The 55,791-nt window shown below is 66.6% G+C and carries 56 protein-coding genes and 2 pseudogenes (1 of these 58 only partly in view); 27 read left to right on the top strand and 31 right to left on the bottom strand.

The annotated features are described in order from the left end of the window. Positions 1-90, bottom strand: partial view of a hypothetical protein gene (locus tag AB0B25_RS24845; RefSeq protein ID WP_357183874.1) — the 5' portion only. 1,494 nt of this gene lie to the left of the window's left edge; 90 of the gene's 1,584 nt are visible here — the first part of the coding sequence; the start codon lies at positions 88-90; its stop codon lies beyond the left edge, outside the window. A 460-nt stretch (positions 91-550) separates the two neighbouring features. On the opposite strand from AB0B25_RS24845, the gene AB0B25_RS24840 reads away from it, so the two are divergent. Further along, on the top strand, positions 551-1,759 hold the full coding sequence (locus AB0B25_RS24840; RefSeq protein ID WP_357183871.1) for an acyl-CoA dehydrogenase family protein: 1,209 nt from the start codon (positions 551-553) through the stop codon (positions 1,757-1,759). A gap of 165 nt (positions 1,760-1,924) precedes the next feature. Here the strand turns inward: AB0B25_RS24840 and AB0B25_RS24835 are convergent, their stop codons facing one another. Continuing rightward, positions 1,925-2,929: a crotonase/enoyl-CoA hydratase family protein gene (locus AB0B25_RS24835; RefSeq protein WP_357183894.1), complete on the bottom strand. Its 1,005-nt coding sequence runs from the start codon at positions 2,927-2,929 to the stop codon at positions 1,925-1,927. A 415-nt stretch (positions 2,930-3,344) separates the two neighbouring features. Here AB0B25_RS24835 and AB0B25_RS24830 point away from each other — a divergent pair, with 415 nt between their 5' ends. Beyond that, the gene (locus AB0B25_RS24830) at positions 3,345-4,256 is read left to right on the top strand and encodes a cutinase family protein (RefSeq protein ID WP_357183868.1); all 912 of its coding nucleotides are present in this window, start codon (positions 3,345-3,347) and stop codon (positions 4,254-4,256) included. 10 nt (positions 4,257-4,266) lie between these two features. Here the strand turns inward: AB0B25_RS24830 and AB0B25_RS24825 are convergent, their stop codons facing one another. Then, on the bottom strand, positions 4,267-4,692 hold the full coding sequence (locus AB0B25_RS24825; protein WP_357183865.1) for a MarR family transcriptional regulator: 426 nt from the start codon (positions 4,690-4,692) through the stop codon (positions 4,267-4,269). Here AB0B25_RS24825 and AB0B25_RS24820 point away from each other — a divergent pair. Next, on the top strand, positions 4,603-5,133 hold the full coding sequence (locus tag AB0B25_RS24820; protein ID WP_357183862.1) for a class III extradiol ring-cleavage dioxygenase: 531 nt from the start codon (positions 4,603-4,605) through the stop codon (positions 5,131-5,133). The genes AB0B25_RS24825 and AB0B25_RS24820 overlap by 90 nt on opposite strands. Before the next feature lie 122 nt (positions 5,134-5,255). On the opposite strand, the gene AB0B25_RS24815 is transcribed toward AB0B25_RS24820, so the two are convergent. Then, positions 5,256-5,798: an Rv3235 family protein gene (locus AB0B25_RS24815; protein ID WP_357183859.1), complete on the bottom strand. Its 543-nt coding sequence runs from the start codon at positions 5,796-5,798 to the stop codon at positions 5,256-5,258. A gap of 331 nt (positions 5,799-6,129) precedes the next feature. Between AB0B25_RS24815 and AB0B25_RS24810 the strand changes: the two genes are divergently transcribed. The 4 genes from AB0B25_RS24810 to AB0B25_RS24795 all read left to right on the top strand — a co-directional run bounded on the left by AB0B25_RS24810 (position 6,130) and on the right by AB0B25_RS24795 (position 9,810). Continuing rightward, positions 6,130-7,395, top strand: a complete 1,266-nt coding sequence (locus AB0B25_RS24810) for an alpha/beta hydrolase (RefSeq protein ID WP_357183858.1) — start codon at positions 6,130-6,132, stop codon at positions 7,393-7,395. A 104-nt stretch (positions 7,396-7,499) separates the two neighbouring features. Continuing rightward, positions 7,500-8,594, top strand: coding sequence for an LLM class flavin-dependent oxidoreductase (locus AB0B25_RS24805; protein ID WP_357183855.1), 1,095 nt, complete (start codon positions 7,500-7,502; stop codon positions 8,592-8,594). Beyond that, positions 8,591-9,190, top strand: coding sequence for an FMN reductase (locus AB0B25_RS24800; RefSeq protein ID WP_357183852.1), 600 nt, complete (start codon positions 8,591-8,593; stop codon positions 9,188-9,190). The genes AB0B25_RS24805 and AB0B25_RS24800 overlap by 4 nt, the downstream gene beginning before the upstream one ends. A 71-nt stretch (positions 9,191-9,261) precedes the next feature. Continuing rightward, positions 9,262-9,810 (top strand): YceI family protein, encoded by a 549-nt coding sequence (locus AB0B25_RS24795; RefSeq protein ID WP_357183849.1) that lies wholly within the window; start codon positions 9,262-9,264, stop codon positions 9,808-9,810. Between the two features lie 52 nt (positions 9,811-9,862). Here the strand turns inward: AB0B25_RS24795 and AB0B25_RS24790 are convergent, their stop codons facing one another. Next, entirely contained in the window at positions 9,863-10,702 is an 840-nt protein-coding gene (locus AB0B25_RS24790; RefSeq protein ID WP_357183846.1) for a DUF72 domain-containing protein, read from the bottom strand. Between the two features lie 303 nt (positions 10,703-11,005). On the opposite strand from AB0B25_RS24790, the gene AB0B25_RS24785 reads away from it, so the two are divergent. Beyond that, positions 11,006-11,680 carry a methyltransferase domain-containing protein gene (locus AB0B25_RS24785; protein ID WP_357183844.1) on the top strand — a complete coding sequence of 225 codons (675 nt, stop codon included), beginning with the start codon at positions 11,006-11,008 and terminating at the stop codon, positions 11,678-11,680. 197 nt (positions 11,681-11,877) lie between these two features. Then, positions 11,878-13,098: an Ig-like domain-containing protein gene (locus AB0B25_RS24780; protein ID WP_357183841.1), complete on the top strand. Its 1,221-nt coding sequence runs from the start codon at positions 11,878-11,880 to the stop codon at positions 13,096-13,098. Positions 13,099-13,450: 352 nt separating this feature from the next. Here AB0B25_RS24780 and AB0B25_RS24775 read toward each other — a convergent pair whose 3' ends face one another. Next, positions 13,451-14,104: an SDR family NAD(P)-dependent oxidoreductase gene (locus AB0B25_RS24775; RefSeq protein ID WP_357183838.1), complete on the bottom strand. Its 654-nt coding sequence runs from the start codon at positions 14,102-14,104 to the stop codon at positions 13,451-13,453. A gap of 208 nt (positions 14,105-14,312) precedes the next feature. Here AB0B25_RS24775 and AB0B25_RS24770 point away from each other — a divergent pair, with 208 nt between their 5' ends. Next, positions 14,313-15,944 (top strand): LCP family protein, encoded by a 1,632-nt coding sequence (locus AB0B25_RS24770; protein WP_357183835.1) that lies wholly within the window; start codon positions 14,313-14,315, stop codon positions 15,942-15,944. 30 nt (positions 15,945-15,974) lie between these two features. Here AB0B25_RS24770 and AB0B25_RS24765 read toward each other — a convergent pair whose 3' ends face one another. Next, positions 15,975-16,427 carry an SRPBCC family protein gene (locus AB0B25_RS24765; RefSeq protein ID WP_357183832.1) on the bottom strand — a complete coding sequence of 151 codons (453 nt, stop codon included), beginning with the start codon at positions 16,425-16,427 and terminating at the stop codon, positions 15,975-15,977. A gap of 201 nt (positions 16,428-16,628) precedes the next feature. Between AB0B25_RS24765 and AB0B25_RS24760 the strand changes: the two genes are divergently transcribed. Next, positions 16,629-18,050, top strand: coding sequence for an amidase (locus tag AB0B25_RS24760; RefSeq protein WP_357183829.1), 1,422 nt, complete (start codon positions 16,629-16,631; stop codon positions 18,048-18,050). A 68-nt stretch (positions 18,051-18,118) separates the two neighbouring features. Here the strand turns inward: AB0B25_RS24760 and AB0B25_RS24755 are convergent, their stop codons facing one another. From AB0B25_RS24755 to AB0B25_RS24740, 4 genes are all read right to left on the bottom strand, one after another. After that, positions 18,119-19,126 carry a cation diffusion facilitator family transporter gene (locus AB0B25_RS24755; protein ID WP_357183826.1) on the bottom strand — a complete coding sequence of 336 codons (1,008 nt, stop codon included), beginning with the start codon at positions 19,124-19,126 and terminating at the stop codon, positions 18,119-18,121. A 269-nt stretch (positions 19,127-19,395) separates the two neighbouring features. Beyond that, positions 19,396-19,845, bottom strand: a complete 450-nt coding sequence (locus tag AB0B25_RS24750; RefSeq protein ID WP_357183823.1) for a universal stress protein — start codon at positions 19,843-19,845, stop codon at positions 19,396-19,398. Positions 19,846-19,904: 59 nt separating this feature from the next. Then, positions 19,905-20,519: a TetR/AcrR family transcriptional regulator gene (locus tag AB0B25_RS24745; protein ID WP_357183821.1), complete on the bottom strand. Its 615-nt coding sequence runs from the start codon at positions 20,517-20,519 to the stop codon at positions 19,905-19,907. A gap of 1 nt (position 20,520) precedes the next feature. Further along, complete coding sequence (locus AB0B25_RS24740; protein ID WP_357183818.1) at positions 20,521-21,207, bottom strand: crotonase/enoyl-CoA hydratase family protein; 687 nt, start codon at positions 21,205-21,207, stop codon at positions 20,521-20,523. A 219-nt stretch (positions 21,208-21,426) separates the two neighbouring features. Here AB0B25_RS24740 and AB0B25_RS24735 point away from each other — a divergent pair, with 219 nt between their 5' ends. Next, positions 21,427-22,668, top strand: a complete 1,242-nt coding sequence (locus AB0B25_RS24735; RefSeq protein WP_357183815.1) for a hypothetical protein — start codon at positions 21,427-21,429, stop codon at positions 22,666-22,668. A gap of 93 nt (positions 22,669-22,761) precedes the next feature. Here the strand turns inward: AB0B25_RS24735 and AB0B25_RS24730 are convergent, their stop codons facing one another. The 4 genes from AB0B25_RS24730 to AB0B25_RS24715 form a co-directional block, all read right to left on the bottom strand. Continuing rightward, on the bottom strand, positions 22,762-23,973 hold the full coding sequence (locus AB0B25_RS24730; RefSeq protein WP_357183813.1) for an ROK family protein: 1,212 nt from the start codon (positions 23,971-23,973) through the stop codon (positions 22,762-22,764). Between the two features lie 30 nt (positions 23,974-24,003). Further along, positions 24,004-25,239: an ABC transporter permease gene (locus AB0B25_RS24725; RefSeq protein ID WP_357183811.1), complete on the bottom strand. Its 1,236-nt coding sequence runs from the start codon at positions 25,237-25,239 to the stop codon at positions 24,004-24,006. Beyond that, positions 25,239-26,009, bottom strand: a complete 771-nt coding sequence (locus AB0B25_RS24720; RefSeq protein ID WP_357183808.1) for an ATP-binding cassette domain-containing protein — start codon at positions 26,007-26,009, stop codon at positions 25,239-25,241. The genes AB0B25_RS24725 and AB0B25_RS24720 overlap by 1 nt, the downstream gene beginning before the upstream one ends. Before the next feature lie 70 nt (positions 26,010-26,079). After that, entirely contained in the window at positions 26,080-27,165 is a 1,086-nt protein-coding gene (locus AB0B25_RS24715; RefSeq protein ID WP_357183805.1) for a substrate-binding domain-containing protein, read from the bottom strand. A gap of 443 nt (positions 27,166-27,608) precedes the next feature. Here AB0B25_RS24715 and AB0B25_RS24710 point away from each other — a divergent pair, with 443 nt between their 5' ends. From AB0B25_RS24710 to AB0B25_RS24700, 3 genes are read left to right on the top strand one after another with little or no spacing between them, the layout of a single operon-like run. Then, entirely contained in the window at positions 27,609-27,932 is a 324-nt protein-coding gene (locus AB0B25_RS24710; protein ID WP_357183803.1) for a hypothetical protein, read from the top strand. Next, positions 27,929-29,212, top strand: a complete 1,284-nt coding sequence (locus tag AB0B25_RS24705; RefSeq protein ID WP_357183800.1) for a hypothetical protein — start codon at positions 27,929-27,931, stop codon at positions 29,210-29,212. The genes AB0B25_RS24710 and AB0B25_RS24705 overlap by 4 nt, the downstream gene beginning before the upstream one ends. After that, a complete protein-coding gene (locus AB0B25_RS24700; protein ID WP_357183798.1) occupies positions 29,199-30,191 on the top strand; it encodes a hypothetical protein in 993 nt (330 codons plus the stop codon). The genes AB0B25_RS24705 and AB0B25_RS24700 overlap by 14 nt, the downstream gene beginning before the upstream one ends. Before the next feature lie 289 nt (positions 30,192-30,480). Here the strand turns inward: AB0B25_RS24700 and AB0B25_RS24695 are convergent, their stop codons facing one another. From AB0B25_RS24695 to AB0B25_RS24685, 3 genes are all read right to left on the bottom strand, one after another. Further along, the gene (locus AB0B25_RS24695) at positions 30,481-30,921 is read right to left on the bottom strand and encodes a hypothetical protein (RefSeq protein WP_357183795.1); all 441 of its coding nucleotides are present in this window, start codon (positions 30,919-30,921) and stop codon (positions 30,481-30,483) included. Between the two features lie 32 nt (positions 30,922-30,953). Continuing rightward, positions 30,954-31,811 (bottom strand): hypothetical protein, encoded by an 858-nt coding sequence (locus AB0B25_RS24690; RefSeq protein ID WP_357183792.1) that lies wholly within the window; start codon positions 31,809-31,811, stop codon positions 30,954-30,956. Between the two features lie 1,894 nt (positions 31,812-33,705). Continuing rightward, positions 33,706-34,116, bottom strand: a complete 411-nt coding sequence (locus AB0B25_RS24685) for a nitroreductase family deazaflavin-dependent oxidoreductase (protein WP_357183790.1) — start codon at positions 34,114-34,116, stop codon at positions 33,706-33,708. A 67-nt stretch (positions 34,117-34,183) separates the two neighbouring features. On the opposite strand from AB0B25_RS24685, the gene AB0B25_RS24680 reads away from it, so the two are divergent. The 3 genes and pseudogenes from AB0B25_RS24680 to AB0B25_RS24670 form a co-directional block, all read left to right on the top strand. After that, entirely contained in the window at positions 34,184-34,840 is a 657-nt protein-coding gene (locus AB0B25_RS24680) for a response regulator transcription factor (RefSeq protein ID WP_357183787.1), read from the top strand. After that, positions 34,837-36,096 (top strand): ATP-binding protein, encoded by a 1,260-nt coding sequence (locus tag AB0B25_RS24675; RefSeq protein ID WP_357183784.1) that lies wholly within the window; start codon positions 34,837-34,839, stop codon positions 36,094-36,096. Before AB0B25_RS24680 ends, AB0B25_RS24675 begins: the two co-directional genes overlap by 4 nt. Positions 36,097-36,170: 74 nt before the next feature. Further along, a pseudogene (locus AB0B25_RS24670) lies at positions 36,171-36,550 on the top strand (transposase); the annotation flags it as partial. Here AB0B25_RS24670 and AB0B25_RS24665 read toward each other — a convergent pair. Both AB0B25_RS24665 and AB0B25_RS24660 read right to left on the bottom strand, forming a co-directional pair. Then, a pseudogene (locus AB0B25_RS24665) lies at positions 36,551-36,960 on the bottom strand (IS701 family transposase); the annotation flags it as partial. It abuts the pseudogene before it with no gap. A 903-nt stretch (positions 36,961-37,863) separates the two neighbouring features. Next, a complete protein-coding gene (locus tag AB0B25_RS24660) occupies positions 37,864-38,874 on the bottom strand; it encodes a serine hydrolase (protein ID WP_357183781.1) in 1,011 nt (336 codons plus the stop codon). A gap of 560 nt (positions 38,875-39,434) precedes the next feature. On the opposite strand from AB0B25_RS24660, the gene AB0B25_RS24655 reads away from it, so the two are divergent. Beyond that, the gene (locus AB0B25_RS24655; protein ID WP_357183778.1) at positions 39,435-40,610 is read left to right on the top strand and encodes a hypothetical protein; all 1,176 of its coding nucleotides are present in this window, start codon (positions 39,435-39,437) and stop codon (positions 40,608-40,610) included. On the opposite strand, the gene AB0B25_RS24650 is transcribed toward AB0B25_RS24655, so the two are convergent. Then, positions 40,553-41,263 carry a DUF3159 domain-containing protein gene (locus AB0B25_RS24650; protein ID WP_357183775.1) on the bottom strand — a complete coding sequence of 237 codons (711 nt, stop codon included), beginning with the start codon at positions 41,261-41,263 and terminating at the stop codon, positions 40,553-40,555. The genes AB0B25_RS24655 and AB0B25_RS24650 overlap by 58 nt on opposite strands. A gap of 343 nt (positions 41,264-41,606) precedes the next feature. Between AB0B25_RS24650 and AB0B25_RS24645 the strand changes: the two genes are divergently transcribed. Beyond that, the gene (locus tag AB0B25_RS24645) at positions 41,607-42,053 is read left to right on the top strand and encodes a MarR family transcriptional regulator (RefSeq protein ID WP_357183773.1); all 447 of its coding nucleotides are present in this window, start codon (positions 41,607-41,609) and stop codon (positions 42,051-42,053) included. A 96-nt stretch (positions 42,054-42,149) separates the two neighbouring features. Here the strand turns inward: AB0B25_RS24645 and AB0B25_RS24640 are convergent, their stop codons facing one another. The 3 genes from AB0B25_RS24640 to AB0B25_RS24630 form a co-directional block, all read right to left on the bottom strand. Further along, positions 42,150-42,737 (bottom strand): hypothetical protein, encoded by a 588-nt coding sequence (locus AB0B25_RS24640; protein ID WP_357183771.1) that lies wholly within the window; start codon positions 42,735-42,737, stop codon positions 42,150-42,152. A 510-nt stretch (positions 42,738-43,247) separates the two neighbouring features. Continuing rightward, positions 43,248-43,622, bottom strand: coding sequence for a hemophore-related protein (locus AB0B25_RS24635; protein ID WP_357183768.1), 375 nt, complete (start codon positions 43,620-43,622; stop codon positions 43,248-43,250). Positions 43,623-43,706: 84 nt separating this feature from the next. Then, positions 43,707-45,212 carry an NAD(P)/FAD-dependent oxidoreductase gene (locus AB0B25_RS24630; RefSeq protein WP_357183765.1) on the bottom strand — a complete coding sequence of 502 codons (1,506 nt, stop codon included), beginning with the start codon at positions 45,210-45,212 and terminating at the stop codon, positions 43,707-43,709. Positions 45,213-45,405: 193 nt separating this feature from the next. Between AB0B25_RS24630 and AB0B25_RS24625 the strand changes: the two genes are divergently transcribed. Together AB0B25_RS24625 and AB0B25_RS24620 are read left to right on the top strand one after the other, a co-directional pair. Next, positions 45,406-45,780, top strand: coding sequence for a hypothetical protein (locus AB0B25_RS24625; RefSeq protein ID WP_357183762.1), 375 nt, complete (start codon positions 45,406-45,408; stop codon positions 45,778-45,780). Positions 45,781-45,957: 177 nt separating this feature from the next. Then, positions 45,958-46,686 (top strand): VIT family protein, encoded by a 729-nt coding sequence (locus AB0B25_RS24620; protein WP_357183759.1) that lies wholly within the window; start codon positions 45,958-45,960, stop codon positions 46,684-46,686. 95 nt (positions 46,687-46,781) lie between these two features. On the opposite strand, the gene AB0B25_RS24615 is transcribed toward AB0B25_RS24620, so the two are convergent. Beyond that, on the bottom strand, positions 46,782-46,937 hold the full coding sequence (locus AB0B25_RS24615; protein ID WP_357183756.1) for a DUF6131 family protein: 156 nt from the start codon (positions 46,935-46,937) through the stop codon (positions 46,782-46,784). Between the two features lie 24 nt (positions 46,938-46,961). Further along, complete coding sequence (locus AB0B25_RS24610) at positions 46,962-47,405, bottom strand: hypothetical protein (RefSeq protein ID WP_357183754.1); 444 nt, start codon at positions 47,403-47,405, stop codon at positions 46,962-46,964. A gap of 116 nt (positions 47,406-47,521) precedes the next feature. Between AB0B25_RS24610 and AB0B25_RS24605 the strand changes: the two genes are divergently transcribed. Continuing rightward, positions 47,522-47,713 carry a hypothetical protein gene (locus tag AB0B25_RS24605; RefSeq protein ID WP_357183751.1) on the top strand — a complete coding sequence of 64 codons (192 nt, stop codon included), beginning with the start codon at positions 47,522-47,524 and terminating at the stop codon, positions 47,711-47,713. 125 nt (positions 47,714-47,838) lie between these two features. Further along, on the top strand, positions 47,839-49,014 hold the full coding sequence (locus AB0B25_RS24600; protein ID WP_357183748.1) for a cytochrome P450: 1,176 nt from the start codon (positions 47,839-47,841) through the stop codon (positions 49,012-49,014). 84 nt (positions 49,015-49,098) lie between these two features. On the opposite strand, the gene AB0B25_RS24595 is transcribed toward AB0B25_RS24600, so the two are convergent. Then, a complete protein-coding gene (locus AB0B25_RS24595) occupies positions 49,099-50,097 on the bottom strand; it encodes a DUF418 domain-containing protein (RefSeq protein ID WP_357183746.1) in 999 nt (332 codons plus the stop codon). Positions 50,098-50,216: 119 nt separating this feature from the next. On the opposite strand from AB0B25_RS24595, the gene AB0B25_RS24590 reads away from it, so the two are divergent. Next, entirely contained in the window at positions 50,217-50,717 is a 501-nt protein-coding gene (locus tag AB0B25_RS24590; protein WP_357183743.1) for a MarR family transcriptional regulator, read from the top strand. Beyond that, positions 50,714-51,094 (top strand): DUF5313 family protein, encoded by a 381-nt coding sequence (locus AB0B25_RS24585; RefSeq protein ID WP_357183740.1) that lies wholly within the window; start codon positions 50,714-50,716, stop codon positions 51,092-51,094. Before AB0B25_RS24590 ends, AB0B25_RS24585 begins: the two co-directional genes overlap by 4 nt. A 29-nt stretch (positions 51,095-51,123) precedes the next feature. Here the strand turns inward: AB0B25_RS24585 and AB0B25_RS24580 are convergent, their stop codons facing one another. The 3 genes from AB0B25_RS24580 to AB0B25_RS24570 form a co-directional block, all read right to left on the bottom strand. Then, positions 51,124-51,615, bottom strand: coding sequence for a hypothetical protein (locus AB0B25_RS24580; protein ID WP_357183738.1), 492 nt, complete (start codon positions 51,613-51,615; stop codon positions 51,124-51,126). Between the two features lie 192 nt (positions 51,616-51,807). Further along, positions 51,808-52,902: an ionic transporter y4hA gene (locus AB0B25_RS24575; RefSeq protein ID WP_357183735.1), complete on the bottom strand. Its 1,095-nt coding sequence runs from the start codon at positions 52,900-52,902 to the stop codon at positions 51,808-51,810. Positions 52,903-52,973: 71 nt separating this feature from the next. Further along, positions 52,974-53,369 carry a nitroreductase/quinone reductase family protein gene (locus AB0B25_RS24570; RefSeq protein ID WP_357183731.1) on the bottom strand — a complete coding sequence of 132 codons (396 nt, stop codon included), beginning with the start codon at positions 53,367-53,369 and terminating at the stop codon, positions 52,974-52,976. A gap of 296 nt (positions 53,370-53,665) precedes the next feature. Here AB0B25_RS24570 and AB0B25_RS24565 point away from each other — a divergent pair, with 296 nt between their 5' ends. Further along, a complete protein-coding gene (locus AB0B25_RS24565; RefSeq protein WP_357183728.1) occupies positions 53,666-54,325 on the top strand; it encodes a PhoU domain-containing protein in 660 nt (219 codons plus the stop codon). Between the two features lie 320 nt (positions 54,326-54,645). Here AB0B25_RS24565 and AB0B25_RS24560 read toward each other — a convergent pair whose 3' ends face one another. After that, the gene (locus tag AB0B25_RS24560; protein WP_357183725.1) at positions 54,646-55,554 is read right to left on the bottom strand and encodes a LysR family transcriptional regulator; all 909 of its coding nucleotides are present in this window, start codon (positions 55,552-55,554) and stop codon (positions 54,646-54,648) included. Positions 55,555-55,791: the final 237 nt, after the last annotated feature.

The following is a 55,791-nucleotide window of genomic DNA, read 5'->3' as shown; positions in this document are numbered from 1 at the left end:
ATCGAACTGGTAGGCGAGCCGTCCGCGGGCCTTCTCGACCCGCCTCGCCAGCTGTGTGACCTCGTCCTCGATGGGATGTTCGATGACCATCAGCGCTCCCCGCATAGGAGATTCGATGGCGGACAAGTGATCACGAATGGCAACGGCACATCCCATTCATAGTCGATGCACCGCTGCCAGCGAAACTATTCATTTACCGAGCGCGGAAACAATTCGGCGTGCCGTGGACGACACACCTGGCGCGAGGCGATTGCACAGACGTGCGATCGACGCCTGATCAGGCAGACGAGACGGTCTGATCGCAACGCGCGCCGGAGCATATATCGCTCTATGCTCGAGTGGCGCCTCGCCGGCACGGCGACGCGTGCGCTCTCGTAGCGCGTTCGGATACGCCGGTGTCGCCGAGATCCGCCCCTCGGCGGCACCGGGAGATTCCGGCCTTCGCTATCGAGTCAGTGCTCACCTTCGCTATCGAGTCAGTGCTCAACAGTATGCTGCCCATGAATCCGACCGGACGCCGAGCAATGCTCAGCGGGCCCCGAGGAGGGGTATGGACTTCACGCATTCCGACCGAGCCGTCCGCCTCACCGACCAGGTGCGGCAATTCGTGCGCGAGGAGATCGAGCCGCGCGAGCACGAGCACGCCGCCTTCCTGCGGGACTCGCCATGGGAGGTCCCCCAGGTGGTCGACGCACTCAAGGACAAGGCGCGGGCCGCCGGCCTGTGGAACCTCTTCCTCCCCGATCCGGACCTGGGAGCAGGGCTGAGCAACGTCGACTACGCACCGATGGCCGAAGCGATGGGCAGTTCCGGCTGGGCGCCTGAGGTGTTCAACTGCAACGCGCCCGACGCCGGCAATGCCGAAGTCCTGCTGCACTACGGCAGCCCGCAGCAGCGACAGGAATGGTTACAACCGCTGCTGGACGGCGCGATCCGCTCCGCCTTCTGCATGACCGAACCCGAGATCGCCTCCTCCGACGCGACCAATATGGCGGCGACCGCCGTCGTCGACGGCACAGAGATCGTGCTCAACGGCCGGAAGTGGTGGAGCACCGGCATCGGCCATCCGCACTGCGCGTTCGTCATCTTCATGGGACTGACCGACCCGGACGCCCATCCGTACCAGCGACACTCCATGGTGCTGGTCCCGCTGGACACGCCCGGCGTGCGGATCGAACGCATGCTCAGCACTTTCGGGTATCTGGACGAACCTTACGGCCACGGCGAGGTCACCTTCACCGATGTTCGGCTTCCGATGGACGCCGTGATCGCCGGGCCTGGACGGGGATTCGAAATCGCGCAGGGCCGCCTCGGTCCCGGCCGCATCCACCACTGCATGCGGGCCATCGGGTTGGCCGAGCGCGCGCTCGAACTGGCCTGCCGCCGCGGCCTGTCCCGCACCGCCTTCGGCAAACGGCTGGTCGATCTCGGCGGGAACCGGGAGCGCATCGCCCACGCGCGCGTCGCGATCGATCAGGCGAGGCTGCTCGTGCTGCACACCGCCTGGCTGCTGGACACGAAAGGACTCCACGGGGCGCGCAACGAGGTCTCCCAGATCAAGGCGGTCGTGCCGAGGATGACCCAGGAGGTGATCGATATGGCGATCCAGTTGCACGGCGGCGCGGGTCTTTCCGACGATTTCCCGCTGGCGCGGGCGTTCGCGGGCATCCGGTCGCTTCGCTTCGCCGACGGCCCCGACGAAGTGCATCTCGGGATGATCGCCCGGCAAGAATTACGCAAATACGGAACCGACCGGTGAACACCGAGTCGACCGGGACGGTCCGCGCCGAGGACGCCGTGGCTGCAGGCCGACCGCCCGACCGGGACAACGCGAGCCGTGGCGAACCCTGAGGAACTCCCCAGCCACCGGGCACGCGCGGCGGCCCCCGCCGTCGTATCCAGTTCACCCGGCAGTGCGCGGGCGCTACTGCCCGGATCGATCGCGTTTGTGATCGCCGAACGGCTCGTCGCGCTCCCGCACCGTCGCACGGAAACCTGCCGCGGCGGCCCGCGATTGGAAGGCGTAGCCCTCCCTGGTATGCCGGGCGATGCCGTCGAACACCGTACTGATCATGCCGGAGTTGGCGACACCCTGCTGGTACAGCGCCGAGTTCAGCGCCAGCTTGGCCATCATGAGTTGGTTGACCGGCATTCGGGCGATCCGCGCGACGAATTCCTCGGTGCGCGCGTCGAGTTCGTCGGCGGGGCACGACTCGACCGCGAGTCCCCACTCGACGGCTTGCTTTCCGGTAATGCAGTCACCGGTGAACAGCAGGCGCTTGGCACGCTGGTCACCGAGGCGGTGCGCCCACATACCTGCCGCGGGGATACCCCAGACCCGGGTGGGCGGGTAGCCGATCTTGGTGTCGTCGGCGCAGATGATCTGATCGGCGAACAGGGCGATGTCGCTGCCGCCCGCCACCGCGAAACCGTGCAGCTTGGCCACGGTCGGCTTGTTCGCCTGCAGCAGGCTCGCGAAACCACGGTTGAATCGGCTCATCATCGCGTAGTCGATCATCGGGTCCCACGTGGCGGCGGGATCGTGGTTGCGGCCCTGCACCACCGGATCGACGACCGTCCCCGCCACATCGTCCGGACCGCCGCGCACGACGAAACTCTGCTCGGCGAACATGCTCAGGTCGTAACCGCCACAGAATCCCTTGCCGCGTCCGGACAGCAGGATGACGTGCACCCGGGGATCGAGATCGGCGCGCTCGACGGCATGCGCCAAGTCGTGCGGCGTGTCCGGGGTGATCGCATTGCCCCGCTCCGGGCGGTTGAAGGTGATCCGCGCGATCCGGCCGTCACGCTGGTAGGTCAGCGTCCGGTATTCGCGGTCGCCCTCCGGCTCCGGACGGTCCGCCCATGGCGAGTCCGGGACGTCGGTCCAGTTCCGGTACCACGCGCCCGAACCCTCGTCGTCGGGCATGTCGCTGTCGGTCACTGATTGTCCTTTCCGATGGCGGCCGAGTACCCGCAGTCTGTCCGACAACCATGTGACAGTCGATCGCAGCATCGCGCGCCCGCGCGGTACGGCGATGTCCGACCGCTACAGCCGGGCGAGCATGCCGTCTCGGCCATTGTCGACCAATGGGCCGAGGTGGTGGGCGTCTTGCGCGCGGTTCGCATCGGCGGCCACGCGCCGAGTAACTTACTCGAACTGTGATGTGCGTCACTCCGTAACCCGATTGTGCCCTCTCACACAGCCCCGTTATCCTAACTGGGCATTTGAGACCGAAAGGTCTCAATATCGCCTTCGACGGGGCCGGCCTCCGCACGGCACCGGCGTAGGCCGACACCTGCCGGGGAGCGCCTGCGGCGCGTGGAGTATCAGGAGCAACGCCATGCGATCGAAGTTGATCTCGGCGGCCATCGGCATCGCGGCGCTGATGCTGTCGTCTATCGGGCCCGGCAGCGGGCTCGCCTCCGCCGTCACCGACTCGTGCCCGAGCCTGTATGTGGTTGCGATCCCGGGCACGTGGGAGACCACCGATAACCCGGAGGGAGAGCGCCCAGGGCCCGGGATGCTCGCAGCGGTCACGGACGGACTACCCGACTCGGCGCGCGTGGACTACGTCAGCTACGCCGCGACGGCGTTCCCGTGGGAGAGCGAAGTCTACGGAGCCTCGAAGCGCGAGGCCGTGGACAGCGCACGCGGCATGGTCGCCGCGATGGCCGGGCAGTGCGACGCGACCAGGATCGCGCTGGTCGGATACAGCCAGGGCGCGGACGCCGCCGGCGACCTCGCCGCCGAAATCGGCACCGGCCTCGGGGTCGTGCCGCCGCACCGGATCGCCGCGGTCGGCCTCATCTCCGACCCGCGCCGCTCGCCCACCGACGCGCTGGTCGGGCCGCCGGTGCCCGGCGCGGGCGCGGGCGGGCCCCGGATCGGCGGGTTCGGTTTCGTCAGTCCGCAGACCCGCACCATTTGCGCGATCGGCGATCTCTACTGCTCCACCGCCTCGGACGATTTCGTGACCCGCTTCGCGGGCTTCCTGGCCCAGACGTCCCATCCGGACCCGGCCAACCTGTGGCGTTACCAACTCGAAATGGGCGCCATCGTCAGTGATCTCATGTCTCGCGGCGGGATCACGCTGCTGCAGAGCCAACTGTCCGACCCGGCCAATCAGGAACGCGCCCGCCTGCTCGACGAGTTCTACCGCTCCGAGGCGCACACCCGCTACGGCAGCTACCCCGTAGGCGGCGGGAAGACAGCACTGGCCTGGATGCGCGACTGGCTGCGCTCGCTGGCCTGAACGCCGATCCTCAGGACGCGGCGAGCCGCCGGCCGACCTCGCCGAGCCCTGCCGCGACGGCGGCTTGCTGCGCGGGCGTGAGCACGTCGATCAGTGTCCGGCGAACCGTCGCGACGTGGCCGGGCGCGACCAGCGCCAGGCGCTCCCGGCCGGCTTCGGTGAGCACGGCGACCACTTCGCGCTCGTCCGTCGGGCAGGCTTCGCGGAGCAGCAGACCAGCCTTCTCCAGTTGGGTCACCTGATAGCTCAGCCCACTCTTCGACGTATAGAGCGCGTCGGCGAGTTCGGCCATCCGCAGGCGGCCCTGTGGCGCGTCGGCCAGCCGGACCAGGACCTCGTACTGCGTGTGGGAGAGACCTTCCTGCTTGAGGTGCGGAATCTGCTGCGTGGCCCCGGGGCCACGGTGGCCGACGTCGCCGACCGAGGGCTCGACCACGGCGCCTACGTGCCGCTGAAGGCGATGTATCCGGACGCCGACGTCCCGGTGCTGCAACTGTCGATGCCGACGCTGCAGCCGCGAGCGCTGATGGACATCGGCCGTAAGCTGGCGCCGCTGCGCGAGGAAGGCGTGCTGATCATCGGCAGCGGATTCTTCACGCACAACCTGCGCGCCATGACGACCGACGACGAGCAGGTCTACCCGTTCACCGCCGAATTCGACGATTGGGGACGCGAGACGCTGGCCGCCCGCGATCTGGACGCCTTGCTCGACTTCGAACACAAGGCGCCGGCGGCGAAGTTCGCCCATCCGCGTGCCGACCACTTCGCGCCGTTGTTCGTCTCGCTCGGCGCGGGCGAGAACGACCTCGACGCCCTGCGCACCGTCATCGACGGCTACTGGTTCGGCATGGCACGCCGATCCATCCAACTCGGCTGAGCCGCCGTAACGAAAGACACATGACCGGGCATCCGACGCACCGAGCGGCCTTGTCGCGCCGCGCCCGGCCGCCGACCCGGAACGGACCGTGATGCGCCATGACCTGAGAACTCGCTCGCGTGTCATCGGATGCGCAATGCCGTCAGCCGCCACCCCGCGGACCGCGTGCGTGCGATCCGCGCCGCCAGCGCGAAATGCCGCGCGCCGCGGGAGTACCCGGCGTAGACCTCGGCGGTCTTGACGTCCACCAGCGTTACGCTCACCCGGATCGGCACCGCGCCACCGAGCGAGCGGCCCGGCACGAGATCGGCGCCGATCAAGGTTCGCACCGCGGCGATCACCGTCGGGTCGGCGACCCCTGCCAATTGCGACACCGGCCGCCTGCGGTCGAGCACCTCCAGCACCACACGCACCACTGTCTCGGCGAAACGTCGTGCCGCCGAATGGGTTTGGTCGTCATGCGCGGTGGCCCCGGCATGCGCCCTGTGCATCGCGTTACGCACACCCGCGCTCGCCTGCCCGGACGAGTGCACCCGGGTCCGGCACGGCAATGCGCGCGGCGTGGCCGGATCGAGCGCCCCCCGCTCGGCCTCGGCGCGGCGACGGCTGTCCAACGGCGGCTCCGGATTCGGCGCCGCCGACAACCAATCATGCATCCCAGCCATATGACACCCCTTCGACCCCGATGGCTACGACCTGTAGCGGTCAATTCTGCGGACCCGACAGCGGGTGTCGCGCGTAGTGGGCTACCTGATTGTGCGATAGGTCGCACTCGCCGACGCCCGATCGCGCCGCGATACACCCGGACCGAGGAGCTGGTACGGCGGGGCGATCCGATCCGACGGATTCGATCCGATACCGCTGTGGTGGCTCCGGATTCGACTGGGCAGGTGCGACGTACCGAGCGAACGAGGAACGCAGTCACCAGCACCGGCTAGAGGAGGGCGGCGCACCTATGTTGGAGTGATCACTCACCAGACGAGGCGGAGATCCTGGATGACCGACGAGCAAGGACCGGACGTGGCGGTATCCGGGAAGCCAGCGGCGGTACCGGCGGTCGGTGGCCGGCGGCGCCTGACCCGGGTCGGCCTGCTGACGATCGCGGCCGTGCTCTCCGCATACCTTGTGCTCGGCCACGTCGTGGCGGTCCTTCCGGTCCACTGGGTTATGCCGCTGCTGCGCAACGCGATCACACAATCGGCCGTGCTGCTGCTGGGCGCGGTCCGCGACGCAGCCGGCTCGTGGAACATGGTGCTCGCGGTGGTCGCGATCGGGCTCGCGCTGGCGGCACTGCGGCGCAGCGATCGCGGGCGGCGCCTCGCGGGCACGGTGGCCGCGGCGGCGGCGACCGGCTTGGTCCTGTCGGTGACAACCACCGTGGTGTTGATGTGCGCGGCGAACAACGCGGTGGGCGCATGGGTCCTGTTCGCCCCGGCCGTGCCGTTCGGCGTCGTGGGCGACGCGCCCGACGAGACGGTCACCTACGCGACCATCGAGGGCAGCACGGTCCAGGCGGATCTCTACCTTCCCGCACCCGGTGGCGCACCGGCCCCGCTGGTGGTCAGCATCCACGGCGGCGCGTTCATCGGCGGCAGCAGAGGCACCAACGCCTACACCACCTGGCTGGCCGAGAACGGCTACGCCGTGCTCGACGTCGACTACCGCCTGTCCGACGAGGCCAACCACCGCTGGGACACCCAGGACGCCGACATCGGTTGCGCGCTGACCTTCGCCACGGCGCACGCTCAGCAGTACAACCTGGACTCGAGCCGGGTCGCGACCTTCGGCAGCTCGGCCGGCGGCAATCTCGCGATCAACGTGGCCAACAAGATCAACGCGGGCACCCTCCGGCCCAGCTGCGGCACCGCCGACCAGTTACCCCGCGTGCGGGCCGCGATGGCGCTCTACCCAGTCGTCGATCTCGCCGCTTCCGGCACCGAAACCGCGCTCGGCGTCGACACGGCTGCGCGGCATCTCGGGGGACCCCCCGCGCAGTACCCCGACCGCTACACCGCGGCGGACTCCGCGCCGCACATCACCGACAAGTCGCCGCCGACGCTGCTTGTCCAGGGCGCCAGCGACCACCTCGTGCTCGCCGACCACACCGCGGCCTTCGCCGCCGCCCTCACCGCGACGGGCATTCCGAACCGGTACGTCGAACTGCCCTTCCTCGACCACGCCTTCGGCTCCACCGAACTCGACGTGGGCGCCCGGGTCACCCGCGGCCTCGCCCTGACCTGGCTGCAGGAATATCTGCCGTAATCGAGACCACACCACCACGCCGGGAATAGCGCGATACCCCCTCCCGTTGCATTGGTTGCCATATCCACCAAATTGCTGTCAGACTGGGTACCAGAGGAGGCATCGTGCAGTTCGGGATTTTCACCGTCGGTGACGTGACGACCGATCCGACCACCGGCCGGACGCCGAGTGAGCACGAGCGCATCACGGCCATGGTGACGATCGCGCAGAAGGCCGAAGAGGTCGGGCTGGACGTGTTCGCCACCGGCGAGCATCACAACCCGCCGTTCGTGCCGTCGTCGCCGACGACCATGCTCGGCTACATCGCGGCCCGGACCGAGCGGCTCCAGCTGTCCACCGCGACGACGCTGATCACCACGAACGATCCGGTCAAGATCGCCGAGGATTTCGCGATGCTGCAACACCTGGCCGGCGGCCGGGTCGACCTGATGCTCGGCCGCGGCAACACCGGACCGGTGTATCCCTGGTTCGGCAAAGACATTCGCGACGGCATCTCGCTCGCGATCGAGAACTACCACCTACTGCATCGACTCTGGCGCGAGGACGTGGTCGACTGGGAGGGGAAGTTCCGCACCCCGCTGCAGTCGTTCACCTCGACCCCGCGTCCACTGGATGGTGTTGCGCCGTTCGTCTGGCACGGCTCGATTCGAAGCCCGGAGATCGCGGAGCAAGCCGCCTACTACGGCGACGGGTTCTTCGCCAACAACATCTTCTGGCCGAAAGAGCACTTCCAGCGGTTGATCGCACTGTATCGACAGCGCTACGAGCACTACGGTCACGGCGCGGCCGACCAGGCGATCGTCGGCTTGGGCGGGCAAGTGTTCATGCGCAAGAATTCGCAGGACGCGGTTCGCGAGTTCCGGCCCTATTTCGACAACGCACCCGTATATGGACACGGGCCGTCGTTGGAGGATTTCACCGAGCAGACGCCGCTGACCGTGGGCAGTCCGCAAGAGGTCATCGACAAGACGCTGACCTTCCGCGAGTCGTTCGGCGACTACCAGCGGCAGCTGTTCCTGATGGACCATGCGGGGCTTCCGCTGAAAACCGTGCTGGAGCAACTGGATCTCCTGGGCGCGGAGGTAGTCCCGGTGCTGCGCAAGGAATTCGAGGCCCTGCGACCGGCGCACGTCCCGGACGCACCGACCCACGCGTCGTTGGTCCTGGCCCGCGACGCCGCACTGGGGGCGACTCGATGACCCGGATCGCCGTGGTCTCCGCCGGCGTGTCCCAACCCTCGTCGACCCGACTGCTGGCCGATCGACTGGCCGCGGCCGCGGACCGAGCGCTGTCGTCGCGCGGCGGGGACGTGTCCTTCGATGTCATCGAAATGCGTAGTCATGCCCACGATCTGGCCAACTCACTGTTGACCGGATTCGCGGCGGGTGGGCTACGCGAGACGGTCGACGCGGTCACCACCGCCGATGGGCTGATCGCCGTCACGCCGATCTTCAACGCGTCCTACAGCGGCCTGTTCAAACTGTTCTTCGATGTGCTGGAATCGGATTCGCTCGCCGGGATGCCGGTGCTGATCGGTGCGACCGGCGGCTCCGCGCGGCATTCCCTTGCCCTCGAACACGCGGTGCGGCCGATGTTCAGCTATCTGCGCGCAGTGGTCGTGCCGACGTCTGTGTACGCGGCATCCGAGGATTGGGCCTCGGCGGAGGCGGACGGACTGAACGTCCGCATCGACCGTGCCGCAACGGAATTCGCGGCCACGGTGGCGACCACGCAGCCGCGTCGCGGCATCGATCCGTACGACGATCCGGTACCGTTCGCCCAGCTGCTCGCCTGACCCGTACGACCATTCACCGACCAACCACCTGTCCACGTAATTGAAATCTCAACTATATGAAGGAGAACATTATGACCACCGGAACCACCAACGCGCTGACCGCGGGTACCTGGGCCATCGATCCGACGCACTCCACCCTCGGCTTCTCGGTGCGCCACCTGATGGTCAGCAAGGTGCGCGGCCGCTTCACGGACTTCTCCGGCACGTTGGTCATCGGCGCGGACGGCGCCGCATCGGCCGACGTCGAGATCCGGGTCGACTCGATCACCACCGACAACGAACAGCGCGATGGGCACCTGCGCACCGCGGACTTCTTCCACGCCGAGGAATTCCCGGTAGCCACATTCAAGTCCACCGGGTTCCGGGTCAACGGCGGCGATTTCGTGGTGGACGGCGAGTTCACCATCCGCGGCGTCACCAAGCCGGTCACGCTCGATGTCGAATTCCTCGGCGTGAACCCCGGCATGGGCCAGGGCCCGGTCGCCGGCTTCGAAGCCAAGACCGTGATCAATCGCCGCGACTTCGGCATCACCATCGACATGCCGCTGCCCGACGGCGGCGCGGTGATCGGCGACAAGATCACCCTGAGCCTGGAGGTCGAGGTCGCGCTGCAGTCCTGATCGAGCGAGCGTTCCCGCAGGAGATCGGGTCTTCTGCGGGAACGTTTTCCGGTCAGAACAGGGTCATCGGCTCGGTCGGCGTCGGCTCGGGCAGCGGCTCGAGTTCCGGCAGCCGCGCACGGACCTCATCGTGGAAACGGCGGGCCAATCCCAATGCGGCGGCATTGTCCGGAGTGTGGATGAACACGGTCGGCGACCTGCCTTCGCGCAGCCAGGCACAGACCGTCGCGATCCACGGTTGCCAGCCGTCGACGGTCTGCTCGAGGTCGTCGCGGCCGTGATACCGCACGATCGGAAACTCCGTCACGGCGCGCATCCGGCGTGGCACCCGCGGCTTCTTCCCCCACGCCTCCCGCTCGCCCGCACTGACCGGCGCAGCGCCGAAAAGCACTGTCGTGTCGAACGGTATCCACTCGGCGCCGACTCGGGACAACACGTACTCCAGCTGCCGCGCCGCCTGCTCGTCGGCGAAAAACGCGGGATGCCTGACCTCGACGGCGGCCCGATAGCCGCCCGGCATTCGGCGCAGGAAAGAAGCCAGCGCGCCGAGATCGGTCGGCCCGAACGAACCGGGCAGTTGCACCCACAGCGCGTGGATGCGCTCACCCAGCGGCTGCATCGAGGTGAGGAACGATCGCAGGTCCTCGTCGGCGCCGATCAGCCTGCGCTCGTGGGTGATCGGCTTGGGCAGCTTGATCACGAAGCGGAACTCGGGATGGGATTGCTTCGCCCACGATTCCACCGTGCTGCGCGACGGCGTCGCGTAGAACGTCGTATTCCCCTCGACCGCGTTGCACCACGTGGCGTAGAACCGCAGCCGCTCGCCCGGCGCGAGCTGCCGGTCCTGCCACGCCGCGTGCGTCCACATCGCACAACCCACGTGAAGCCGCATGTCTGTGACGCTAACGCAGACGCCTGACCGGGGACCACGGGCGGTGGGGCGAGGATCGATATCGGTGGTGCGCCGAGGTGGGACGCGACATGTTCACGTCCCCTGTCACCGGTTCGATACCACCGATGACCCCTGGGTAATCGTGGCGATATCGAGAGCCCCACGACCAACCATGCGACAGGGCGTCGAACACGGTGAAATCCTGCGGCACAAAGAATAAAGCGATGTGGAGCGTCCGTGTCGGTCCCACGACCCGGCTCCACCGCTTGACCTCAACCACGCTCGAGGGCGGACTATGGAGTCATGACTCGACCCACTGGTACCTGGAATTCCGCCTACGACGACGACACCGCGCCCTGGGTGATCGGCGCGCCACAGCCCGCCATCGTCGAACTCGAGCGAGCGGGGCGGATTACGGGGCGCGTGTTGGACCCCGGGTGCGGCGCGGGCGAGCACACGATTCTGCTGACCCGCCTCGGGTACGACGTGCGTGGGATCGACATGTCGACCAGCGCCGTGGCCCATGCGCGCGCCAATGCGGCGGCGCAGGGAGTCTCCCACGCCACGTTCGAGGTGGCAGACGTGCTCACACTCGGTGACCGACCGGATTTCGCCGGTGCCCCGGCCGGCTCGGCGCCCGCGTTCGACACCATCGTCGACAGCGCGCTGTTCCACGTTTTCAGGACCGAGGACGAGGCACGCGCCGCATACGTCCGGAGTCTGCACGCGATCTGCAAGCCGGGTGGCACGGTCCATGTTCTCGCACTCTCGGATGCCGAATCGGGCTTCGGCCCCCGGATCAGCGATACGCTGATCCGGCATTCGTTCCGCGACGGCTGGACGGTGGAAGATCTCGTGCCCACGCGATACCGAGGACGGATCACCGACGCGGTGGCCCACGAGGCAGCGCACTTGCAGGTCTCCGAGTCCGGCCAGGTCGACGCTGCCGCGTGGCTGGCCAGGATCCGCCGCCACTGAACTGCGCCGCGCGTCGAACTCCTTCGGGCGCTTCGCTTCCCATCGAGCCGATCGGGCGGACGGTTCCTGTGTAGTGCCTGGGAACCTGTCGTGACCCTGCCTTCGCGTGCGGTTCGCCGGGCGTCGGCCCGGTAAAGTACGGGCCGGGGTAGTACTGAAAGGTGCGCGGGGGCAACGCACGGGTGATAGGAGAATCCATGCCGACCGGCCGCATCCGATCCGGTGTCATCGCAGGGTTCGCCTTGGTGATGACGCTGACAGTGGCGGCGTGTTCGTCCTCGGCGCCCGAGAGTCGGCCGGGCGCCCCCGGCCCGATACCCGCGCCCATCGCCATCACGCCGGGCTCCGGCGCGGATGACGTCGATCCGCTGGCGCCTACCCAGGTGAGCGCGGTCGACGGCCAGCTGACCTCGGTCACGATGACGAACGAACAGGGCAAGATGGTCGAGGGCATATTGACGCCGGACAAGACGACCTGGAAGCCCGCGGAGCCACTCGGTTACGGCCACACCTACACCGTGACGGCCGAAGGACTCACCATCACCGGCAAGACCGGCCCGACCACGTCGACGTTCTCCACGTTGACCCCGCACAACCAGACCAAGGTGTATCTGACCACCACCGGCGGAACGCCGCTGGCCGACGGCGCGACGTTCGGCGTCGGCGCGGTGGTGGTGGCCCACTTCGACGAGGACGTTCCCGACCGTGCCGCCGCCGAGAAGCATCTGTCGGTGACCACAGACCCGCCGGTCGAGGGCTCCTGGTACTGGCTCGACGACCGCAATGTCCATTGGCGGCCCCGTGAGTACTACGCGCCGGGCACCAAGGTCAGCGTCGCGGCGAACATCTACGGAAAGGAACTCGGCCACGGCCTCTACGGCCAAGAGGACACCAAGACCACATTCACCATCGGCGCTGCGCATGTCTCGATCTCCGACGACAACACCAAGCAGATCCAGGTCTTCGAGAACGGCAAACTGATCCGCACCATGCCGACCTCGATGGGCATGGGTGGCAGCGAAGTGGTCGCGGGCAAGACCATCACGTTCTGGACCCAGCCCGGGATCTACACGGTGATGAACAAGGCCAACCCGGTGATCATGGACTCCTCCACCTATGGCCTGCCGATCAACTCCCGCCTGGGCTACAAGGAAGCCATCGGCTGGGCGACCCGGATCAGCACCGATGGCATCTACCTGCATCAGCTCGACTCCACGATCTGGGCACAGGGCAACAGCAACGTCTCGCACGGCTGCCTGAATCTCAGTGGCGAAAACGCCCGATGGTTCTTCGATTTCGCCGTCCCCGGCGATGTCGTGGAGATCCGCAACACCGGGGGCGCTCCGCTGGAGGTCTGGCAGAACGGCGACTGGGGTTTGCCGTGGGACCAGTGGGTGCAGGGCAGTGCGCTGAACTAGCGCACCCGAACCTGACGGTCTCGGCGACACGCTGATCGGTCTTGCCGACGATCGGCGCCTCCACTAGCCTCCTGCTGTCGCAAGACCATTCGGTCTCCAATCCCCGCGCGACAAACCCAGGTGGCACGGGGTGGGACCCGCGTACATGATCGGAGCCGATTCGATGGCGATGCTGTTGTACTACGCACTGCTGCCGCTCTATCTCGCCGAAGCCCTCTTGCACCTGCTGGACTGAGGCGGTCGACGCCGGCCCCGGCGAACTCCCCGCCTTGCGGGCTGATCCGCGCCGGGGAGCTGGGCGTTGTCGAAGACATCCGCCCAACGACGCGGCTGTCGCCGGGCATCCCGTGCATCAGCCGTCGTAGGAGACGTGCGGCGTCCACGCGGCGGCGGGGCGGGTGGCTGCCGCGTACAGCGCCTCGGCGACTCGATCCCGGGTGAACGCTCCCTCGCCGAGCACTCCGTTGATCTGCACCGCGACCGCGCGGATGCCCACGGGCGACAGCGTGGTGTCCAAGCTGGTCACCAAGTTGCGCACGGCCGCCTTCTGCACGCCGAGGGAGGCGGCCTGATTCCACGGCTTGTCCGCGGCCGCACTACCGGTGACCAGCACGCGCGCCCCCTCGGCCAAAAACGGGCGCGCCGACTGAACCGCGGGAAGCAACGCCGCGGCCCCCACGGTGAAGTCCTCGATCAGCTCCGGCACCGACAACTGCAGCGGATCGGCCTGACGGAAGACGCTCGGGTTGAAGTGCAGCACGTCGATGCGTCCGCGGCGCTCCCCTACGCCCGCGACGACCCGGCCCACATCGGCGGGATCGGCGAGGTCCACCCCGACCCCCTCGGCATCGAACCCTTCTCCCCGCAATTGCTCCGCGAGCGGCTCGGCCTCCGCGGCCAAGCGACAGACCAACACCGTGGCGAAGCCATCCCGGGCGAACAGGCGAGCGACCGACAGCCCGATACCGGGACCGGCGCCGAGCACGACAAGCACAGGAACAGTCATACTTCCCGAGCCTAGGTGGACTGCCGTTCGCCCGGCCACGACATGACGATTCGTCGACGGATTGCGGCCGTTCTCTCATCGGTCGACGTCGGTGACCATGGCGGCGGCGCGGGGTGTGCACGGGCCGAAGACGTCACGCCCGGCCATGCGTCCCGACCGTGGGTATTGTCGGATCCAGGACGAGGACGAGGCGTCGAGGAGCGATCCGGTGGAACGTAGGCCGAAACGGATGCCGGCCGGGCCAACCGCCGCGCCGGCCGACGAGGACACCGTCCCGTTTGCTCGGATCAGCGAGCGACCTCGCTCCGCGGTTCCTCGCCACCGCCGTACCGACGTCCCTCGTCGCCGCGGCGCCGAGCCGCGGCGAAAGCCCCTGCGCTCGGCCCGAATCGCGACGCAACTGGTGGCGTCGGCCTGCGCCCTGGCGATCCTGGCCGGAAGCGGATTCGCCTGGTCCGCCGAAACCACTTTCGATCACGGATTCACCCGCACCGATGCCATCGGCCAGGATGCGCCGCGCTCGCTCGGCGGTGACCTGAACATCTTGCTGATCGGCCTGGACACCCGCAAGGACCAGGACGGCAACGACTTACCGAAGCCGATTCTCGACCAGTTGCACGCCGGCGACGGCCTGGAGGGCGGCTACAACGCGAACTCGCTGATCCTGCTGCACATTCCCGCGGACATGCGAAAGATCGTGGCGTTCTCCATCCCGCGCGACGACTACGTCCAGGTCTCCGGTATCCCCGGCTACGACCACGCCAAGATCAAGGAGGCGTACGGCCTGAAGAAGGCCGCCGCGCAGGCCGCGTTGATCGCCTCCGGCGAGAAGAACCCGGTCACTGTGGAGCACGCGGGCCGGGAGGCCGGCCGCGCATCCCTCGTGTCGACGGTGCGCAACCTGGTCGGTGTCCCGATCGACCGCTTCGCCGAGATATCGCTAGCCGGTTTCTACGACCTGGCCACGGCACTCGGCGGTGTGGACGTGTGCCTGAATCACGCCGTGGACGACAGCTTCTACTCGGGCGCCGCCTTTCCGGCCGGGCCGCAGCACCTCGATGGCTCCGATGCGCTCGCGTTCGTCCGGCAGCGCCACGGCCTGGAGAACGGCGACCTCGACCGCACCCACCGGCAGCAGGCGTTTCTGACCTCGGTGGGCAAGTCGCTGAAGGGTTCCGGCACTCTGACCAATATCACCGAGCTCGCCCAGTTGATGGACGTGGCGCACCGGGATGTCGTGCTCTCCGGTGGCTGGAATCTGCTGGACTTCGCACGCGACCTCGGCACCGCGGGAGTGATGCCGGTCGAGTTCCGCACGCTGCCGGTGCTGCGCTACGACACCGTCGACGGCCAGGACGTCAATATTGTCGACGCCGCGGCGATCAAGGAGCAGGTGCGCGCCGCGTTCGACGGCGAAGGGCCGCAGCCCACTCCGGCGCGTCCGCCGACCAGCACCGTCGACGTGCGCAACGCCAGTCACGTCGAAGGTCGAGCCGCCGCGCTCTCCACCGCGTTGACCGCCCGCGGTTACCGGCAGGGCAGCATTGGCAACGGCACCTATGCCGACGACTCCGACACCACGATCGCCTACGGCCCCGGCGCGGAGGCCGACGCCACCCAGCTGGCCGACCTCCTCGGTGGACTCCGCGCCACCGCGTCGCCCGATCTGCTGCCCGGCCACGTCGAGATCGTCATCGGCAGCGATTTCGCCATGCCCGCCGAGTTGGACACGACCTCGGCTACCTCCGAATCCCGGTCGAGTGAGTCGACGGCGCCGACGCCGGACTCGGGCACGCCGGTGACCACCACCCTCGGCGACTCGGTGCCCTGCGTGAACTGACTTGCCCGCGCCTCAGCCCTTGTTCAGCCCTTATTCGACGACGGCCTTGATCCGGTTCAGCGTCTCTCGCATTCCTTCGACATTCGTCTTGCCGCGAGCCCATCCGGCCAGCAACCAGTACATCCGCAGGGCCGGGTTGCTGTGCAACTGGAACGACTCTGTCACGTCGGTACCGCCCTCGACCGGCTCGAAGACATAACGCCAGGTGTTGATCGGTATGCCGCCCGGCCCGAGCACGGTGAAGGCGAACTCACGGCCCGGCTCGCAGGCAATGATCCGGCACACCGTCCAGTACCTCAACCCCCAGCCGTTGCGGTTGACATGCCCACGGAACATGACCCCCACCGCGGGCTCGGTGGCGCCGCCGAGCCATTCCGCGGCGAATGTCTCGGGACTGAACCGTCCGGTGTTCTCGATATCGCTGACCAGCTCCCAGATCGCGTCGGCGGGGGCGGCCATCCGAACTGTCACGCTGTCATGCATGGCCGAACGCTAGCAGGCGGTCCGGCGCGCCGCTGGGACCATTCGACCGGCTGCACACCGAGTGGCCCGGCTGTCCGGATCCGCGACCGAAACCGCGGGGTCGACACTCTGCTCCCTGATGGCGCCGACTCCGGATGCGCGACCGCCACCTTCGTTCCGGCCCGCTCGGGAATGCCTCGTTCAGACATTAGATTCAGTGCCGTGACCCCCGCCGCGAAGATCCCGTTCCCTCCGCGCATCCACGCCTTCACCGATGACGCGCTCGGCGAACACGATGCCGTCGCGCTTGCCGAACTGGTGCGCACGGGAGCCGTCGGGGCGGAAGAACTCGCCGCCGCGGCGGCGGCGCGCGCCGAACAGGTCGAAGAGTTGGCCGCGGTCGCCTACCCGAGCTACTCGACACCACTGTCGCCCGAGGAGCGCGGCGGCGCGTTCTATGGCGTCCCCACCTTCGTGAAAGACAACACGGACGTCGCTGGCATGCCGACCAACCAAGGCACCGCCGCCTTCCACGCCACGCAGGCACGAGAGCACGGCCCCTACACCAGACAGTTGCTCAGCACCGGCGTCACCGTTCTGGGAAAAAGCGCCATGCCCGAGTTCGGGTTCAACGCCAGCACCGAGCCGCCGCATGCTCGTCCGACCCGTAACCCGTGGCATCCGGGCTATTCGGTGGGTGGGTCTTCCGGCGGCGCTGCCGCGCTGGTCGCAGCGGGAGTCGTCCCGATCGCGCACGGCAACGACGGCGGCGGTTCGATCCGGATTCCGGCCGCGTGTGCTGGACTCGTCGGCCTGAAGCCGAGCCGCGGACGCCATGTCGACGCGGGAATGACCCGCGCGCTTCCGATCAACATCGTCAGCGAAGGAGTGCTCACCCGCACAGTGCGGGACACCGCCGCGTATATCGCTGCCGCCGAACGGTATTGGCGCAACCCAGCACTGCCGCCGATCGGTCACGTCGAGGGCCCCGCCGCCCGACGGATGCGGATCGCACTCGTTCTCGACAACCTCGCGGGACCGGTCGCACCCGGACCGATCCGTGCCGCCGTCGAAAAGGTCGCCGCCACACTCGAATCCAGCGGCCACTCGGTCGAGCCGGTGCCGTTGCCGTTCGACGCGAGGCTCGAAACGGACTTCCTGCACTACTGGGGTCTACTCGCGGCCGTGATCACCACGACCGGAAGATTCCTCGATCGACGTTTCGAGGCCGGGCGCGTGGATGACCTGACCACTGGACTGCGCAAGCTCTTCATGCGTCGCGCGCTGCACACCCCGCTCACGCTCTACCGACTACGCGCGGCGGCGGACATCTACCAACGAGCGCTCGGCCCGTTCGACGCGGTGCTGCTTCCGGTCTTGGGCCACACCACACCCGAGCTCGGCCTCCTCAGTCCGACTGTCCCATTCGACGAATTGATCGACCGGTTGCGCACTTACGTCGCTTTCACCCCGATCAACAACATCACCGGCACCCCCGCGATAGCGATCCCGGCGGGCTTGACCGCGGAAGGGTTGCCGATCGGTGTCCAGCTCGCCGCGACCCGCGGCAACGAGCGCACGTTGCTCGAGTTGGCCTACCTGGTCGAGTCCGAGCAACCGTTCCCGAGGTTGAACCGACCTTGATCCGGTGGCCGTGCGCCGTGCCCTGCTCTGCGTCCGCCCGATTTCGCGGTGGGCGCGGCAGCAGCCGCTCACGGCGCGCCGATACCCGCCGCGGGCGCCGGGCGTTCCCGGTGCACCGGGCCGTGCGCGTCGTCGCAGTGGTCGTTCAGCATCGGCAGCAGATGCCGCGCGTCGCCGACGGCCGCCGCATCGACGACGTGACTATGGTCGACCTGCAATGTGGTGTGGGTGATGTCGTAGTCGTGATCGAGCAACCGCTCGATCCGCTGACGTAATCCGTGGCAGTCGGCGCCCGCTCGGACCAGTACGTGCGCCGACAGTGCGATCTCGCCGGAGGTGATCTGCCAGACATGTAGATCGTGCACCTCGTCGATGCCGTCCAGCTCGACGAGCCCGCGCCCGAGCGCGTCCGGATCGACGCCCGCGGGCGCCGCCTCCAGGAAGATGCGGCCGGATTCACGCACGAGCCCGAGCCCCGCCTTCACCATCAAGGCGACCACGATCAACGTGGCGATCGAGTCCGCCCTGGCGAATCCGGTGACCAGCACGATGAGTCCGGCCGCGGCGGTGGCGATGAATCCGTACAGGTCGTTGAGCACATGCTGGAAAGCGCCCTCGACATTCAGGCTGGTCCGGTTCGCCTTGCTGATCGCCCACGCGGCCGCGATATTGACGACGATGCCGACCAGCGCGGTGGCCAGCACGAGCCCGCCGGTCACCTCCGGCGGCTCGAACAGCCGCCGGATGGCCTCGTAGGTCAGCCAGCCCGCGAGGACCAGCAGTGTGATGCCGTTCGCCTGCGCGGACAGGATCTCGGCACGCTTGTAACCGTAGGTGTATTTGCCGCGCGCGGGCCGGGCGGCGAGTCGAATGGCCCCGAGCGCCAGCACGATCGCGGCGGCGTCGGTGAGCATGTGCGCGGCGTCGGACAGCAGCGCCAGTGAGTTCGCCAGCAGGCCGACCACGACCTCGACCGCCATGAACCCGGCGATCAGGGTCAGCGCGACGGTCAGCCACCTGCGGTCGGCGTCACCGGACACCCCGTGTGTGTGATCATGATCGTGCTCGTGTCCCATCGACCCAACCCCACTTCCCTACACCGACATGTATGCGCATATCTGCATCTGTCGGATAGCTTAGCCCACCCTGAGCGCGCCGCGATATCCATTAAGAGTGACCTGGATCACACAGCGTCGGCCGATCGCCCCGGCCATCAGCGGGGGCTCGCCGCGGTAGTTCCGCCCACCGGAGCAGCCAGCCACATACCGGGAGATCAGCACGGAGTCGCACGATCGGAGCGGCGGCCTCAGGTCGGCGACAGCCGACTTGCGGTGTCGCGGCACGCCTATCCGTGATCAGCCTGTCCATCGTTGTCATAGGCGACCAGGACCGAGCAGGCGGCATGCCGGGCGGCCTTCTCCGCCGTACTGCCGATGAACCGTCCCCAGATACCCGAATGCCCGCTGCGTCCGAGAATCAGCAGGTCGGCAGCGTATTCGGCCGCGGAGGTGGCCAGTTCCCGCGCCGCCTGCCCCGATCTGATCTCCGCCTGCACCGCGATGCCGCGCTGTTCGGCCGTCGCCGCGGCAATGCCGAGCCATCGGCGGCAGGCCGCTTCCCCGACCGAACGCTCGTCCTCGATTTCGCCGACCACCGGACCGTAGTGCGGCAGATGCTCTTCGACGGCGACCACGGTGAGCGCGCTGCGATGGACCGCCGCCAGTTCGAGCGCCATCCGCAAGGCCGCCCGGGCGCCGGGTGAGTCGTCGTAGCCCACCACGATCCGCTGGAACACCCCTCTATTGTGCTGCTTCGAATGCGACAAGAACCAGCATTCAGCAAATCATCAGCAATTCATCGCGAATTCTCACGCTCACGACCGCGCGCCATCGTGGCGAGAGCGGCGAGGGCCGCCCTCTGCAGAGTCGGCGCCAGCGTGCGTGGCGCAGGACCGACACCTCCGCGCACCCACTGACGGCAGTATTCCTGCGACGGTCCGATACAGATCGCATGCGCCACCGGGTAGCCGGAACCGGCGACGCTCATGCCAGGGCCCAGGAGTTCGCGGTATCGATGCTCCAGCGCGCCGAAGAAGGCCTGATTATGCAGTGCCAGTTCGGTTTCCGCGGCGCGAGCTACTTCGTCGGGAATCGTGGCGAACAGCAGGCGAGCCAGGTCGCGGTGGTCTTCGACCCAGCCCAGATGGGCGTCGAGCATCGCGCGGATCGCCTGCTCCGCGCCGATTCCCGGGGCGTCCATGCGGTCGAGCACAGTGCGCTGATAGTCACGCATACCGGTGACATAGACCGCGGCGGCCAACTCGGCCTTCGAGCCGAACGCGTGGAACATACTGCCGCTGGACAATCCCAGCCGGTCGCGGACGCCCGCCACCGTGAACGCAGGATAGCCCTTGGCCAGGAGCTGTCTCGTCGCCTCGGCCAGGATCCGCCCGCGGGTGTTCGTGGCCATACTATCCACCGAACTCGGCATCAATTCCGGACCGGACGGCCACGAGTACCTGAGCGCGCACCCGCAACTTGGTCTCGAGATAGGCGGACAGGTCGATTCCGGTGAGCCGTCGCGCCTCGGCCGTCGCACGGGTGCGCAGCTCGTCCGCATCGGACACGAGCAGATCGAGGAATCCCAGATCCCGCGCCTCCTCGGGCGCGACCAGGATTCCGGTGTTCGCGGCCCGGTCGAACCCGGGCGCCGTGAGCCGATGCCGCGCGATCTCGACCCCATAGTGCGGAATGGTCAACCCGATAGCGACCTCGTTGAGGCCGACCTTGAAATCTCCGGCGACGCCGATCCGGACATCCGTGGCCAACAGCAGGAACGCGCCCTGGGCGATCGCGTGCCCCGGGCACGCGGCCACGACCGGGTAGGGAAAACCGAGCAACCGGTGGACGAGGTTGCCGCCCGCACGCAGGGTTCGACGGATGTCGTCGGCGTCCCCGGAGAACGTCGCCAGGTCGTAGCCGGCCGAGAACATCCGCGGCCGCCCGGTAAGCAGGACGACGGCGCGATCTCGCTCGGCCCGGTCCAGCGCCGCGGCGATGTCACCGATCATGGCCACGGACATCACATTCGCCTTGCCGTCGTCCATGGCGATCGTGGCAACGCCGTTGTCGAGCCGATAGGTGACACGTCCGGTCATCCGAGCCTCCTTTAGCGTTGCACTCTAGAGTAGTACTCTAATCCGACCGACTCCGCCCAGCGTCCGCAGCCGATCGCCGAGCCCGATGCACTGTGTGAAAAAGACCCGAAACAGGACCGCCACACGTCCCGATACACGGCAGAGGCGACGAATCCGAAAGAGTCTGGGGCACCCTGCCTTCGACCAGCCTCGGGGAGAGGTCCAGGTGGAGAAACCGACATGACCACAGCAATCGTCATCCGCCCGCTGGCGCCGAGCGAGCGGATCTTTGCCAACAGCGAAGTTCTGGTCGGCTATTCGCTTCGAGTAGTGGGCCGGCTGAACCTGGCCGCGCTCGCGGCGGCGTTCGACCTCGTGGTTCGCGCCCGTCCGATCCTCGGCGCCCGCCTGGAGCCGGATGGAGACGGCGGACACGTCCTGCTCGAATCGCCCGACGCGCCACCGGAGATGTCGGTCGCCGAAGGAGATCCGGAACTATTGCTGACCGGTGCGCACCTGGATCAGCGCACAGCGCTCGCGGCGCTGTGTGTCGTGCGCGATGGCGAGCACGCGGGCATCACGCTCGTCACCAACCACAGCATCGCGGATGCTTATCATTCGCTGGCAGTCTTCGCCGAACTCTGGTCCTGCTATACCGATCTCGCCCAGGGCCGATTACCCAGGCTGGAGTTACGCGGCTACCCGAAGTCGGTCGAGGAACTGCTCACCATGCGCGGCGTCGAGAAGACCCGGGCGGACACGATCCCGAGCTATCCGGCCGCCGCCCGAACTCCCTGCGCCACCGAAGATCCGGAATATCTGATACCGCGTACTGCGCGCTGCCGGCTGACCAAGGAGCAGACCGCGGCACTGGTCGAGCTGGGGCACCGGGAGAACACCACGATCAATGGACTCGCCTCCGCCGCGATCCTGCTCACCGAGGCCGAGCTGCGCGAACTATCGCTGACCGAACTGCGCTACTCCTACTCGGTCGACCTGCGCACCCGGGTGGCACCGCCCATCGGTATGACCGAGGGCACTAACGTGATCGGCTTCGCCAACTACGTCCCGGCCCCGGGCGTCGGCACCCTCGTCGAGTTGGCCCGCGGCATCAGCGACAGCCTGCGCGCCGGTCTCGCCGCCGGCATGGTGCAGCAGACGCCGCTGCACATCCCCGAGATCGCGGCCAGCCCGCCACCGCGCGCACCGGGAATCGTGCTCGCCACCAATTGGGGTCGCGTGCGCAGACCGCGGGTGCCGGAGGATCTGCGAATCACCGATTTTCGCTCGATCATGCTCGGCAAGCCGGACAAGACCGGTCGACGGCTGCAACAACCAAGCGGCACCATCATCGTCAGCACCTTCGATGATCAACTGAGCATCGAGATCCACCACCCCGAAGAGACCACCGCCCAGCAGCGTTCACGCGTACGGCTGCTGACTTCGCACCTGTCCGGGTTCGGCGCGGCGGGGGCCGGATAGCCCAGCCGACATCGCTACCCGAGCCCCCCGCGGAGTCATCCCGACAGCTCACCGGTGTCGCGCCGGTCGCTGTCGGCGGTGCGGCCGAACCGGTCAGGCTCGGGCGGCGGCGGCGCGTGCCAGTGTCTGCAACGGGTCGGTCAAAACCTCGCGGAAGGCCAACTCGGCCGCGCCGATCAGCGTCGAGTCGCCGCCGAGCGCGCTGGTGCGCAGCCGGACCCGATCCCGCACGGCCTGCAGACTGTTCACCGCCACCCGGCTGCGCACTTGCGCCGCCGAAGCCAGATAGATCTCGCGCAGTACGCCTCCGAAGACCACCATCGACGGATTGAAGATATTGACCAGGTTGGCGACACCGTAGCCGAGCCACTCGCCGACCTGGTGCAGCGCGTCGCGGGCGGCGGCATCGCCGCGGGCGGCGGCCTCCACGATCGCGTCCACCGCCGCCTGCCCCACGGGATCGGTCCCGCCCACCGCCGCGATCAGCCCGAGTTCTCCCGACTCGACTTCCAGGCAGCCCCGCGAGCCGCACGCACAGGCGCGCCCGCCGGGATGCACGATCATGTGCCCGACCTCGCCGCCGTATCCGCCCTCGCCGCCGAGCAGCTCACCGCCCATGATGATGCCGCCGCCGATGCCCACGTCGCCGTGGAGATAGATCAGGTCGGCCAAGCCCTCCCCCACACCGCGTTCGCGTTCGGCCAACGCGCCGAGGTTGGCGTTGTTGCCGACCGCGACCCGCAGGCCGAGGTCGAGCGCCTCGGTCATGCTGTCCCCGAAGGGAACATCATCGACCCAGCCGATATTCGGCCCATACCGGACGACGCCGTCCTCTTCCCGGACCATGCCGCAGAACGCGACGCCGACGCCGACACAGACCGCACCTGCCGCGGCGGCGCCGATCATCGCGCGCGCCATGTCCACCAGCGCGCCGATCACGTCTTCCGGGTCGAAAGTGCCGCCGGGCCGGGTGGTCTCGGTACGATCGAGCACCGAACCGCCCAATCCGACCCGTGCCGCGGCCAGCCGGTCCGCGCCGACGTCGAGCGCGACGACGTATACCCGATCCGACTCCGGCCGCACCACCAACGACGGCCTACCCGCCTTTCCGGTCTGGCCGGGCAGCTCCTCGCGGACCAGGCCCGCGGCGGCCAGGTCCGCGGTCAGCGCGAGGATGGTGCTGCGATTCAACCCCATTCGCTCGGCGAGTGTCGCGCGCGACACCGCACCGTCGCGATGGACGTGCCGGAGCAACACGGCAAGATTGCGCGTGCGGATCTCCTCGGGCGAAGGTGCTGCTCGCATTCACCGGGCTTTCATCGCGGGGCAGGATGCCTATCGTTGCAGGGGAGCGCGCTTGCGCGACAGAGCGTCTACTCCGGCGGCCAAGAGCAGCACAAATCCTGTCACAACGAATTTGGTGCCCGCGCTGTAGCCCATCAGCCCCATTCCATTGTTGATCACCGCGACGACCGCGGCGCCGACGACCGCGTCCAGCATCCGCCCGCGCCCCCCGAACAGGCTGGTGCCGCCGATCACGGCCGCGCCGACCGCGGTGAGCAGCACGTCGCTGCCGCCGGTGTTCGGATCGACGGAGTTCGCCCGCGACGCCGCGATCAGCCCGCCGACCGCGGCCATCGTCGAACACAGCACGAAGGCACTGATTTTCACGCGGTTCACCGCGATCCCCGCGCGGCGGGCAGCCTCCGCGTTGCCGCCGACCGCGTAGATATGCCTGCCGAACGAGGTGCGGTTGAGCACGAACGTCCACAGCAGCAATAGCGCCACGATCAGCGGCACGACGATCGGCATGCCCGCGAGCGAATGCAACTCCGGGTTGCGGCTGCGTTCACCGTTGAGCACGAGCACCGCCGCGCCCGCCACTACCGCGAGCACGGCGACGCGGAGCGCGATCACCGGTGCGGTCTCGCCGGTGAGCCCGAGCTCGGTGCGAGCCCGCAGCTTTCGGTACTGGACGATCGCGAACCCTACGACCAGTACCGCGTACAGCGCCCAGCCCAGCGACGGCGGCACGTTCTTGTTGGCGATCGCGACGATCGTCTCGTCATGGATGGAGATGTTGCGACCGTTGTCCATGATCTTCAGCGCCACACCCTGCAAGGCGAGGAACGCGGCGAGCGTCACCACGAACGAAGGGATGCCGATCTTCACCACGACAGCGCCGATCACCAGCCCGATCACGACGCCGGTGAGCAAGGCAACCAGCACGGCCAGATACCACGGCCACCCCTTGTCGGTGAGTAGCACCGCGAGTACGGCGGCGCAGACGCCGCTGGTGAACCCCGCCGACAAGTCGATCTCGCCGAGCAGCAACACGAAGACCAAGCCCATCGCGATCACCGCGATCGCCGCGCCCTGCGTGAACAGGTTGGCGAAGTTGGCCTCGGACATGAAGACCGGACGGGCCGTCCAGAAGATCGCCGAGAGGACGACAAGCGCGATCACCGAGGGTAGTGCGCCCATGTCGCCGCTACGCACCCGGCCGACATAACGGTGGACCAGATCGGTCGCCGGCGCGACCGTCGGTCGCTCGGTCGGTATCGCGATCATTATTTGACTCCGCTCGCGTCGAGGCCGAGGTTGCCGCTGCGACCGGCCGTGATCAGTTCGACGACCTGCGCGTGCGTCACGTCGGAGGTCCGGACCTGTGCCGCCATCCGGCCCAAGTAGAGCGCGGCGATCCGATCGGACACCGCGAAAACGTCGTTCATGTTGTGGGAGATCAACACCACCGCAAGGCCTTTGTCGGCGAGGCGGCGGACGAGCTCGAGCACCTGCTGGGTCTGCGCGACACCGAGCGCGGCTGTCGGCTCGTCGAGGACCACCACCTTGCTGTTCCACAGCACGGCCTTGGCGATGGCCACGGTCTGGCGCTGCCCGCCGGACAGGCTCGCCACCTGTTGGCGCACCGATGTGACCGTGCGAACAGACAAGCTCGCCAGCGTTTTTCCGGCCAGTTCCTCCATCGCGTACTCGTCGAGCACGATGCCGTGCTTCTTCTCGCGGCCGAGGAACATGTTCTGGACGATGTCCAGGTTGTCGCAGAGCGCCAGATCCTGGTAGACGATCTCGATGCCGAGCGCGGCCGCGTCACGCGGGCTGTGCACCTGCACCGGCGCGCCCTCGAAGAGGATTTCGCCCGCATCGATCGGATGCGTGCCGCCGATGCATTTGACCAGCGTGGACTTTCCCGCGCCGTTATCACCGACCAGCGCGGTCACCTCGCCGGGGTAGGCGCTGAAGGCGACATCGTGCAGAACGTGCACCGGGCCGAAACTCTTTTCTACACCCCGCAATTCGATTACCGGCAGGTCGGGCATAGGTCTAGCTCCTGGAGGGGTAGGGCCCCTTCCGCCGTCCCCTCATCGAACGGCGGAAGGGGCGTGCGAGTCAGAGGCCGTGGTCGGCACACAGTTTCGCGAATTCGCCCGCGCACAGCTCGGCCTTGGTGACATAGCCGTCGGCGAGCACATCCTTGATGTTGTCCGGGTAGATCGGCTTCGGTTCCAGCAGCACGGAGGGCACGTCCGCGTTCGCCTCCGGATCCCGCACGGTCCCATTGGACGTGCCGTGCTGCCCCTTCGCGAGTGCGATAGCGAGGTCGGCGGTCGCCTCGGCCTCCTTTTTGATCGCCTTGTAGACGGTCATGCACTGATCGCCGGCGAGCACGTTCTGCAGACCCTGGACAGTGGCGTCCTGACCACTGACCGGAACCTGGCCGTTGAGCTTCTGCTTCTTGAGCACCGCGATCGCGGCGTTGGCCAGGCCGTCGTTCGCGGCGACCACACCGCCGATATTCGGTTGGCCGGTCAGCATCTGCTCGAAGATGGTGCCCGCATCGGCGTTGTTCCATCCCGGAACCGCCTGGTCGGGACCCTTCACGTAGTCGCCCGCGTCGAAGCGGGGCTTCAGCACCCCGTCATAGCCGGTCTTGAGCAACGCGGCGTTGTTGTCGGTCGGCCCGCCGTTCAGATACGCGACGACGGGATTCACCGCCTTCTTGTCGGTCAGGCACTTCGCGACGCCTTCGCCGAGCAGACTGCCGACCTTCACATTGTCGAAGGAGACGTAGTACTGCGCTCCGCCGCCCAGCGTGAGCCGGTCGTAGTCGATGACGGTGACACCCTGCGACTTCGCCTTCTGGATCACGGCTTTGCCGGTGCCGCTGTCCAAGTTCGTCATCACCAATACCGAGGCCCCGTTGGTGATCATCTGGTCGGCGAGGGTCTGGAAGGCGTTCTTGTCGCCCTGGGCGTTCTGGATATCGGCTTTGACGCCCGCGGCGTCGAACGCCTGCTGAAGGTATTTCCGGTCCGCGGTTTCCCAGCGTGCGGAGGTCTTGCTGTCCGGAAGGATGACGCCGATCCGGGTCGGGGTGGCGGAGTTCGCCGAGTTCGTGGAGTCGGCGCCGCACGCGGTGAGTGCGGGCAGGAGCGCGACCGCCACAGCCGCGACGCTGAGCATGCCCTTACGCATAGATGGGCCTTTCGTGGAGCCACCGGCCCCGGAGATCGGCGGTCGGTCGAGGTAGAGCGAATGTTGTTCAGAGCAACATATTCGACGATGACGCGGCGCACAATACGTTCGCCGGACCAATTTGTTGTTTCACATAACAATCGCTCGGGCGTCCTCCGCTCTGGTGCAGGGCGGCCCGAGGCCAGCGGGCGAGCGCACCGGTGACCTGCTGAACAGGCCCGTCGGCAGACCGCACAGCACCGCACCCCGACGCACGGAAGCGGTGGGTGAACGCCGTCCCCGTCGCCGCAGCGCCCGGAAGCCGCAGCGCCCGGAAAATGAATGCGGCCCTGCTCGATTGGGAATGGACACCGAGGATCGGGCGCGCGGTGTCCGGGTGGCACAGTACGCTTGGCGGTGAATCATGGCGCGGTAGCGACAGACTGGGATCCGGGAGGGGAACAGTGGACACGCTCAAGCTCGACCCGGCGGCGGTGGCCGCCTACACCGCGATTGCGGACGCGGTGTCCAGACAATTGGCATCAGCGGCCGCGGTCGCCTCCGGCGCAGTGGATCCCGACCAGCTGGCCGCTGATCTCGGGCTCGTCGGCGCGGAGTTCGCGGCACGGTTCACCACGGCCGTTTCCGAACACGCGCAGGCGTTGTCGACCGCGGGGCAACTGGTCGACGCCTACGGGCAGGTACTACGCACGTACAGCGAGAACGCACAAGGTGTCGACACCGACACCGCGGGCGCGATCGATCAGGCGGGGGAGGCATCGGCATGAGAAGTCTGGGACTGCGCAAACGGGCAGCGGCCGCCGAGACCACCCGGCCATCGAGCACCGAACCCGGTGTCGATCCCCCGATCGTGGCCGCGCTGGTACGTCCACTGCTGGCGCTTCGCGCCGCACTCGGCACCGGCGTCGGGCTGCCGAACGCGACCGCGACCAGCGCACTCTCCGCCGCGTCCACGCAGGCGGCCGACGCCGAAGGCCCACATCGCGATGGCCTGCACGCGCTGGAGTCGACCTGGACCTCACGCGCGGCCGATGCCGCGGTGCCCGCACTGCGTACCACGCAGACCCAGATCGGCGACATCTCCGATCGGGGCCCGGCATATCTGTCGGTGCTCGCCGATGCCCACTCCACCTCCGGACGCGCGGCGCGGCGGGTCGACCAGATCATCGCGGAGTTCCGACGCGACGCGCGCGAAATCCTGGACAACGCCACCACCGCGCCGGACACCGACGCGGTCATCGCGCGCGCCACCCAGGCGCTGCGCGACGCCCTCACCACGGTCTCGGTCGCGCGCACGGAGATGAACGACCACACCAGGAAACTGGAGGAGATGGGGCCGCTCACCATCACCACGCCGGCCGGAATAACGCAGGGGCAGACCGTACAACCCGGTGCGACAGGGCAATTCACCCCCGGCAGCACAGCACCCGGCGCCACGACGCCGGCCGTCGGCCAGCCGCTCGACCCGGCGCTGGCCGCTCAACTCCAACTGCAGCAACAGCTCATCTCGGCCGGGGTGCAGATCGGCACCTCCGCCATCACCGCGGGCGTCGACATCGGCACGCACATCATCGACAAGATCGCCGAGGTGGGCATACACACCATCGACACCGTGGCGGCGTCCGCGGACAAGGCCATCCCCGAGCTGATCCACCCCGGCTCCACCACCCAGGACGACAGTGCGAAGAACTCTTCGAAGCTGTTCGACTTCGGCGGGTCGCACGACGGTAAACCCTCGACGTCGGTGATCCCGCCCCACGGTTCCGGTTCGACTCCGACCGTGAAGTCGGACACGCCACGGCCGGACAGCAGGGCCGTGCCCGGAGCCGGACCGTTCGCCGAGGCCGCTCCTCCGGCACCGGCCACCCGCCCGGATCAGCCGGGCCGCCCCGGCCCGACCGGCGGGTTGGTGGTTCCACCGGTACCACCCCTGTCCGGGCATGACGGGGAGCACAAGCCGCGCGACGGTCAGCTCGGCGTTACCGTGCCGTCCAGCGTGACAGCCGTCGTGCCGGTGTTGGGCGAATTCGACGATGACGCCCCCTGACCGGGAACATCCGAGTCAGGGCGCGGGCCAGAGCAATCCGTTCGACACAGGTCTGCCGATGCTGCGTATGCCGTCAGGCAAGGCGTCGAAGCGACGACGCCCACCCGCCCGCCGGAGAACGGTCCGGCGGGCGGAACCGGAACTGGACGCTCCCGAGCTGCCGCCGGCGCCGGACCAGGCGCGCATGCGACCGCGATCAGCCGAGTGGCAGCAGTGGCTCGACCCCGCGCCACCGCCCGAGAAGCTGCCCGAACCGCCCGCCGAGCGAAACCGAGCCGTGCCCGCGGGCGACGAACCACTCGCGGTGGAAGACAGCACTGTCGGGGCGCCGACGATCGTCAACCGATCCGGAGTCCAGCCGGGCACGCCGGTCCGTCGCCCCCGGCGGACCGATCAGCAGCGCGGTAACCGGCCGCTGGCCGTGCTGATCGTGCTCGGGGTCGTGGTCGCGGCCGTCTCGGTCGCGCTGACCATCGTCTACGGGACCGGAAAAGACGCGCCCCCGACCGCGACCAGCGCGCCCACACGCGCATCGGGCTCCGCGCAAACCATGTCGGCGACAACGACATCGGTGCGGCCGCCGTGGGCCATCGCTACGCCGGGATGTGAGCAGCGGCGCACGGCCGACCTCGTCTCCGGCACCGACCCGGGCGGCACCGGCAACGGTCCCGACGCCATTCTCGCCTTCGAGTACGCCTACTACGCCGAACGCTCCGGATTTCGAGCCCGCGCCGTGGTCGCCCCCGACGCGGCGGTCGCACCCGCCGAGCAGATCCAACGCGGTATCAACCAAGTACCGATCGGCACCCGCTACTGCGTGCGGATCACCCGGGCCGGGGACGACGCCGACGGGCAGATGCGGTGGAAGGTCGAGCTGACCCAGCAGTTCCCGGATGAGCAGCCGAGCACTTTCACGCAGTTCATCACCACTCGGACCGGTTCGAGCCAGACCCTGATCACCGGCGTCGCGGCTGCTTGACCTCGTCCTGCACCGAGACCACGATCCGATCCAATCCCGCGCCTGGCCACAGAACTTACGGTTCGCAGACCGACTTCACCGGTCGTTTGCATCCACTGATGAGTGCCACCAGGTACACGAAGGCAGTTCATGCGGTGCCATCGGCCCCGAACTATGGGTCGCGGCCTGGACCGAAAAGCAGATCGCGTCGGTAACTCGCTGACCAACCTTTCGGATTGTGCGCCAGGAATGGTTGAGCGGATCGGCACGGCAAGCCTCGACAGGACAGCCGGCACCGACACGTGAACAGTCACATGTTCTCTCGCACTGCTATCGCCTGAAGCAGATCCGAGTGTAAAGCGAACTGCAGGACAAGTGTTCGGTTGGCATGTTGTTCGGAAAAAAATACAGCTCCGGCGCGCGGTATCCTCGGGTTGAAGCTCATATTGTCAGTTGACAGGTCAAAGTAGCTTCTCAACTCGGCTTCGGTTATTTCGACCTCCTGGCAAATATCCAGGACCACCATACTTCGAGGGCGCTCGGAGGAATCGGCCAGCATACGGAACGAGAGGACCGAGAAAGGACCGCCTTCGGACTGCCCTTCGAACTCGCTACCGTACTCGGTCCTGGTCACCTCGTGTAGCGCCACGGAGCAGGCATCTGCGACGGACTTCGGGCTCAGGTGCCCCGGAACCTCCAACAATCGCCGGGCGACCGCATATATCTCGCTGACGAACGCCGTCATACCCACCCGTACGAATCTGTCTCGATCTCGACCATTATTCATCCCTTATACTTTTCCCAGAGCTCCTCGAGCCATTGCCTATAATAATCCGCGAAGGTGGGTGGTGACGAATCGTGCCAATCTCCCACTGTTCCATATTTCATCAGTTCAGAAATACTTTCGATCGCGTCGTCAGACATGTTGCCATCCGCGGCATCGTAGATTTCTTCGATACGCCTTCCGAAGATGGGGGACCCGAAACCGACGAGTGGACCACCCCGAGAAGCGCTTTCGCGCTGCGCGTGCTGCAGAGACCAATGCGCGCGTGCCTCGGATTTGTAAATCTTGTCCAGGTGATGTTCGATCCACTCCTCTTTGTCATCCACTGGTCCTGGTCTGAGTTTTCTGAAGGGTTCTATTGTGTGCCCGACCTCGTACGCTATGGCTACAGCTGTTTGCAACGGGTCTTCTTTGCGTCTGGGATCGATGATTATCCGCTTCAGTTCAGTAATAGTCTGCGTCCCACTGCGTTTCGGTCCATATCTGATAGTCCACCCTTCGCGCGTAATATCGTGTAGGCGCCGCAGAAGGCTAGGCGACGTGCTAATTATTACATCGACTCCCGTGCCGAATTCTTTCCAGATCGATCGCGGCAACGATATGACGTGACCAGGCGTAATTTTTGGGAGTTCCTGTCGGCCAGAACCGATCTCGGCAATGGCGAGCTCCGGACCCATGGATTGGGAGTGCGGTCTGTGCACCCACTCTTGTTTCGTCGCATTCTTGATCCTGCGCCCGCCTGCCCGGTCGGTGCGTACCTTTTCATCGGCGTCCCGCACCATCGAGCGAACTACGTCTCTGTAGGCGTTTCGTAGCGCCGCCGTTTCTAGGCTGGTGAGGCGTTTCAGCTCGTTCATAGCCGAGACCAGGGCTCTCCTTACGCCGTCGCGCATCCGATCCTCACTACTGTGGCAAGGTGCGGGTGACGCTGCGGTGCGCCACATCGCGAGTTTGTCCGGGCGGAGCGTCCAAGTGACCCTGCAGGCGACGATGCCGTCGAGCCGGCGGCGGGTGCGTACTCGCGTAGTGTCGGATACCACTGCAGGGTGCGGCAATCCTCGTGACCGGACAGGTCCACCAGGTCGGTGTCGGTGGTGCCGTCCTCCCTGGCGTGGGTGAGCCGGGAATGCCGCAGGCCGTGCGGATCCCATCCGTCGTCAGCCGCGGCGCCCAGATGTCGATCGGTGGTGCGGTAGCACATCTGCCGGCGCCGCGTGACCCGGAACGATGCCACAGATGGGTACGATGTCGTCGTCAGACGTGGCGTGGCACGACAGGAAGACCGGTCGGCTGGTGCGTGTGGTGGGCAGTTGACCGAGCAGGCGTGCGGTGCAGATTTTGTAGAGCAGTTCATCCGGCTTGCCGCTTTTACAGCAGATTCGGGCGCGCCGGTAGGAGCGGTCCGGGTCGATGATTCCCGACAAAGGACTTCTTCAGCGCGGGCCGTGGCCGCATACAGCATCTCCCACAAGGTCTGGTCTTCGAGCTGCCTCCGTTTGTCGAAGACCAGGCGATAGTTCGCCTTGCGCAGGCGGACCCGGCTGGTGTCGGGTTTGGGTCGGTGTTCGCGATACAGCCCGTCCAGCACAGGCAGTAGCGTCGCTGATCCACTGCTGGGCCTGGAAATAGTTCGAGGCGCTGACGACCGTTGCGCGTTCGGCGTTGAACGTAGCCGGAGCACGGTGCCCCCGCGCGGCGGGGATGTTGCGGTGTAGCCGGTTCGGCCCTGACCGTCGAACTCGGCGAGGTTCGCGATGCCAGCGAACGCGACCGGCAGCGCTCTTGTACAGGCGCACCATTTCCGGCCACGTGATACGCCCGGATCGACTGTGAGCCATCGCAGGTACTGCACCAGCGCCGCAACGGTGGGTATCGCGGCCGGAAGGATGGGAACCTGAGCCAGTCGCCGGGTGGGGATCATCGGCCCACGACTCCTCGAATGTCAGATACCAGCGGGAAAGCGGTGGCACGCAGCGGGGCCAAAAACTTTGTCCGGTCCTTCAGACAATAGCGTGTCATCTGACCTCCGGCCAGAGTTTCATCTGATGAATGATTCTGCGTGTCAACGGATTCAGGTTCCAATCTGAGAACAGGCGAGCGGGGTGCTGTTGCTCTGTCCGGACGTGCGGGTTTTCGAGGCACTGCTCGAAATGGTCGCGGTCGCGAGGATGAACGCTGGTCAAGTACACACCGCACACATCGATGACCGGTTCGTCTCGGCTCCAGTCCGAAGACGCGCCTGCTCGCCCGCCGACTGGGCATCACCTGCGCCGGCCGGATCATGGCCGTCAACGAACTCCTGCGTGAGATTCCCGCACGGTTCCTCGCCGACTCGTCGGCTCGAAACTCGTGGCCGAACGCGCCTCGCTACGCGCACCCGATGGGGCCATTACCCCGCCATCCGAGCCCACCCAACATTCGCACATCCGTGACTTCCGGAGACACGAGCACGTCGAACGGGGAATGGCACCAACGAATGCTCGACCGGTTCAACTGCACGGGTTTCAGCGGTGGCTCGGCTGCGGGCAGCCATGTCCCGTGCTTCCTGGGCGTGGACCGACCACCGAGATCTGCCGCCCAGTTACCTCGACCGCCGAATGCGAGTCGACTGGATCCGCATCACAGCGACACTCAGGGACGCCCGCGGCAAATCCGGGTGCGAAATGCCCGATGCTGCCCTGCGCAGCCCTCGATCGGCGAATCACCTCGCGTACTTGCGCAAGTTCTGAGCCGCGGTGGCCGGCAAGGCGCTTACTGCGTCGTGAGAATAACGACCGGAATCACCCGGTCAGTCTTTTCCTGGTACTCGGCGAAGCCGGGCATCACCCGGACCATCGCTGCGTAGCGGCAGTCGCGTTCCGGGCCCTCGGTAATCGGGGTGGCCGTCGCGTTGACGGTTTCCGCCCCTATTTCGACGGTGACCTCCGGGTTGACCCGAATGTTGTGGTACCAGTCCGGGTTAGTGGGGGCGCCTGCGTTGGACGCGACGATGACGAAAGTGTCGCCGTCGCGGACGAAGGCGAGCGGAGTGGTGCGGGACCGACCGGTTTTGGCGCCGATGGTGCTGAGCAGGAGCAGGTCACGGCCGGCGAACGGACCGCCGACCTCGCCGTGATTGGCCCGGAATTCTTCGATGATCCGGCTGTTCCAGTCGTCTGCCATAGCCGTATCTTCCCACGCCAGGTGTGACTAACAGCCACCTAACGGCGAGAACAGGCACGATAGCGGTGTGCGAGTGCTGGTGGTCGAGGACGAGAAGTTGTTGGCCGACGCGATTGCGGGCGGATTACGCAGGCATGCCATGGCGGTCGACGTGGCCTACGACGGATCCGCGGCGCTGGAACGTGCAGGCGTCAACGACTACGACGTGGTGGTGCTGGACCGGGACCTCCCTCGGGTCTCCGGCGACACCGTGTGCGGCACACTCACCGAGTCGGGTGGGCAGGCCCGGATTCTGATGTTGACCGCCGCGAGTGCGGTCACCGAGCGGGTGGCCGGCCTCGGGCTCGGAGCCGACGACTATCTGACGAAGCCCTTCGCCTTCGCGGAGTTGGTCGCGCGCATCCAAGCGTTGGGACGGCGGGCGCGTGCCGCCACTCCCCCGGTACTGGAACGGTCCGGGATCAGGCTGGACCCGCACCGTTTCGTCGTGACCCGCAACGGCGGGCCGGTGTCCTTGTCACGCAAGGAGTTCGCGGTGCTCGCCGAATTGCTCCGGGCGGACGGCGGCGTGGTGTCGGCCGAACAGTTGCTGGAGAAGGCGTGGGACGAGCACATCGACCCATTCACGGGCGTGGTGCGCTACACCATCATGAACGTGCGCCGCAAGCTCGGCGAGCCCCAGCTGATCGAGACCGAGCCCGGTGTGGGATACCGGATCCGGTGAGAGGACGGACGATTCGACTGCGGCTCACGCTGCTGTACGCGGCAGCCTTCTTCCTGGCAGGAGCGGTGCTCATCGCGCTGATGTACTTCTACCTGAACCAGTCGCTGGAACGGCGTCCCGGGGTGGGCGCGCAGAAGGTGGTACGAGAGTATCTCGCCGCGCGAGCGGGGCGAACTGGGACCGGGACTGGTGAGTTGTATCGGGCATTGATCGATCAGGCCGAGCGGAATCGGCGAGATACCTTGCGTGCCATGCTGGTGTGGTCGCTGGTGTCGCTCGGGGCGGTCGGGATCGCTGCGGGCGGGATCGGCTGGTTGATGGCCGGCCGGGCCTTGCATCCCTTGCAGCGGATCACCGCGACCGCACGACGCGTGGCCGACACGCGCCTGCACGAGCGCATCGCGCTCGACGGACCCGAGGACGAAATCAAGGATCTGGCCGACACCTTCGACGCAATGCTGGAGCGGTTGGACCGGGCGTTCGACGGGCAGCGCAGGTTCGTCGCGAACGCCTCACACGAACTGCGCACGCCGCTGACGATCAACCGGACACTGATCGAAGTGGCACTGGACGCACCGGATGTCGCGGAGTCCACCCGCGTGCTCGGCAGTACGCTGCTCGAGGTCAATCACCGCCACGAACGACTCATCGAAGGCCTGCTGGTGCTGGCCACCAGCGAACAATGTCCGACTGAACCTCGCGGCACCGATCTCGCCGACATCGCCCGCAGTGCGATCACGGTCGCGACGAGCGCCGCCGGCCAGGCCGGTGTGCGGATCACCGCCGACCTGCAGACGGCCCCCGTGATCGGTGACCCGCTGCTGCTGGAACGCCTCATTCAGAATCTGGTCGACAATGCCGTGCGCTACAACCTCGCAGAGCACGGCTGGGTGTCGGTTCGGTCCCGATCGGTCGCTGACCACGCCGAACTCACTCTCGACAACAGCGGCCCAGTGGTCCCGGCCGTGGAGGTCGACGGGCTCTTCGAACCGTTTCGCCGGTCGTTGTCCGCCGAGCGCCTCGCCGACTCCGGAACCCGCGGGGCCGGGTTGGGGCTGTCGATCGTGCGCTCGGTCGCCCACGCCCACGGTGGCGCCGTTCATGCGGTGGCGCGTCCGGAGGGCGGGCTCACGGTGACAGTCGCCCTCCCGCTCGCCGGTGGGCACGACAAGTTGACAACCAACACCACCCGAATGGCTGCCTGCGAGCCAACAGACCGTACCCAACCACAGGGAGGAGGAACAGAAGTTCCTTAGACCGTGTCTTACGTCACGTCGATGTGATTCGTTTAGGACGTGTCGGGATCGGTTGTGCCGCATGATGTTCGGTCCTGGTCGATGAGTTGTTCAAGCGGCTAGTGTCGGATGAGTTGTGGGAGTTGGTGGAGCCGCTGCCGCCGAAGTTCACCCCACGCAAGCAGGGTGGGGGCACGGTGCCGACTGATCAGCGGGCGGTGTTCACGGCCATGGTGTATGTGCTGACCAGCGGTTGCGTGTGGCCTATGCTGCCACCGTCGTTCGGCGTCACCGTCCCCACGGCGCATCGTCGGTTTACCGTGTGGACCGAGGCCGGCCTGTGGCGGCGATTACACCGCGCGGTGCTGGACGAGCTGGGCCGCCATGGCTTGATCGACTGGTCGCGGGCGGCGATCGATGCGGCGTCGGTACGAGCGAAAAAGGGGGCGCCATGACCGGTCCTAGCCCGGTTGACGAGGAAGGCGTGGGCGAGCATTGACTCCAGGAGGGATAGCGGCGGACCTTGTGCTCGTCGAGCCCGGCCAGCCCCTTCTCGGACTAAAATTCTCTTCCACCTGCCACCTGGAGCCGGCGGTCTTCACCAGGGTGGTCAGTAGTACCGGCTCGGTGGATTGGCAGCGGTAGGCTAGTTCGCCGGTGGTGCGGTTGCGGCGGATCAGCAGCTGGCGGTGGCCCGGCTCCGCATCGGCGAGATCGATGAGGGCCCAGTCGTAAAACCGGTGCCTCTTCGCGCCTGGTCCGGCCGAGAGCTTCTGCCAGGCCCGTTTGGCCCCTTCGCGGCCAGCGCATCGGCGTGGAACGTGCCCCACCAGTGGTCACTTCGGCCGAACAGGCCTCGGCGAGGACATAGCCGATCCGCGTTCCTCCTAACTGCGCGGCATCGGTACTAGCGCTGGACGCCGGCGGTGCGGGTGCCCTTCTTCACGTCGCCGGTCTCGTCGACGACCAGCACCGTGGTTCGACCCCCGCGAACCGCCCCGCAATACGCGCAATGGCCAGCTCGAACGCTTCCCGCCAACGAGCGGGATCTATGCTGTGACCCGCGCACCGTCTCATCGTTATTCCGCACAGGTCACGATGGTCGACGGTGGCCGTACCCGTACCCCGACCAGGCCCCATCGGCATGCCCGAGAACCCCAGTCGACCAGTCCGAGTCCGCACTCCGTGTCCCATTCGGGCCAACGTCATGACTGCGAACTCTGGCGGTGCATGAGTGACCGATCGAGTATCTCGGTGTACATGATCCGGCCGTCCACGATGTCCAGGGTCAGCATGCATTCCGAGGGCGAGAGAGGCACACAACGATGGCCCGGACCGTACGGCTGCCCCGTGGATGATCTGCCGTACTGATGCTCTGGCAAAAGTCATCACCGCAGCCGCACTCGCCAACCAGACGCAGATCTCACGCGCAGATGGCCAGATCGTGTTCTCCTTCATTCTCCAGGCGGGCGGCCAGCTCGGCGATGAGATCTGGGAAGGCGTCGCGAATGAACGAGTGGTCCTGCTCCATGGGCGGAGGGTAGCCGGGGCGGCAGACTGAGAGCGATGACACGTCGCCGCCATAGCCAGCGGCCGCGTTGGCGGCCTTGCCGGATCGGCCCAGCCTGATCGATCTGCGACGCCGCGTCGCGGCGATGATGCCGCGGGTTGATCTGCCGGAGATGGTGCGGCCGCGCGGTCTGCGGTCAGCCTGGCGCCGGATGAATCTGGTGGACACGCCCGTATGAAGGGAGCATCTGGCAATCCTGGTTTCGTACCGAGGCATAGTTATCTGGTCTTCAGTGCCTCGAGTACACCGGTGGTGAGTTCTTGGAAACCGAAGGGCGCGTCTTTTGGGGGTCTAGGACCCAGCCGGACGGCGACTATCCCCTCTTCCGGCAAGACGGCCAGAGTCTGGTTGTTGAAACCGAGAGCCCAGAAGGTGTTGCGCGGAGCGGTCGGTAGCACGGGCCCTTCCAACGCAGCGTGCGTGCCTCGTCCGGTGGTGGCCAAAGCGGGCGACACTACGACACCGTCGGCATTCAACCACCACAGCAATCCGTAGCCGCGGTTGAGGTCGGTGCTCGGGGTAACCGACGCTCGTGCGTAGTCGGCGTCGATGATGGTTGTGCCGTTCCAGTTTCCTTCATGGAGCATGAGGACGCCGAGGCGGGCGAGATCAAGACAGGTCGTGTTGAGACCCATGAAGGTCATTGCGCCACCTGAACGGTCTCGTTCGAGATGGGAGGAGTCCATGCCAAGTGGGCCGAAGATGTGGTCTTCGGCGTAGTCGGATGGATGTACTCCGGTTGCCGACCACAGGACCTTCGACAGTACCTGCACTGCAGAGTTGTTGTAGACCCACGCCGTGCCAGGCTCGACGCTTTGGCCGAGTCCGATGGCGAATTCCGACTTGTCCGCCGCCTTCAACGCCATCTCTCCATAATCGGTGGCGGCGTCCCAGTCTCGACCAGAGGTCTGGGTGAGGAGGTGTTGCACCGTCACGCTCTCCGAACGTGTCCCGCGCCATTCCGGTATGTAATCGGCGACCCTGTCCGACAGCGACAGCTCGCCACGTTTCACCGCCACGCCCACCAGTAGCCCGGTGAGCGACTTGGTCACGGAGAAGGCCTCCCGCGGGGTCATTGTCGGTCCGGGACCGTGCTCGTCGACAACGACCCTGCCGTCGCGCACGACCGCCACACACGTCGACTTCGCCGCAGCCGCCTCGGACGCGAGGGCATCGAGCGCCGCAGGGTCGAAGCCGGCGTGCGTGGGGGTCACGCGCTCCCACGCCACAACAGGGAATATCGCTTCGACACCAGGGGCTTGCCGAACGGCGCTCGGGGCCGCCGGTGCCTCGCCGGAGCATCCCGCGACGACAACGATCGCAGCGGTTACAGCCGCTGCCCGACGCCACCACGCGCGCGAGGAAATGATGGCTGAGTAGGCAGTGGCGTTACCGGTCCGGAAGGTCCGGTGTTCGACGACATCCAAGGCTCATCCTCGATCTTGTTCGTTGTCCGTATGACACATGGCCGACCCGGCCGGCGGCGGAGGCCAGCTGCATGGCGTCCTCAGGGTACTCAGCAAACCGTGGGAGACATGTCCCGCAATCGACAGCTTTCCTCGAGGTGATGTGTTGTCGAGAGCGCTGTCGGTCCCGTCGGACGACCAATATCCACACCTAAGCAATCCCCGGACAGATAGGCAATACTCTTGTCTAGAATTCTAATCGAATGTCATGCTCATGTGGAAGAACTACGGAGGTTCAAACTATAATGAACAAGCTGCCTGCCTTCCGTCGAGGTCGCGGCGACGCTAGGTCGATTCGGCCTCGCGGTGATGCGCGAGCTGCGGTGTTCGCAGTCGTACTGGGATTCGCGGCGGCAGCGCCGGTCGCGGTCGGACCGGCCTCCTCGGCGGCCGCCCCGACCGCTGATGTGATGACCAACGTGGCCTGCGGGTGGAGTCCCCGGATCGGCGCGGCCACGCTCAATATCGCCTACCCGGACACCTTCGCGAATTACTGGGAGACCTTTCTACCAGCGGTTCCAGGCACGAGCCTGACCGTTCACGGCGACTTTCCGCATGCGCGGTACATGTCGTTCACCTCTTATGCCAAGCAGGGGGAAGTATCGGGCTCGCTGAACGATCAGGTCATCGCCGCGGACTCCGGCAACGTCAATCCGTTCCGCAACGGCGGCGATCGAAAGGCCTCAGCGCAGCAATACACGGTTCGCATCGTCGCAGGAGCGCCTCCGACGCAGCCCGAGGCCAACACCCTCTACACAGGTGACGCCACCGGATTGGTTCCGATCATCTACCGGGTCTATCGCCCCGACATCGGGCTCGACGCCACCGGCGGCGCGGGACTACCCCGCCTCACCGTGACCTTGCCCGACGGCACGAACCATGAGCTGTCCGAGTGCGGCGCGACGAACACCGCCCTGGACCCGCACAAAGTGTATTCGCCCAGACTTGCGCAGCGGCCCACCCAAACGACATCTGCGCGAGAACCAGACTGGAAACCGGCGACAGGTGGTGGCCATTACCCCAATCCCGATAACAAGTACCTGGCCACCGTTGTCGAACCGGGCCGTGTGGCGGTGATCCGTGGAATGCTGCCGACTACACCGGCCACTTACCATGAACAACCGATCATGGGGTCTGGACAAGTGCGGTATTGGTCACTGTGCAGCAATAATCCAGCTTCCACGGCTGTGGCAACGTGTGTCGTCGACGACGAGACGGCCGTGGACTCGGACGGCCTCTACACCATCGTCGTATCGACCTCCGACGACCGTCCGGCGAACACTGCCGGGGACTGCGGTATCGGATGGCTCTCGACCGATGCGGGATCGGATCTGTTGATTATGCGGAATATGCTGCCGGCCAGCGATTTCCGGCAGTCCATCCAAAACGCCGATCCGACCGACCCGAGGTCGAGCATGGGCTCTTATCATCCTGAGGTCCACTACACCTCCAAGGCCGAGTTCGAGGCGACGGGGTGCCCACCGCGGAAGTCGGAATAACCGCGGCGTAGAATCCGTAGATTGACGAACACCATGACAGCGAACAACGGTACACCCATCAGCAAGTGTGCAATCCCTAGCGCGACAACGTTGTTCGATAGATAGAGCGGCACGTGCACCGCCGTCCGCAAGCCGATTGCGGCCGCCCAGACTGCGGTGCACTGCCTGTAGGTTCGCAGCAACCTGCGGTCTCGCCGCCAAGCCGTCCCGCCGATCACGGGCCCGACGAGAATGCCAACAAACGGGTGCCGTCCGACCAGGGACAGTAGCAGAAATACCCCCCACAAAGTGGCGCGCAGTATCTGCGGCAGATAGAAGTCGATCCCGCGGCCGGTCGTGATGGCCACGAGGCATGACAGGATGACCAATGCGAGGCCGCTCATCGCCTGTCGTACAGGTTGTCGCATCATTACCCGGGACAACACCAGCACACCACTGCATGCCAGCGCCGAGCACACTGCGATCTGAATATCCTGGGTCACCACATACACCCCGGCGTACAGCAGATGCGGTGATGCCAAATCCGTCAGCCCGCGTGCACCGCCCAAAATGTCCATCAGCGACACATCCGGTGACATGATCAGCGCGGCGAACTTGCAGCGCAATCGAGTCAAGCGAGCGCGTCCATTCTTGCGCCACAACGCGACTACCATTTGACCGACAGCTCACGCAGATCGAACACGCCACTGCCGGATCTCAACGGCGCCGAGCCCACTGCATGTACGGCCGGCAGCGGCTGAATGCGTTCGATTGGGACTTCGAGCGCCTCCTGGAGTTCAGCGTGCACATTCGGGGCAGGCACACGGATATCGGTGGCAGACAGGGGCCGGACTCGATCCGACCGCTGGGCTGGAGATTTCTTGGAACTCATCGTCGGTATCTCTCGAGAGGTGTAATTGAACAGCGGAAGACGCGTTGATGCGGAAGGGTCGATCCGCGCCGAGCGTCACGGATACGCAGGTCACTTGTCGAATTACCACTGGCACAATACAGAGCATGACTGCCTACTCGGTTATCCCTGCGTCTGCCACACCCCCTGGCTTGGTCTACCACCTTGCCCGTTTGAACAGTGCCAGATTGGCGGAATCCTTCGCAGAGCACGGCATGGCCGACCTGCTCCCACGCCATGCGCTGCAGCTGTTTCCCCTGCTATTGACCGGCGGACTGCGAGCATCGGACCTCGCGAACAGGCTCGGCGTATCGCGCCAGGCGACCGCGCAAGTTATCGGGACACTCGAACGTGCCGGCTACCTCACACGCATCGACGACCCCGGGGACGGCCGCGCCAAACTGGTCTGTCTCACTCCGCGCGGTCGTACCGCAGCCCGAGTGCTGCACAACAGTATGCAAGCCCTCCAGCGGGACTGGGAAAGAATCCTCGGCCCACAGCGCATGGCGGAACTGCGCGACACCTTGAGTACCCTTTCGAAGGAACTCGGCTGATCGACAACACGGAGCGAAAAGATAGCCGCCACGGACAGGTCGAGATCGCCGGAAGGATCAAGAAACCGACGACGGGCAAGCAGAGGTTGCGATACCTCAGTTCTCATCCGGGTCGATACGAGCACCGCGCCAATCGATATCATCCACCACGTCACGTATCTTTTCACCAGCACTGCGAACTTCACGCGCTACGGTTTCAATCGTGTCAAATACAGCATCTATCAGTGCGGATTCGGTCCGGAACGGAATTCTGCCTCTAGGTCCCGGTGTCGCTGATTTCAGCCTCTCGTTGAGAGATTCAACGGAGTCTTCGATGCGCCCGAGTGCCTCGGTAAGGAAGGCTGCCAACTCCCCTTTCTTGCCGTTCACGGCAGTAGACGAATCGATGATTGATGCCCTTGCCGCCGCAATTTTTTGGACGAGCCCTGCATATCTGTCGTACATCCTGGAATTTGTGGAAATCTCACCCCATCGCTCCAACCTGAACTCGCGCCTCAGTTCAGGCACGGTCTGAGCTGGGTTGGTCGGTGTGCCTGTGCGCAACAAATCGGCCAACCTGTCGATAGCCAACTCGCCCATGGCGATAGCGGATTTCAGGGCCTCAGACTCGCCGGCCGGATGACACAAGGGCAATTCGGTCTCACGAGTAATATACCTAGGAAAGAAATCTGCACCTTCATGCATGGCCGCCGACCATCCGTGCACAAGTACTGCTGACCGCGGGAATCGCAGGCGAGAACGTCTCCCAGCGGTTCGCGAAGGTGTCCAGGGATGCGATATCGAGTGTACCCATACCGATCCGGAGACCCCCTCCGCGGACCGGGCTGTTTGTCACGCCATCGGTCCAGAGAACCGCCGACACGCCGGGCCCGACTGATAGCATCGCAGCCACCATGGATCTCGGCAGGACCGCGCACGCCGCAGCTCGCGCGTCCCAGTGAGGCCGAGTCGACGCGACGCTGCCACGAATTCGTCGATCGACAAGCAACTTGCTCATCATCCATTTGCTCCAGTGCCTTGTTTGATTCCGGCAGGCAAATCTATTCTGCCAATATAGACAAGTACCTTGCCTATTGGCAAATGGATACTTCTGGTACGGCCGATGGCAGTCAACTCGCAGGCATCGTCCGGCCGGCACCTGCGTACCGTGCTCCACTCCGACGCGGGCGGGTGCGACACCCGCCCGCACCGACCTCAGTAGTTGTGGCAGGTGTCGGCGATGGTGCGCATCTTCTGGATGCGCTCCTGCGCCTGCGGCGAGTCGCGGCGCTGCTCGAACTTGGCCTTGGCCTCCGGGTGCGTGTCCAGGAACTCCTTGGCCCGCTGCTTACGCTGATCGACCGGGAGACTGAGGAACTCCTGCGCCTTGGCCTTGCGGTCCGGGTGCGCATCGAGGCGGGCGGCGAACTCGGGGAACTGGGCATGCACGGCGGCATCGATCTGCTCGAAGCTGCAGGTCGTCTCGAGCAGGCCCGGACCCGGCTGCGCGGAGGCGGTCGCCGGGATCAGCAGCGCGCCCGCGGCGACCAGGCTGCCGAGAGCGACGGTGGCTCGAACGAATCTCGTCATGTCGAATGTCCCTTTCGATTGGATGTTCGGGTCACGACGACGCGACCCGGCGCCAAGTCCATCAGGTGGGGTGTTCGGTCAGCGCTAGGAAATCCGCACCGGTTGCCCGACAGCGGATCTCGGCGTCGGCACCAGCGTCTTGTTCAGGTCTGTCCGTAGCGCGATCGCCGAATCGAGCAGGTAGTTCTGCCGAACCTTCCACGGGTGGCGGGCGCCTTGGCGCGGGAACTCGGCGATGGATCGCTGAATATAGCCGGAGGCCAGATCCAGCAGTGGGTGTTCGTCGAGCACGCCCCGCGGTTGCGGGACCACGGCCGCGTAGCCCTTGCGGTCCATGTGATCGAGAACCTTGCACACCAGCCGAGACGTGAGATCGGCGCGTAAGGTCCATGAGGCGTTGGTGTATCCGATGCAGACGGCGAAATTGGGAACGCCGGTGATCATGGTGCCCTGCCAGACGAACTGCTCGGACAACTCGACCGCGGCGCCGTCTACCGTCAGGTCGATGCCGCCGAAGGCGAGCAATTGCAATCCGGTGGCGGTGATTACGATATCGGCCGCCAACACACGGCCGGACTTCAATTGAATACCCTCCGGCACAAAGCTATCGATGTGATCAGTCACCACATCGGCGGTGCCCCTCCGCATCGCCTTGAAGAAGTCGGCGTCCGGGGCCGCGCACAGCCGCTGGTCCCACGGGTTGTAGCGGGGCGTGAAATGCTCCGCTACGGCCTTGTCGTCCTTGAGGATTCGAGTGGCGAGACCGATGAGCAGTTTGCGCGCGGACTCCGGGCGGCGCCGGCAGTACTGGTAAAAGCCGATGGTGAACAGGATGTTCTTGATCCGGATCACGCGATGCGCCAGCCGGGGCGGGAGTAGCTCGCGGATCTTGTCGGCTTGCTTGTCCCGGCCCGGGACGGGGCTGATCCAGGTCGGTGAGCGCTGCACCATGGTCACCAGCTCGGCCTGCTCGGCCAGCGCCGGGACCAGGGTGACCGCAGTAGCGCCGCTCCCGATCACGACAACGCGCTTGCCGGTGCAGTCGATGTCTTCCGGCCAGAACTGCGGGTGTACCACCCGACCGGAGAAGGTGGAAATCCCAGGGAATTCGGGTGCGTACGGCTGGTCGTAGTCGTAGTAGCCGGCACACGCGTAGAGGAAGTCGCAGGTGAGGGTACTCAGCACGGCGCTGCCCGTCGCGTCGCGGTGTTCGAGCGTCAGCGTCCAGCGCGCGGTCTGGCTGGACCAGTCGGCCGAGCGCACCTTGGTGCGAAAGCGGATGTGCCGGTCGATGCCGTAGTCCGTAGCGGTCTCGGTGATATAGCGCAAGATCGACGGGCCGTCGGCGATCGACTCGGCGGCGCGCCACGGCTTGAAGGGGTAGCCGAGGGTGAACATGTCGGAGTCCGATCGGATGCCTGGATACCGGAACAGGTCCCAGGTGCCGCCCAGGCTGTCGCGTGCCTCGACAATGGCGTAGGTCTTGCCGCGGCACTCGGTCTGCAGCCGGTAGGCGGCGCCGATGCCGGACAGGCCCGCACCGACGATCACGACATCGAGGTGCTCCGGACGCACGGCGGACTCGGTCATGGTTCCAGTGTGTCGGATCCCGGTTCGACTGCGCGAATCCTGGTCGGCGCGACACCCCTGGAATCGGCGGGGCAGCGGCTGATCGACCGGATCGTTGCGGAGCAGCTGTTCTTCCCGCCCGCTGTGATCGGTGCTGGGAAGAGGCCGTCGCGCCGCATAGAATCCTCTCGGGATCGACTGGGAAGGGGGCCGCATGGACGCGGTCATCAAGGAGGTCGCCGAGGAGGGCAAGCGGCTGATCGACCGCGCCTGGCTCGGCGAACTCACCCGCGAACAGGCGGTGCACATGTTCGTCCAGGTCGGAGACGGACTTGTGCACTACGAGACCGCACTCGACATCATCGACGACGGCGTACAGCGGCTGGACGCCAACGCACGATGGGTTCGAATATTGCGGTGGTGCGCGCTTCTGGAACTGCCCGTATACGGCGCCTTCGCCGCACTCGCCGTACTACTCGGCGATTACACCACAGCCGTACTTTCGGTGCTGTTGCTGTTGATTCTGCAGGTCGTGCACCGCGCGTTCCTGCCGCATCCCTTGCCCCCCGGAGGCGATCGGTCCGAGTAGTCCGCCACCGCTGCCTGCCGCCGCGGCGACGGCGCAGACAGCTGGAACTGCCGCGCACGGCGGCGGGCAGCGGGAGCTTCGGACGCCGCAGCACTCTCGCCCGCACCGCAACGGGAATTTGTAGGCAAATCCCCAGCACCCGACATCCGCAGCCCCAGATAGCCTAGTCTGCGCCTCATGAACCGATCGACCAGCACATCGGGCGCGCACCCACACGAGCCGCACGGCGAGGGGTTCGCATCCACCCTGAACTGGTTACGCGCCGGCGTGCTCGGCGCGAACGACGGCATCGTGTCCACCGCAGGCCTCGTCGTCGGTGTCGCCGCGGCCACGACCAGCACCAGCGCCCTGTTCACCGCCGGCATCGCGGGTCTGTTCGCGGGCGCGATCTCGATGGCGGTCGGTGAATACGTCTCGGTCAGCACGCAACGTGATGCGGAGCGGGCGCTGCTGGCCACCGAGCGCAAGGAACTCGAGGAAGAGCCCAACTACGAGCTGGCCGAACTCACCGGAATCTACCGAGCCAAAGGCCTGTCCGCGGAGACCGCGCGCAAGGTCGCCGAAGAACTCACGGCACACGACGCATTCGCCGCGCATGCCGAGGCCGAACTCGGCCTGCGCCCCGATCAACTGACCAACCCGTGGCAGGCGGCCTTTTCCTCCGCGGTGGCGTTCACGCTCGGTGCGCTGCTCCCGCTGCTGGCCATCCTGCTGCCGCCGGTTACCGCCCGCATTCCGGTGACTTTCACGGCGGTTCCGGCCGCGCTCGCACTCACGGGGTCGATCAGCGCCGCCCTCGGCGGAAGCCCCCGCGGCCGAGCCGTCGCACGGGTAGTACTCGGCGGCACGCTCGCCATGGCAGTCACCTACGGCATCGGGCAGCTCGTCGCGGGCGTGGGAATCTGACGAACGCGAGTGATCGACCGGTAGCGAATGGCGGCCGAACCCGGTGACCGCCATTCGCCTCCGATCAACGAACTACCGCACTCTCATGACGATTCCTAGTAATACCAACGGCGGCCGCCGACAGGGCGGCCCAGCGAGCCGGCCAGCAGCAGGACCAAGCCGATGACCAGAAGGATGATGCCCGCGGTGGTGAGCAAGGAAATTCCGAGCAGCCATCCGATGATGAGAAGCACGAGACCGAGAACAATCATGGTTGTATTTCCTTTTCTCGATGGTTATTTCGCCGCCGTTGCCTGTGCGCCGCGGGTGCGTTCGGCGCTCGCGGAGCCGCCGGAAGAAGGTGTCGCCCGCTTGCGGAACAACCGGTTCCAGACGGGCTCTCGCGTGGCCGGCGGCTTCCGCGTCTCGGATGTGCCGGCGGCGAGGTCTCGCCGCACCGCGGCCATTTCCCGACGGGACTGCCGCAGTTCGCGCCGTGCGGCCGCGCCGCGCCGGGTAGCCCGCCAGACACCGGCCAGCACGAGCGCGAGCCCGAGCATCCCGATCGCGCCGAGCACGACCCCATAACCGAACAGCGCGCCCATGGAACCGTGGAAGTGGTAATCGAAGACCGAGAAATCACTTGTCACTTGCTGGGCCGTGCCGGTGTTTCCCACGACGGCGGCAACCCCGATAATCACTGCTGCGATCAAGACGATGAGTCCGATGATGATGATCATGACAATCCTGTTGCGTCGATTTATGTGACAAACCGGCTATTCCCGGCGAGAACAGAGTCAAACCCGACCACAGGAATTGTTTGTTTGAGCCGGGCGTATCGGTCTATGCGGACAGCATGACCTACACCATCAACCTGCCCAGCGTTACCCGCGAGTCCGCCTCGGCGATCGCAGCGAATCTGCGCGGTGTCAACGGCATCGACTCGATCGACATCGATGTGACCTCGGAGCGTGCCCTGGTCACCTCCACCCTGACCTACAACGAGGTCCTGGCCGCGATCCGCCAGAGCGGCGTCGCCGCCACCTGACAAAGCAGTGCCGCCACCCAGACCGACGCCACGATCGGCCCGGCCGGGTGGCGATCCGCGCGATCCGGAGACTGCACCTCGGCCCATCGCCCGCCCGTCTTCGCCCCATACGCGATGATGCACGGGTGAGGGACGTTTTCGACTCCGAATTCGCGCGAAACCCGTGGCCCGAGCTCGAGCAGCTCCGTGCGACGGGCGGCGTCCACCGTATCCGCACGCCGGATGGTCCCCCGGCCTGGTTGGTGACCAGGTATCGGGACGTGCGGGCCGGGCTGCTGGACGATCGGCTGTCCACCCATGTCCGGCACGCGAATGCCGAGGACTACCGGGGTTTCACCGTTCCGCCGCCGCTGAATGCGAACCTGCTCAACACCGAGCCCGCCGACCATGCTCGATTGCGCAGCCTGGTCACCGGCGAGTTGTCGCCACGACGGCTGGCCGAATGGACCCGGCTGGCTCCCGAGCTGGTGGATTCCTGCGTATGGGAGCTGGATTCGGGCCAGACGGTCGATCTGGTCGAACGGCTGGCCGTTCCGCTGCCGGCCGCGGTGCTCGGCGAACTGCTCGGCCTCGACGGACCGACCCGCGAACACCTGCTGGGGTGGGCGAATTCGACGCTGTTGCCGTCGGCGTCGCCGCCCCGGGCACGCGACACCTTGGCGACCATGCTCGCGATCATCACCGACACCACCGAGCAGGCGCGGACGCATCGCACGGACACGGTGCTCGGACGGCTGGTCGCCGCCCACGCCGACACCGGTTCGCCGAGCGCGGACGAACTGGCAGGGTTGCTGTTCTACCTGCTGTTCGTCTGGTACGAGGTACTTGTCGACCTGATCGCGGGTGCGGTGCTCACGCTGCTGGGCCGTCCGGACCAACGAGAAATCCTCCGGTCGATGCCGGACAAAGAAGCCGCCGTAGACGAGTTGCTGCGCCACCTGTCGCCACAGGTGCTGGCCGGACCACGCTTCGCGACAACCGAGCTGACCATCGGCGCAGCGACCATCCGCCCGGGGCAGGCCGTCCTGTTATGCCTCGCCGCTGCCAACCACGATCCTGAAATCTTCGACCGCCCGGGGGAATTGGACCTTACCAGGGATCGCGGCCCACAGCTCGCGCTCGGCTACGGGGTGCACGCGTGCTTGGGCAACGGCCTGGTGCGCACGGTCACCGCGGCCGCGCTGGCGCACATCGATGCCCGCTGGCCGGACACCGTGCTCGCGGTGGACGAGCGAGAGATTCTCTGGCGCTCGGGATTTCGGCATCGCGGACCACTCGCGCTGCCGGTGCGGCTCGGTTGACCCAAGGGCGCGCAGGGACCCAGCGCAGTAACCCGCCGGCCGGTGACCCGCGCGCCAATGGTCACGCGGGCAATCCGTCGACCATCACCAGGACACTGATCGTCGGCGGGCACGGGCTGGCGCCAATTCCCACCAGGTGATGCTGCGCCACATCCATTCGAGCGGTCCGTACCGGAAAAACCGCAGCCATGCGGCGCTGATGATCGCCTGCGCCACGATGATCGCGACCGCGAGGCCGAGCAGCGTCGCGTAGTCGGCGGAGTCGGACAGTCCCAACCACGGGTTCGCCAGCAGGATCAGCGCGGTAGCGCAGACATAGTTGGTCAGTGCCATCCGGCCGAGTGGCTCGAGCACTTCCGAGAGCACCGCGCCGGTCTCGGTCCGTAACAACAGCAGCAGACCGGTCAGGTAGGCGAGCGCACCGAGTAGCCCCGCCACCGCCGAGGCGGGGCTGGACCACAGCTCGAGGTACGGGGTGCGGTACTCCCACCTGCCCGCCAGCACGGCGGCGGGTAGCGCGAGCGCGAAGGTCGCGCCGACCTGCCAACCGCGATCGTCCAGCGTGTCCGCGATCCCGTAGCGAGCGGCGGCCAGGCCGAGCAGACACAGCCCGGGCACCATGGCCAGCCCGCCACCCAGAGTCAGCGCCACAACTACGGTGCCCGCCAGGCCCGCGCTCAGTACCAACCAGTTCGGCAGCGCCGAGGTGGGCAGCAGAATAACCAACCCGACAATCGCGTACGGCAGCAGCGCCTCTCCCGGCTGGAACTGATGGTGGACCAGGCCGACGATCGCGAGCGCGACCAGCCGGCGGGCCAGAACGAGTCGCGGACGGTCGGTCCGCCGCGCCGCGTTGTCCAGCAACAGCGCGAAGCTCAACCCGAACAGGAACGAGAAGATCGGAAAAAAGCGTCCTTCGAACAACACCGACAGCGCATGCCGTACCGGAACCACCACGCCCGGCTCCGTCACCACGGTCATCCCGGTGATCTGCCAGATATCGACCACCAGGATCCCGCACAGTGCGAACCCCCGGACCGCGTCCCATTCGCGGATGCGTGGTCGATCCACGTCGTGGCGCATGGATGTCACGGTATCGGCTACCGCGCGCAGTCCGGCGCTTCCCGAGGAGATGTCGCCCACATATTTAATGCATGAACTATTCGTACGTTAACATTTTTCTGGGGAGGCGAGGAGGAACGATGGAAACCGAGGTCGACGATCCGCTTCGGCTGGATCGGCAGGTGTGCTTCGCGCTCGCGGTGGCCAATCGCGCGGTACTGGCTGTCTATCGGCCGCTACTGGAGCCGCTCGGGCTGACTCACCCGCAGTATCTGGTGATGCTGGCACTCTGGGGCGAGGCGCCGATGTCGGTCAAGGCGATCGCCGAAGCCATCCAGCTCGACTCGCCCACCCTGTCACCGCTGCTGAAGCGCTTGGAGAGCGCGGGGCTGATCACACGCGAGCGCAGCAGCCGCGACGAACGCAACCTGGTGGTGGCATTGACCAGGGCGGGAACCGAGCTGCGCGCGCGGGCCGAGCAGATTCCCCCCGCTGTCGTGCGGCGGCTCGGAGTGACGCTGTCCGATCTGGAGGAGTTGCGCGACGTACTCACCCGAGTGAATGACGCAGCCCGCCGGTCGGTCCTGTCCACCTCTGACAGCGCTCCGCCGGCCACCACACACCGAGAGGTCCGCGCATGACCCGGGAACCGCGACGCCCCAACCCGGTCCAGTGGGTCGGCTACGCCTTCGGACGCCGCCTGCCCGATTCCCTCCGCGAATGGGTGCGCAACGATCTGACCGGCACCCACGCCGCAACCCGGCACGTGCTGCGCGGACTCGTTCCGTTCACGCCGCTGTTCCTCGCATTCCTGCTCTTTCCGGGCGAACTGTGGCTGCGTGGCGCCATGGTCCTGCTCGCGTTGCTGCTGGCCTTGTTCTACACGATCGCGTTCATGCCGATGAACCGCGCGCATCGGCTGGCCAAGCATGGGCTGCCCGCGGACCTGGAGAACCCGGAACGGGCCAGGCGCCGCGCTGCGGAGCGCGCCAGGTACGCGGCCCAGCATCCGCACTGAGTGGCCCGGCCGCTGCTCGGAGACTCCGTTTACCACCCGTCGGGTGTTGCCGGCAGCGGCTCGGAGCCGCCTTGCTCCTGCGCGAGGCAGACCCACTGTCCGTCCGGCGTGCGGTCCCAGCGGGCGGTGATCCCCTCATGGGAACAGTCGGCGCCGATCTGCCGCTGGTTCCGCGCCACGCATGCCCACTGTCCCTCCCGCATCTCCCAGTGCGCGGAGACACCACCCGCCGAACAATCGCCGCCGATCTCGCGGACCGGCCGCAGCGGCACCATCGACGTAGGCGGCGCCGGGGCCGGCAGGGATCTGGGTTGCGGCCAAGCACGCGCGGTCGCCCGCGGCGCCGGGGCGGTCGCCGAGGGCGGCGACTCATGACCGGTCGAGCCGCCATGCGGCAGCAGCAAGACGGTGATCGAAACCATGAGCGAGAGGATGGCGGCGAAGCCGGCCGCGGTGGTGAGGATATGTGAGTTGTCGCCGCGATCGTCGTCGGGTTCGCGACCGCTGTCGAATGTGGCCATCGATCCGCCTTCGCTGCCGAGTAGGAACCACCATCACGAACAGCACGCTTATCCAGCAGGTTACCGAAGTTTGCCCTTCGGCAGATGCGGATTCATCGGACCGGTATAACGAGCTCAGATGGCATATGAAGGAGATGCCAAGAAATAGCTATAACTGCTGCAGTGGGACTGCGCCGACAACGCGGCAGTCCACTACGGACTTGCGGCGAGAAACACGAAAGCCGAGAAAAGCGCCAGATGGACGCCGCCTTGCAGCAGGGTCGCCCGCCCTGGAACGACCGTCAACCCACCCACCACCACCGTCAAGGCGAGCAGCACCATCTGCGTCGGGCCGAGTCCGAGAACCAGTGGGCCCTCCAGCCAGATGCTCGCGACCGCGATCGCCGGGATGGTCAAACCGATACTCGCCATGGCAGAGCCCAACGCGAGATTGAGGCTGATCTGCACTCGATCGCGTCGAGCGGCGCGTACCGCGGCAAGCGTTTCGGGCAGCAGCACCAGCAGGGCGATCACCACACCGACCGCCGACTGCGGCAGCCCGGCCGACTCGACCACCGATTCGATTGTCGGCGAGACCACTTTCGCCAGACCTACCACACAGACCAGGGCAACGAGCATCAGGGCAACACTGCTCAGGGCGACCCGCGCGTCCGGCAGCTCGCCGCGATCGTCGTCCTCGGTGACGACGCCGGCACTCTCGACGGGCAGGAAGTCGTCCGGGTGACGCACCGTCTGCACCATCACGAACAGCCCGTACAGCGCCAGCGAGGCCACCGCGGCGAAGGTCAGCTGCGCGGTGGAGAATTCCGGCCCCGGCTTGCTCGTGGTGAAGGTCGGTAACACCAGACTGAGCGTGGCCAGGGTGGCGACCGTGGCCAGAGCCGCGCCGGTGCCCTCGGCATTGAACACCGCGATCCGCCTACGCAGCGCACCGACCAGCAACGCGAGGCCGACGATGCCGTTGCACGTGATCATGAGCGCCGCGAAGACTGTGTCGCGGGCGAGCGTGGAGGTCTGGTCGCCGCCAGCGGAACTCATCAGCGTGAGGATGAGCCCGACCTCGATCACGGTCACCGCGATCGCGAGCACCAGCGATCCGAGCGGTTCACCGACCCATCGGGCGACCACCTCGGCGTGTTGCACCGCCGAGACCACCGCACCGATCAACGCGACCAGCACGACAGTCACCGCGATCCCCGGCAGAGCGCGGCCCCAGGTGGCCGCGAGGGCGAAAACGGCGAGCAGTGGTACGAGAACGGTCCAGCGGGCGAGCAGCACACGGATCATGCCGACCATCGTCCCAGCAAACTGTCGGCATTTCGGTCAGGTGATCGATCTCTTCCCGACCGACTGTTCGTTCAGACCTGCAGATCGATCCGCACGCTGAGCAGGTCGGTGCCGACGAGCCGCACGGCTGCGCTGTTGGCGCGCGGCAAAACGGCGAGGCGTGCGCGCACGTCGTCGTCGGGCAGCACGTGCGCGGTACCGGTGTACCAACGCCCGTGCAACCGTAGCCGAACTCGATTGTCCACCTTGATGTTCCGAATGTATTGCGAACGGTCCCCGAACTCGGAGACGAGCCAGAATTCCGATCCGACCTTGCGTCCGCCGATCGGGGTGATACGCGGCTGCCCGCTGACCCGGCCGGTGGTCTCCAACAGGGTCTGCTCGGGCAACCGGCCGAGCAGCGGGTTGCCGACCCGGCGCTGGAACGCCGTGACAACCCGATGCTGAATATCGCGCATCGTCGGCATGACGGGACGCTAACACCGGATCACCCCCGTGTGTGGGGTTCGCCGCCCACAATGGCTCGAGCGCCGGCCCGGTCACCCGAACGTGTGGAATACACCTGGGCACCGCACACGCGACCGCACGACCGCGCTGTGCCGATACGGAGGCGAAGCCGACGGGCACACAATGGGCTGTCGACCGAAATGTCCTGTCAGCCAGGGGTTCAGGGGGGATGTGCGTTACTGCGGCGGCGAGTGTTGCGCCGAAGCATACCCACGACGGATCGCTCCGGAACCGAACAATAGGTGAGAATTTGGCGGTGCGGACCCAGTTCACTGCCGAGCTCATCGCGTTGACCAACGATCTGACGCTGATGTGCTCGCTCGCCCACGACGCCGTCGAACGAGTCATCGACGCGCTCGTCGACGCCGACCTCACCGCGACCTACGAGGTCTTCGCGCTCGATGAGCAACTGCAGAAGATGTACGGCGCCGGCGAGGCGCGGACCGTGCTGCTGCTCGCGCTGCAGGCGCCGGTGGCCCGCGACCTTCGGCATGTGGTGACCGCGATTCAGATGGCGGGCGAGCTGTCCCAGATCGGCCTGCTCGCCAGCCGGGTCGCCGACCAGGTGTACAAGAGCCACCCGGCGCATGTGGCGCAGCGATCGGTGCTGGAGATCCTCGCTGAGATGGGACGACTCGCGGCCGCGCGCACCGCCTCGGCCGGTCGTGCGGTGGCGGGGCACCACCTGCCGCCCGAGGACGCGCCCGGCGCACACGTAATGGAAACGCTGCACCGACAACTGCATTCGGCCCTGGTCGACCCCGCGTCCCAGTCGTCCACCGTCGCGGCGATCGACATCGCGCTGCTCGGCCACCACCTGGAGCGTTGCATCGATCACACGGCACGCATCGAACGGTTGATCCGCTTTCTCGACACCGGAGTTCCCCCGACGGCCCAGCCGACCGACGACGAGTAGCCAGTCCGACCGCGGCGCAGTGGTGTTCGTCCACAGCGCGGACGCTGGTCCCGGATCGTGGATCGGTCACGCCGACCTCGTCGGCATACCCGGAAGCGTCTCTTCTGAACAGCGGTACACACTGGGCGACCGGCCAGCACGGATGAACCGGCTTCGAGCAGTTGTCCGAAGCGCTTGCCGACCACGAGGTCTCGGGACGAGCACGGTTGGCCAGGGGATGCTGACGCGTCGGTGTGTCGATATCGCCCGCCTCGCGGTCAGGTCTCGTCCGACCACGGTCGACGCCCGACACCGCGCGGGCCGCCCGGCGGACCGGTTGATCAGCCTGTGCGCTGTGCGATGGTGAACAGGTCGCGGGCCGGTCCGGTCGGTCGCTGTCCGGTCGGCCAAACAGCCCGCAGCGTTCGTGCCAGATCGAGACCGGTCACCGTGGGCGACACCAGAACTCCTGCGGCGATCTCGGCGGCAACGGCAAGCGAACTGAGCACAGCTGGACCGGCGCCGGATGCGACAGCCGTCTTGATCGCGGTGGTCGAGGACAGTTCCAGCGCGATCTCGGGCCGCCAGTCCGGGATACGGCCGACGACCGCGTGCTCGAACCACTGTCGCGTTCCCGAACCGCGCTCCCGTTGGATCATCGGCGTTTCGGCGATGTCATGCACCGAGACGGACCCGGCGCGGGCCCAGCGATGCTCGCGCGGCACCACTACCACAAGTCGATCACGGCCCACCACACGGCTTTCCAACCCCCGAAACCGCTGTGGTGTCTCGACGAACCCGATCGCCGCCTTCCGCTCGAGCACCGCCGCGGCGACCTCGGCGGAGTTGCCCGCGTCCAGCGCGACGGCGGTGTCCGGCGCGGTCGCGCGCAGCATCATCAGCCAACCGGGGAACAGGTACTCGGCGACGGTCTGACTGGCCGCCACGCGCAACTGCGAGCCGCGCTCGACGCGCAGCGTGTCGATGCCCGCGTCGAGTTGCCGTGCGGCGTCGACCACCGCGCGCGCCCACTCGGCGATCAGTGCGCCCGCGGGAGTGGGCCGGGAGCCGAGGGGGCTGCGCGCCAGGACCGGCATCCCGACGAGCCGCTCCAGATAGCGGATGCGCGAGGACGCCGAGGGCTGGCTGATGTCGTGCGCCCGCGCCGCACGGCCGAGGCTGCCCAGTTCGATCACCGACAGCAGCAGATCGAGCGCGGCCAGGTCGGGGACTCGCGGCGAAAGGGGCATAGAACGAGTCTATGCATCCATAGCACTGCGGCCGCTACCCGCCGGCCGCGACCCGGACGACGCTGGAACGCATGACCGCGACAGTGACTTTCCGTGCGGAGACCTCGCGGCGTTTGTTCGGCGAGTGGGAGGCCCTGCGTCACCTAGACGAGTGATTCCTAATCGGTTCGGGGCGTGAGGGCTCGAGTTTTGGCATGGCGGAGGGTATCGACGTCGGTTTGTGAAGACAGACCTCGA

This window comes from Nocardia sp. NPDC049190, assembly GCF_040648115.1.
In the GTDB taxonomy this organism is placed as follows: Bacteria; Actinomycetota; Actinomycetes; order Mycobacteriales; family Mycobacteriaceae; genus Nocardia.
This window is presented reverse-complemented; position numbering and strand designations above follow the sequence as displayed.

Excerpts from the sequence above, each read along its gene's own strand:
- AB0B25_RS24840 (WP_357183871.1), top strand. The coding sequence starts at position 551 with ATGGACTTCACGCATTCCGACCGAGCCGTCCGCCTCACCGACCAGGTG.
- AB0B25_RS24835 (WP_357183894.1), bottom strand. The coding sequence starts at position 2,929 with ATGCCCGACGACGAGGGTTCGGGCGCGTGGTACCGGAACTGGACCGAC.
- AB0B25_RS24830 (WP_357183868.1), top strand. The coding sequence starts at position 3,345 with ATGCGATCGAAGTTGATCTCGGCGGCCATCGGCATCGCGGCGCTGATG.
- AB0B25_RS24815 (WP_357183859.1), bottom strand. The coding sequence starts at position 5,798 with ATGGCTGGGATGCATGATTGGTTGTCGGCGGCGCCGAATCCGGAGCCG.
- AB0B25_RS24810 (WP_357183858.1), top strand. The coding sequence starts at position 6,130 with ATGACCGACGAGCAAGGACCGGACGTGGCGGTATCCGGGAAGCCAGCG.
- AB0B25_RS24800 (WP_357183852.1), top strand. The coding sequence starts at position 8,591 with ATGACCCGGATCGCCGTGGTCTCCGCCGGCGTGTCCCAACCCTCGTCG.
- AB0B25_RS24795 (WP_357183849.1), top strand. The coding sequence starts at position 9,262 with ATGACCACCGGAACCACCAACGCGCTGACCGCGGGTACCTGGGCCATC.
- AB0B25_RS24790 (WP_357183846.1), bottom strand. The coding sequence starts at position 10,702 with ATGCGGCTTCACGTGGGTTGTGCGATGTGGACGCACGCGGCGTGGCAG.
- AB0B25_RS24785 (WP_357183844.1), top strand. The coding sequence starts at position 11,006 with ATGACTCGACCCACTGGTACCTGGAATTCCGCCTACGACGACGACACC.
- AB0B25_RS24780 (WP_357183841.1), top strand. The coding sequence starts at position 11,878 with ATGCCGACCGGCCGCATCCGATCCGGTGTCATCGCAGGGTTCGCCTTG.
- AB0B25_RS24775 (WP_357183838.1), bottom strand. The coding sequence starts at position 14,104 with ATGACTGTTCCTGTGCTTGTCGTGCTCGGCGCCGGTCCCGGTATCGGG.
- AB0B25_RS24765 (WP_357183832.1), bottom strand. The coding sequence starts at position 16,427 with ATGCATGACAGCGTGACAGTTCGGATGGCCGCCCCCGCCGACGCGATC.
- AB0B25_RS24755 (WP_357183826.1), bottom strand. The coding sequence starts at position 19,126 with ATGGGACACGAGCACGATCATGATCACACACACGGGGTGTCCGGTGAC.
- AB0B25_RS24745 (WP_357183821.1), bottom strand. The coding sequence starts at position 20,519 with ATGGCCACGAACACCCGCGGGCGGATCCTGGCCGAGGCGACGAGACAG.
- AB0B25_RS24740 (WP_357183818.1), bottom strand. The coding sequence starts at position 21,207 with ATGACCGGACGTGTCACCTATCGGCTCGACAACGGCGTTGCCACGATC.
- AB0B25_RS24735 (WP_357183815.1), top strand. The coding sequence starts at position 21,427 with ATGACCACAGCAATCGTCATCCGCCCGCTGGCGCCGAGCGAGCGGATC.
- AB0B25_RS24730 (WP_357183813.1), bottom strand. The coding sequence starts at position 23,973 with ATGCGAGCAGCACCTTCGCCCGAGGAGATCCGCACGCGCAATCTTGCC.
- AB0B25_RS24725 (WP_357183811.1), bottom strand. The coding sequence starts at position 25,239 with ATGATCGCGATACCGACCGAGCGACCGACGGTCGCGCCGGCGACCGAT.
- AB0B25_RS24720 (WP_357183808.1), bottom strand. The coding sequence starts at position 26,009 with ATGCCCGACCTGCCGGTAATCGAATTGCGGGGTGTAGAAAAGAGTTTC.
- AB0B25_RS24715 (WP_357183805.1), bottom strand. The coding sequence starts at position 27,165 with ATGCGTAAGGGCATGCTCAGCGTCGCGGCTGTGGCGGTCGCGCTCCTG.
- AB0B25_RS24705 (WP_357183800.1), top strand. The coding sequence starts at position 27,929 with ATGAGAAGTCTGGGACTGCGCAAACGGGCAGCGGCCGCCGAGACCACC.
- AB0B25_RS24700 (WP_357183798.1), top strand. The coding sequence starts at position 29,199 with ATGACGCCCCCTGACCGGGAACATCCGAGTCAGGGCGCGGGCCAGAGC.
- AB0B25_RS24690 (WP_357183792.1), bottom strand. The coding sequence starts at position 31,811 with ATGAACGAGCTGAAACGCCTCACCAGCCTAGAAACGGCGGCGCTACGA.
- AB0B25_RS24685 (WP_357183790.1), bottom strand. The coding sequence starts at position 34,116 with ATGGCAGACGACTGGAACAGCCGGATCATCGAAGAATTCCGGGCCAAT.
- AB0B25_RS24650 (WP_357183775.1), bottom strand. The coding sequence starts at position 41,263 with ATGGTAGTCGCGTTGTGGCGCAAGAATGGACGCGCTCGCTTGACTCGA.
- AB0B25_RS24645 (WP_357183773.1), top strand. The coding sequence starts at position 41,607 with ATGACTGCCTACTCGGTTATCCCTGCGTCTGCCACACCCCCTGGCTTG.
- AB0B25_RS24640 (WP_357183771.1), bottom strand. The coding sequence starts at position 42,737 with ATGCATGAAGGTGCAGATTTCTTTCCTAGGTATATTACTCGTGAGACC.
- AB0B25_RS24635 (WP_357183768.1), bottom strand. The coding sequence starts at position 43,622 with ATGACGAGATTCGTTCGAGCCACCGTCGCTCTCGGCAGCCTGGTCGCC.
- AB0B25_RS24630 (WP_357183765.1), bottom strand. The coding sequence starts at position 45,212 with ATGACCGAGTCCGCCGTGCGTCCGGAGCACCTCGATGTCGTGATCGTC.
- AB0B25_RS24625 (WP_357183762.1), top strand. The coding sequence starts at position 45,406 with ATGGACGCGGTCATCAAGGAGGTCGCCGAGGAGGGCAAGCGGCTGATC.
- AB0B25_RS24620 (WP_357183759.1), top strand. The coding sequence starts at position 45,958 with ATGAACCGATCGACCAGCACATCGGGCGCGCACCCACACGAGCCGCAC.
- AB0B25_RS24615 (WP_357183756.1), bottom strand. The coding sequence starts at position 46,937 with ATGATTGTTCTCGGTCTCGTGCTTCTCATCATCGGATGGCTGCTCGGA.
- AB0B25_RS24610 (WP_357183754.1), bottom strand. The coding sequence starts at position 47,405 with ATGATCATCATCATCGGACTCATCGTCTTGATCGCAGCAGTGATTATC.
- AB0B25_RS24605 (WP_357183751.1), top strand. The coding sequence starts at position 47,522 with ATGACCTACACCATCAACCTGCCCAGCGTTACCCGCGAGTCCGCCTCG.
- AB0B25_RS24595 (WP_357183746.1), bottom strand. The coding sequence starts at position 50,097 with ATGCGCCACGACGTGGATCGACCACGCATCCGCGAATGGGACGCGGTC.
- AB0B25_RS24590 (WP_357183743.1), top strand. The coding sequence starts at position 50,217 with ATGGAAACCGAGGTCGACGATCCGCTTCGGCTGGATCGGCAGGTGTGC.
- AB0B25_RS24585 (WP_357183740.1), top strand. The coding sequence starts at position 50,714 with ATGACCCGGGAACCGCGACGCCCCAACCCGGTCCAGTGGGTCGGCTAC.
- AB0B25_RS24580 (WP_357183738.1), bottom strand. The coding sequence starts at position 51,615 with ATGGCCACATTCGACAGCGGTCGCGAACCCGACGACGATCGCGGCGAC.
- AB0B25_RS24575 (WP_357183735.1), bottom strand. The coding sequence starts at position 52,902 with ATGATCCGTGTGCTGCTCGCCCGCTGGACCGTTCTCGTACCACTGCTC.
- AB0B25_RS24570 (WP_357183731.1), bottom strand. The coding sequence starts at position 53,369 with ATGCCGACGATGCGCGATATTCAGCATCGGGTTGTCACGGCGTTCCAG.
- AB0B25_RS24560 (WP_357183725.1), bottom strand. The coding sequence starts at position 55,554 with ATGCCCCTTTCGCCGCGAGTCCCCGACCTGGCCGCGCTCGATCTGCTG.